The 57671-nt window shown below is 58.4% G+C and carries 51 protein-coding genes, 1 tRNA gene and 1 pseudogene (2 of these 53 only partly in view); 20 read left to right on the top strand and 33 right to left on the bottom strand.

The features are described 5' to 3' along the window. The 9 genes from eboE to CKW23_RS15985 all read left to right on the top strand — a co-directional run. On the top strand, positions 1-1149 hold the 3' portion of the coding sequence (eboE, locus tag CKW23_RS16025) for a metabolite traffic protein EboE (protein WP_025260286.1). Its footprint begins 78 nt before the window's first position; the window shows 1149 of its 1227 coding nt (coding positions 79-1227); the start codon falls outside the window, past its left edge; the stop codon is at positions 1147-1149. After that, positions 1139-2578: an alkaline phosphatase family protein gene (locus CKW23_RS16020; RefSeq protein ID WP_025260287.1), complete on the top strand. Its 1440-nt coding sequence runs from the start codon at positions 1139-1141 to the stop codon at positions 2576-2578. The genes eboE and CKW23_RS16020 overlap by 11 nt, the downstream gene beginning before the upstream one ends. Then, the gene (locus tag CKW23_RS16015; protein WP_025260288.1) at positions 2557-3714 is read left to right on the top strand and encodes a hypothetical protein; all 1158 of its coding nucleotides are present in this window, start codon (positions 2557-2559) and stop codon (positions 3712-3714) included. Before CKW23_RS16020 ends, CKW23_RS16015 begins: the two co-directional genes overlap by 22 nt. 13 nt (positions 3715-3727) lie before the next feature. Then, entirely contained in the window at positions 3728-6115 is a 2388-nt protein-coding gene (locus tag CKW23_RS16010; RefSeq protein ID WP_025260289.1) for a hypothetical protein, read from the top strand. Positions 6116-6171: 56 nt separating this feature from the next. Beyond that, the gene (locus CKW23_RS16005) at positions 6172-7110 is read left to right on the top strand and encodes a hypothetical protein (protein WP_025260290.1); all 939 of its coding nucleotides are present in this window, start codon (positions 6172-6174) and stop codon (positions 7108-7110) included. Positions 7111-7128: 18 nt separating this feature from the next. After that, positions 7129-8421: a hypothetical protein gene (locus tag CKW23_RS16000; protein WP_025260291.1), complete on the top strand. Its 1293-nt coding sequence runs from the start codon at positions 7129-7131 to the stop codon at positions 8419-8421. 3 nt (positions 8422-8424) lie between these two features. Continuing rightward, a complete protein-coding gene (locus tag CKW23_RS15995; protein WP_025260292.1) occupies positions 8425-10230 on the top strand; it encodes a hypothetical protein in 1806 nt (601 codons plus the stop codon). A 29-nt stretch (positions 10231-10259) separates the two neighbouring features. After that, a complete protein-coding gene (locus tag CKW23_RS15990) occupies positions 10260-11324 on the top strand; it encodes a hypothetical protein (protein ID WP_025260293.1) in 1065 nt (354 codons plus the stop codon). A 204-nt stretch (positions 11325-11528) separates the two neighbouring features. Continuing rightward, entirely contained in the window at positions 11529-13700 is a 2172-nt protein-coding gene (locus tag CKW23_RS15985; RefSeq protein WP_095067958.1) for a TonB-dependent receptor domain-containing protein, read from the top strand. Between the two features lie 48 nt (positions 13701-13748). On the opposite strand, the gene CKW23_RS15980 is transcribed toward CKW23_RS15985, so the two are convergent. Together CKW23_RS15980 and CKW23_RS15975 are read right to left on the bottom strand one after the other, a co-directional pair. Beyond that, on the bottom strand, positions 13749-14297 hold the full coding sequence (locus CKW23_RS15980) for a cupin domain-containing protein (protein WP_025260295.1): 549 nt from the start codon (positions 14295-14297) through the stop codon (positions 13749-13751). Between the two features lie 114 nt (positions 14298-14411). Further along, the gene (locus CKW23_RS15975; RefSeq protein WP_025260296.1) at positions 14412-15167 is read right to left on the bottom strand and encodes a gamma-glutamyl-gamma-aminobutyrate hydrolase family protein; all 756 of its coding nucleotides are present in this window, start codon (positions 15165-15167) and stop codon (positions 14412-14414) included. Positions 15168-15292: 125 nt separating this feature from the next. On the opposite strand from CKW23_RS15975, the gene CKW23_RS15970 reads away from it, so the two are divergent. Then, entirely contained in the window at positions 15293-16165 is an 873-nt protein-coding gene (locus CKW23_RS15970) for a LysR family transcriptional regulator (protein ID WP_038399874.1), read from the top strand. A gap of 41 nt (positions 16166-16206) precedes the next feature. Here CKW23_RS15970 and CKW23_RS15965 read toward each other — a convergent pair whose 3' ends face one another. Together CKW23_RS15965 and CKW23_RS15960 are read right to left on the bottom strand one after the other, a co-directional pair. Further along, the gene (locus CKW23_RS15965) at positions 16207-16818 is read right to left on the bottom strand and encodes an FMN-dependent NADH-azoreductase (RefSeq protein ID WP_038399876.1); all 612 of its coding nucleotides are present in this window, start codon (positions 16816-16818) and stop codon (positions 16207-16209) included. A gap of 22 nt (positions 16819-16840) precedes the next feature. Continuing rightward, positions 16841-17632: an alpha/beta fold hydrolase gene (locus tag CKW23_RS15960; protein WP_025260297.1), complete on the bottom strand. Its 792-nt coding sequence runs from the start codon at positions 17630-17632 to the stop codon at positions 16841-16843. Between the two features lie 123 nt (positions 17633-17755). Here CKW23_RS15960 and CKW23_RS15955 point away from each other — a divergent pair, with 123 nt between their 5' ends. Continuing rightward, complete coding sequence (locus CKW23_RS15955) at positions 17756-18757, top strand: GlxA family transcriptional regulator (RefSeq protein WP_025260298.1); 1002 nt, start codon at positions 17756-17758, stop codon at positions 18755-18757. Between the two features lie 30 nt (positions 18758-18787). Here the strand turns inward: CKW23_RS15955 and CKW23_RS15950 are convergent, their stop codons facing one another. From CKW23_RS15950 to CKW23_RS15930, 5 genes are all read right to left on the bottom strand, one after another. Continuing rightward, positions 18788-20062 carry a HAMP domain-containing sensor histidine kinase gene (locus CKW23_RS15950; protein ID WP_025260299.1) on the bottom strand — a complete coding sequence of 425 codons (1275 nt, stop codon included), beginning with the start codon at positions 20060-20062 and terminating at the stop codon, positions 18788-18790. 93 nt (positions 20063-20155) lie between these two features. Next, on the bottom strand, positions 20156-22216 hold the full coding sequence (gene treS / locus CKW23_RS15945; RefSeq protein ID WP_025260300.1) for a maltose alpha-D-glucosyltransferase: 2061 nt from the start codon (positions 22214-22216) through the stop codon (positions 20156-20158). Between the two features lie 126 nt (positions 22217-22342). After that, positions 22343-22906 (bottom strand): LysR substrate-binding domain-containing protein, encoded by a 564-nt coding sequence (locus tag CKW23_RS15940; protein ID WP_236249414.1) that lies wholly within the window; start codon positions 22904-22906, stop codon positions 22343-22345. A gap of 35 nt (positions 22907-22941) precedes the next feature. Next, on the bottom strand, positions 22942-23202 hold the full coding sequence (locus CKW23_RS15935; protein ID WP_025260302.1) for a LysR family transcriptional regulator: 261 nt from the start codon (positions 23200-23202) through the stop codon (positions 22942-22944). Between the two features lie 293 nt (positions 23203-23495). Then, positions 23496-24101: a DJ-1/PfpI family protein gene (locus CKW23_RS15930; RefSeq protein ID WP_025260303.1), complete on the bottom strand. Its 606-nt coding sequence runs from the start codon at positions 24099-24101 to the stop codon at positions 23496-23498. 97 nt (positions 24102-24198) lie between these two features. On the opposite strand from CKW23_RS15930, the gene ftrA reads away from it, so the two are divergent. Next, positions 24199-25152, top strand: a complete 954-nt coding sequence (ftrA, locus tag CKW23_RS15925) for a transcriptional regulator FtrA (protein WP_025260304.1) — start codon at positions 24199-24201, stop codon at positions 25150-25152. Here ftrA and CKW23_RS15920 read toward each other — a convergent pair. The 10 genes and pseudogenes from CKW23_RS15920 to CKW23_RS15875 form a co-directional block, all read right to left on the bottom strand. Further along, positions 25112-26307, bottom strand: a pseudogene (locus CKW23_RS15920) (serine hydrolase domain-containing protein). The gene ftrA and the pseudogene CKW23_RS15920 overlap by 41 nt on opposite strands. 3 nt (positions 26308-26310) lie before the next feature. Further along, the gene (locus CKW23_RS15915; RefSeq protein WP_025260305.1) at positions 26311-27465 is read right to left on the bottom strand and encodes an iron-containing alcohol dehydrogenase; all 1155 of its coding nucleotides are present in this window, start codon (positions 27463-27465) and stop codon (positions 26311-26313) included. Between the two features lie 31 nt (positions 27466-27496). Further along, complete coding sequence (locus CKW23_RS15910; RefSeq protein WP_025260306.1) at positions 27497-28141, bottom strand: LysE family transporter; 645 nt, start codon at positions 28139-28141, stop codon at positions 27497-27499. 40 nt (positions 28142-28181) lie between these two features. After that, entirely contained in the window at positions 28182-29966 is a 1785-nt protein-coding gene (locus CKW23_RS15905) for an FAD/NAD(P)-binding protein (RefSeq protein WP_095068004.1), read from the bottom strand. Positions 29967-29971: 5 nt separating this feature from the next. Then, positions 29972-31981, bottom strand: a complete 2010-nt coding sequence (sbnB, locus tag CKW23_RS15900; RefSeq protein WP_095067957.1) for a 2,3-diaminopropionate biosynthesis protein SbnB — start codon at positions 31979-31981, stop codon at positions 29972-29974. Positions 31982-31991: 10 nt separating this feature from the next. Next, complete coding sequence (locus CKW23_RS15895; RefSeq protein ID WP_025260308.1) at positions 31992-33308, bottom strand: SidA/IucD/PvdA family monooxygenase; 1317 nt, start codon at positions 33306-33308, stop codon at positions 31992-31994. A gap of 56 nt (positions 33309-33364) precedes the next feature. Then, positions 33365-34351: an ABC transporter substrate-binding protein gene (locus CKW23_RS15890; RefSeq protein WP_025260309.1), complete on the bottom strand. Its 987-nt coding sequence runs from the start codon at positions 34349-34351 to the stop codon at positions 33365-33367. Next, complete coding sequence (locus CKW23_RS15885) at positions 34348-35490, bottom strand: FAD-binding oxidoreductase (RefSeq protein WP_095067956.1); 1143 nt, start codon at positions 35488-35490, stop codon at positions 34348-34350. The genes CKW23_RS15890 and CKW23_RS15885 overlap by 4 nt, the downstream gene beginning before the upstream one ends. Before the next feature lie 14 nt (positions 35491-35504). After that, a complete protein-coding gene (locus tag CKW23_RS15880; RefSeq protein ID WP_025260311.1) occupies positions 35505-37004 on the bottom strand; it encodes a methionine--tRNA ligase in 1500 nt (499 codons plus the stop codon). Then, complete coding sequence (locus CKW23_RS15875) at positions 36997-37389, bottom strand: cupin domain-containing protein (RefSeq protein ID WP_025260312.1); 393 nt, start codon at positions 37387-37389, stop codon at positions 36997-36999. The genes CKW23_RS15880 and CKW23_RS15875 overlap by 8 nt, the downstream gene beginning before the upstream one ends. Before the next feature lie 539 nt (positions 37390-37928). Here CKW23_RS15875 and CKW23_RS15870 point away from each other — a divergent pair. Beyond that, positions 37929-38381, top strand: a complete 453-nt coding sequence (locus tag CKW23_RS15870; RefSeq protein ID WP_095067955.1) for an antitoxin Xre/MbcA/ParS toxin-binding domain-containing protein — start codon at positions 37929-37931, stop codon at positions 38379-38381. After that, on the top strand, positions 38381-38860 hold the full coding sequence (locus tag CKW23_RS15865) for an RES family NAD+ phosphorylase (RefSeq protein WP_025260314.1): 480 nt from the start codon (positions 38381-38383) through the stop codon (positions 38858-38860). Before CKW23_RS15870 ends, CKW23_RS15865 begins: the two co-directional genes overlap by 1 nt. Here CKW23_RS15865 and CKW23_RS15860 read toward each other — a convergent pair. After that, positions 38821-39804, bottom strand: a complete 984-nt coding sequence (locus CKW23_RS15860) for an MDR family oxidoreductase (protein ID WP_095067954.1) — start codon at positions 39802-39804, stop codon at positions 38821-38823. The genes CKW23_RS15865 and CKW23_RS15860 overlap by 40 nt on opposite strands. A 46-nt stretch (positions 39805-39850) precedes the next feature. Then, the gene (locus CKW23_RS15855; protein ID WP_095067953.1) at positions 39851-40486 is read right to left on the bottom strand and encodes a TetR/AcrR family transcriptional regulator; all 636 of its coding nucleotides are present in this window, start codon (positions 40484-40486) and stop codon (positions 39851-39853) included. Between the two features lie 129 nt (positions 40487-40615). On the opposite strand from CKW23_RS15855, the gene CKW23_RS15850 reads away from it, so the two are divergent. From CKW23_RS15850 to CKW23_RS15825, 6 genes are all read left to right on the top strand, one after another. Further along, a complete protein-coding gene (locus CKW23_RS15850; protein WP_095067952.1) occupies positions 40616-41692 on the top strand; it encodes a nitronate monooxygenase family protein in 1077 nt (358 codons plus the stop codon). A gap of 109 nt (positions 41693-41801) precedes the next feature. Further along, positions 41802-42569, top strand: coding sequence for a molybdate ABC transporter substrate-binding protein (gene modA, locus CKW23_RS15845; protein WP_177434652.1), 768 nt, complete (start codon positions 41802-41804; stop codon positions 42567-42569). After that, a complete protein-coding gene (gene modB / locus CKW23_RS15840; protein ID WP_095067951.1) occupies positions 42570-43250 on the top strand; it encodes a molybdate ABC transporter permease subunit in 681 nt (226 codons plus the stop codon). A gap of 3 nt (positions 43251-43253) precedes the next feature. Further along, positions 43254-44342 (top strand): molybdenum ABC transporter ATP-binding protein, encoded by a 1089-nt coding sequence (gene modC, locus CKW23_RS15835; RefSeq protein WP_025260320.1) that lies wholly within the window; start codon positions 43254-43256, stop codon positions 44340-44342. Positions 44343-44404: 62 nt separating this feature from the next. Further along, positions 44405-45460, top strand: coding sequence for a DNA topoisomerase IB (locus CKW23_RS15830; RefSeq protein WP_095067950.1), 1056 nt, complete (start codon positions 44405-44407; stop codon positions 45458-45460). Between the two features lie 182 nt (positions 45461-45642). After that, a tRNA-Leu gene (locus CKW23_RS15825) sits at positions 45643-45728 on the top strand. Positions 45729-45853: 125 nt separating this feature from the next. On the opposite strand, the gene CKW23_RS15820 is transcribed toward CKW23_RS15825, so the two are convergent. The 12 genes from CKW23_RS15820 to CKW23_RS26265 form a co-directional block, all read right to left on the bottom strand. Continuing rightward, positions 45854-46369, bottom strand: coding sequence for a DUF2514 domain-containing protein (locus tag CKW23_RS15820; protein ID WP_095067949.1), 516 nt, complete (start codon positions 46367-46369; stop codon positions 45854-45856). After that, positions 46369-46914: a glycoside hydrolase family 19 protein gene (locus tag CKW23_RS15815; protein WP_095067948.1), complete on the bottom strand. Its 546-nt coding sequence runs from the start codon at positions 46912-46914 to the stop codon at positions 46369-46371. The genes CKW23_RS15820 and CKW23_RS15815 overlap by 1 nt, the downstream gene beginning before the upstream one ends. 56 nt (positions 46915-46970) lie before the next feature. Further along, positions 46971-47378, bottom strand: a complete 408-nt coding sequence (locus CKW23_RS15810; RefSeq protein WP_095067947.1) for a hypothetical protein — start codon at positions 47376-47378, stop codon at positions 46971-46973. Beyond that, positions 47375-47839, bottom strand: a complete 465-nt coding sequence (locus tag CKW23_RS15805) for a hypothetical protein (RefSeq protein WP_095067946.1) — start codon at positions 47837-47839, stop codon at positions 47375-47377. The genes CKW23_RS15810 and CKW23_RS15805 overlap by 4 nt, the downstream gene beginning before the upstream one ends. Positions 47840-47860: 21 nt before the next feature. Further along, a complete protein-coding gene (locus CKW23_RS15800) occupies positions 47861-48526 on the bottom strand; it encodes a hypothetical protein (protein WP_095067945.1) in 666 nt (221 codons plus the stop codon). Between the two features lie 353 nt (positions 48527-48879). Then, positions 48880-51825, bottom strand: a complete 2946-nt coding sequence (locus CKW23_RS15790; RefSeq protein ID WP_095067943.1) for a DUF1983 domain-containing protein — start codon at positions 51823-51825, stop codon at positions 48880-48882. Beyond that, positions 51822-52220 (bottom strand): hypothetical protein, encoded by a 399-nt coding sequence (locus CKW23_RS15785; RefSeq protein WP_095067942.1) that lies wholly within the window; start codon positions 52218-52220, stop codon positions 51822-51824. The genes CKW23_RS15790 and CKW23_RS15785 overlap by 4 nt, the downstream gene beginning before the upstream one ends. A gap of 2 nt (positions 52221-52222) precedes the next feature. After that, the gene (locus tag CKW23_RS26695; protein WP_177434651.1) at positions 52223-52825 is read right to left on the bottom strand and encodes a hypothetical protein; all 603 of its coding nucleotides are present in this window, start codon (positions 52823-52825) and stop codon (positions 52223-52225) included. After that, positions 52825-53409 carry a hypothetical protein gene (locus tag CKW23_RS15775; protein ID WP_095067941.1) on the bottom strand — a complete coding sequence of 195 codons (585 nt, stop codon included), beginning with the start codon at positions 53407-53409 and terminating at the stop codon, positions 52825-52827. Before CKW23_RS15775 ends, CKW23_RS26695 begins: the two co-directional genes overlap by 1 nt. Positions 53410-53425: 16 nt before the next feature. Beyond that, complete coding sequence (locus CKW23_RS15770; RefSeq protein WP_095067940.1) at positions 53426-57127, bottom strand: phage tail tape measure protein; 3702 nt, start codon at positions 57125-57127, stop codon at positions 53426-53428. A gap of 68 nt (positions 57128-57195) precedes the next feature. Then, the gene (locus tag CKW23_RS15765) at positions 57196-57474 is read right to left on the bottom strand and encodes a hypothetical protein (protein ID WP_095067939.1); all 279 of its coding nucleotides are present in this window, start codon (positions 57472-57474) and stop codon (positions 57196-57198) included. Between the two features lie 16 nt (positions 57475-57490). Next, on the bottom strand, positions 57491-57671 hold the 3' end of the coding sequence (locus CKW23_RS26265) for a hypothetical protein (protein ID WP_143498965.1). The gene runs 260 nt beyond the window's last position; 181 of the gene's 441 nt are visible here — the last part of the coding sequence; the start codon falls outside the window, past its right edge; the stop codon is at positions 57491-57493.

Genomic DNA, 57671 nt, shown 5'->3' with positions numbered 1-57671 from the left:
CTGTGCGCCTCCATCGAGCAGCATTTCCAGGGTGTACGCCAGCAACGCAAGCTGGTCGAGCAGGAAAGCGGGCTATGGATCAGCGCCCAGGCCGCACAGGAACTGCAAGATGATTCAGCGCGCAAGGCCTTTCTGGGCGTGTTGAAAAACTGCGGCGTGCGGCTGACGTCACTCAACGGTTTTCCCTACGGCCAGTTTCACAAGGGCGCAGTGAAAGCCGAGGTTTACCTGCCCAGTTGGGCGGACGGCGAGCGACTGGCCTACAGCCTGCAACTGGCAGAAATTCTCGCCGAAGCCTTGCCAGCGGACTGCGATCAGGGCGTGATTTCGACCGTGCCACTGGGTTACGCCGCCCACTGGAGCCCGGAGCGGCAACAGCGTGCCGAAGAGCTTCTCGCGCAACTGACGTCTTCCCTCGCCAGCCTTCGACACAGGACCGGCAAGAAGATCGTGATCTGCCTGGAAATGGAACCGGACTGCGTGCTGGAAAACACCACACAATCCATCGAGTTCTTTCAGCGCCTGCAAGCCCGCGATCCGCATCATGAGCATCTGGCGCTGTGCTTCGATGTCTGCCATCAGGCGGTCGTTTTCGAGCACTGCTACAAATCCCTTACGAGGTTGCGCGAAGCCGGAGTCCCGGTCGGCAAGATCCAGTTATCCAATGCCATGATCTGTCGTTTGCCCGCCGAGGGTGACAGTCGGCGTGAACACGTTCTCGATGCTCTTGGCAACTTTGCCGAAGCCACCTATCTGCATCAGGTCAAGACCCTGGACCCGCAAGGCCGGTTAAAAGCCTGGGCCGATTTGCCTGAGGCACTGGAGAACCCCGAGCAAAGCAGCGAACTGAGGATTCACTTCCATGTGCCGCTGTTCAGCGAGCAACTGCTGCTGCCGGAACTGAGCGGCAGCCAGTTGGCCCTGGCCCAGACCTTTGACTTTCTGGCAGACCACGCCGATTTCCGTCCGGTGCTGGAAGCGGAAACCTACAGCTGGAACGTCCTGCCTTCCGCCATCAGGCCGCAGACCGAGCGGGCCTTGCTGCTGGGCATCGCGGCCGAACTGCAATGGGTCGAAAAGCAACTGCTCCAGCGCGGTTTACTGCTGACCGATGCCCACAAGCAAAAGGCGTATGCCGATGCGATCTGACTTGCCGCCACTGCTGCTGATCAACGTGGTGGGCCTGACACCCGGCTTGCTGGGCGAAGCCACACCGCAGATCAATGCCTTGCTCAAAAATGCGCAGATGACCAGCTTGCAGCCGGTGTTTCCGGCGGTGACTTCCACTGTCCAGGCGTCCATCCTTACCGGCCAGCCGCCGTCGAAGCATGGCGTTGTCGGCAATGGCTGGTATTTCCGCGATCAGGCCGAAGTGCGTTTCTGGCTGCAGCCCAACGATCTGATACAGGGCGAAAAGGTCTGGCACGCTCTCAAGCGTGAGCATCCGGAGTTTCGCAGCAGCCAGTTGTTCTGGTGGTTCAACATGTACGCCGACGTGGATGCCGCCATCACGCCACGCCCCCACTACCCTGCTGACGGCCGCAAAATGTTCGGTCTGTATTCGTCACCGGCGTCCCTGCACGAAGTCATCGAGCAGCAGATTGGCGAATTTCCGTTTCCTGGCTTCTGGGGGCCAGCCGCCGGCATCGCGTCCAGTCGCTGGATAGTGGATTGCGCCATGGCCGAATTCCGCATCAACCGGCCCAATCTGCAACTGGTCTATCTGCCGCACCTGGATTACAGCCTGCAACGCCACGGGCCGGATCATCCGTCGATTGCCGATGAAGTCAGGGCCATCGACCATGAAGTCGGACGCTTGCTGGCCTTCGCCGAACAGCAAGGTGCCAAGGTCATGCTGCTTTCGGAATACGGCATAGAAGCGGTTCAGCAATCGGTGTCGATCAATCGGGTACTGCGCTCGGAAGGCTTGCTGCACGTGCGACAGTCCCTGTCCTGGGAACTTCTGGATCCGGGTGCCAGTGCGGCCTTTGCCGTTACCGACCATCAGATCGCCCATATCTACGTGAAACGGGCGCAAGACATCCCCAAAGTGAAAGCCCTGTTGCAGCGCCAGCCAGGCATCGAGCAGGTGCTGGATAAAACCGAACAGCAGGCCTGGCAACTCGATCACCCTCGCAGCGGCGAGCTGGTGGCCATCGCAGAGGCCGGTTTCTGGTTCGATTACTACTACTGGTTCGATGATCGCAAGGCGCCCGACTTTGCCCGCACCGTGGATATTCATCGCAAGCCCGGTTACGACCCGCTGGAGCTGTTCATCGACCCGGCCATTCGTTTCCCGAAACTGAAAGTGGCGCGCCGCCTGCTGCAGAAAAAGCTCGGCTTTCGCTACTACATGGACTTGATCCCTCTCGATACCCGACTGATTCGCGGCAGCCATGGACGCTTGCCCAGCGACGAACAGTCAGGCCCGTTACTTATTACAAATTGCGAACTGCAGCTGCCGGAGCGTCTTCCTGCAACCGCCGTCAAGCAACTGCTTCTGGAGTACTTCCGGGGGCACCAACACCGTGATCAGGCCAATGCCAAGGAGATTTCATGCGGCGAGCCCTTTGTGTAACCGTTCTAAGTGCCGTGGCCGGTCTGGCTCAGGCTCAGACGCCGACCCCAGCCAACTTCGATTGCACCAACCTTTTCAAGTTTGGCACCAGCCCCGCCACGACCTGGACTGCATTCCAACAGAGCCCTGAAACCATGGCCTGGAACTGGTTTGCCTGCCTGAACCAGCCCGCAGCCCAAGGCAACCCCAATCGTGTCTGGGAAACCCTCAAGCCCAGCGATCAGGTCTATCTGGGCAATGGCGCACAGCCTCTGCCCTATGCCCAGCGCGAACCGTTGCCAGCCGAGGTGAAAGACAAGGCCCAACAACTGGGCCTGAACATGCAGCGCGCGTTCCAGAACCTGGACAGCGTGCAGCAGGTGGACGGGCTGATTCTGCAAATGGGCAACCAGGTGCCTGCAGCGCAACGGGGCCAGCCGGTGCGTTTTCACCTGCAGATGAGTGAAGACACCTTCAATTACATCATGCAGCAAAAGGTCTACAACGCGAACGGCCAGGCGGCCCTGACCAGCAGCCTGAACTTTCCCTCCACAGCCTGGGAGCTGAAAACTTCCTGGCTGTGGATCGGTGCCGATCAGACTTTCATGCAGCAACTGACCAATGATGGTTACTACATCATTCAGGCCTATTACCTGGAGGACGACGAGAAAACCTATAACGTTGGTTATGCAGCCCTCAGTGGTATGCACGTCATCAACAAGCTGTCGCCAAGCTGGGTCTGGACCACCTTTGAAAACAAGAACAACAGCAAGTACAGCGTGACCAATGACACGCCGGCAAAGCCCATGACCAATATCACCGGGCCAACAGCGGCGGCAAAACCGGTCAACGCCACTTTCCAGGCTCAATACCCTGCGCTGGCGCAATACGAATTGATCGGCGTCCAGTATCAGAACGACGGACAGTTGCTGGCCAACTCGCAACTGGAGTCGGCTTTCCAGAGCAATTCCGACTGCCTGGCCTGTCACAGCACAGCGGCCTATTCAACGAAGACCAAGACTTATTTCAACTTTGCGCTCGACCAGAATGGCGGCCTCGCCTACCCGGTCAAGGAGCTGCCCGAGTCGGCCTATGCCGGTTACGAAAAACTGGACTTCGTCTGGTCGCTGAAACGCGCCCAGTGGCAACGACCTTAAGGAGCATGACCCTATGAGCGTGTTGAATTTCCCCCGTATCTATTTCAATGGCCACATGTTCTGGAACCCGCCGACGGCCAACAACAACGACATGTTTCCGCTGTACGACGCGGTCAAGATGCAGATGAACTGGCCGTTTCTGGCCGAGTACGGCATCACCCCCGAAAACGCCGCCAGCACTCTGCTGCCCTGGACCATCGCACCGATTCCCACCGTTCCAGACTATGTGCTGCAAGTACCCGGCAACGCTGCGGCGAGCGGTATCCCTGGCGAATGGAACCTGTTTGGCGATAACAGCTGCGGCACGGTCAGCCACAACCTCACCCAGTCGCTGGTCATCGGTGGCGAGTTGCAGACCAACAGCTACATCAGCCAGGACAACCTGGTCAACAAGAGCTACCAGTTGACAGGCAACCCCTTTGGCGGCACGGCACCCTCCGCGGCACGTTTCGTTGATGTCAGCCCCTGGCAGAACACATTCACGGCGCTGTACTTCGACAATCTGGTCATAGGCGACAGCCAGTGCGGCCTGACCCTCAATCGCCAGCACCGCATGCTCGACCGCTTTCTGAACTTCAACTGGGGAGCCTTCGGCGGCCTGAGTTATGTCACCACCACCTGGCAGACCTGTTTTCCCAAGGAAAACCTGCAATGGGTGATCGGCGACTCGGTTCTGTTGCAGAACCTGCAGCAGCAGATGGAACAGCAAAACGCCAAAGGCCTGATGTTCCGCTTCTCGACCTATCTGACCTACTACGACAAGAACGGCATCTTCAACGACTACCCCCCCTTTATCACTCACCCGACAGGCAACGAAAGCCCGGCAAAAATACTGGCAGAAATGCAGGCCATGTATCAGAAAGGTCTGGATAACGTCGCCGATATCTTTTTCAACCCGGCCTACAGCCGCACGGCCGGCACACTGGGGTTATGGTTCGAGGATGAATTCCCGACCGCACCCGCAGGGCAGCGTCTGGTCCCGGCCTCGCCTATCAGCGTTTACAAGACCAAACCCGGCGATACCCCGCTACCGCCTGGCGTGGCTATCCAGCTTGGGGTGATTTCGGCTCAGGTGCAGCCTGAGAACAACACCCTGTCGCTGGACCTTGGAACCGGATTCCCGTTCTATCCGGTCGACAGCAAGGCGGCCATTCCCGTTGCGGAAAAATTCCAGGCCGGTGACTACCAGGTGGGCGTGCGCAATAACGGAAAATTCACTCCGGTAGCGAACTTCGGCTTCGAGCAGTACCGGCAGTTTGCGTTCGACAAGCGCGCCGGTATTCTCGACTTTGTCCTGAGCGCCGATGACATCGCCACGCTGCAAAGCGGGCCGCTGGAACTGCGCTTGCTGGGCTCGTCACCCAAGACCGCCGCCACGCAACAGATGTGGACTGCCGAGGTAGTGGAAAGCGCCAGCTTCATCGATGTGGGTGATATCAAGACCCTGAATATAATGGTCCAGTACGACGGCAAGCCGGCAGTGGACACAGTGATCTGGGTGGCGGAATACAACAACGCCTTCTCGGTAACCACCAGCGACTATTATCTGGCCTTCCGCAATGATCCGGACTTCACGCTGTTCACCAACAATCCATTGGACTACTCGCAGAACCAATCCCGACTGCCGCAATTTATCGATACGCCCCTGGTAGTGAGTCAGGCAACCAAAGGCAGCGGCCGCAGCCTGAGTGCCGTACATTCTGCGGCAATCAACACGGGAACCAATGGCGATAAAGTCAGCTATCAGGCCTATTTGCACGAACCCACAGCGCTGTCCCTCAAACATTGCCTGACGTTTGCCAATGCCACCGACCTGCAAGGCACCCTGCAGGGCAACACCACGGTGGATTACAGCGTGGTACAGATCAAGACCGACGCCAAAGGCATTGCCCAGGTGATGATCAACGCCACGGCAGCCGGCTTTCCCACCCTGAGGTTCTTTGTCCAGGAAGGCGATCAGCCTCCCGCGATCCCTTTCAGCTTCAACTACATGGAAGCCTACACCGACTTCCTGGCACCGTTGCGGGTGCTGCCTATGGAGCCCAAGTTGCAAAAGGACTTCGTCGACTACTGGAACAGCATCTGTACGCAACAGGATGCCCGTGTATTGATCTGGGAACAGTTCATCTACCCGAAGATCCTGCAGCCCTTCTACTACCTCTACCCGATCATGACCAAGTACATGCCGCTCAACTCCCTGAAACGCATCGAGGGCGCGGTCGATCAGTTGATCAAACTGATCGGCAAGCCATACCAGGAAGAAAGCACACTGGCGATGCCCATCACCCGTGACATGCCGCAAAGCCGACGCGCCGTGCTGGAGCTTTGGGCGCAATCGCTGGTGAAGGCGAACTACCCGCCCATGCCGCTGAGCATGAGTAATTACCCTCAAAGCTGTTAAACCCGGCAGGAAAGCGGGTGGCTGAAAGGCCATCCGCGCTTGCAAAGGAGTGTCGTATGAAGTCCAGCATTTTGATTCGGCTGTTCATGTTGTCGAGCCTGCTGTTTTGCAACACCCTGTTTGCGCAGGACGGCGGCGATGTCTACTTCAGCATGGGTGTCCATAACACTTCGGGCTGCACCGAAAAGAATGGCAATTGCATTGCCAAGAGGAATCCGGGCGACCCAAGCGATCCGTTTTTCCCCGCGTACTGGGTCAGTGACTGGACCATGTACCGGGTCACTACTGACAGCTACAAGAAAAACCCGCCGCCTTACAGCAACCCGCCCGCCACCCTGAAGCCCAGTGACTACAGCGTTTCCAAGGGCACCAGCTATTACGACACCACTTACATTCCCGCCGACGGCGATGGCTACGGCGCGATGATGGAGCACTACGAGAAATACTGCCTGCCGATCTTCCCGATCAAGGACAACAATTACACCTGCTCCTTCGTATCGCTGGGCAACAAGGCATACTTCCTGACCTACGAGCAGGACCGCCCCAAGGGCATGCCCGCCTGCTGCATGTTCTCGCCCATGAACCACCCGCCTCGCCAGGACTTCATCCAGCACCTGCCTTACAGCGTCGAGCGCAGCAAAAACCTCAATGCCAGCGTGCAGGCCTATTCCATCGATGTACCGGGGCCGGATGGTCCGATCCTGTTCGGTTATTCATTCTTCAAGGACGCCACCAGCGACCAGAAAGGCCAGGCTCCTTATCGGCATCCACAATCCTTCTTCTTTTCAGGCGATGTCTCCACCGCCAATGCTCCCATCGTCAGCCAGAACTACACCAACTTTCGCGTGAGCAAACCGGACCCGGCCACCACCTGGGCACAAGTGGCGAAGATGTGTCCGGCCAATCCAGAGCCCTGCCAGCTGTTCAATCCGCCAGCCACGCTGAGCAATGGCAAAAAGGCGCAATGGAACAACCTCATGCCCAACAAGCCCTGACAGACAAGGAGGTACGCCATGAACTCTCGATATCGTCTTGCCCTGGCACTGCTTGGCAGTGTCAGCCTGCCTGCCCTGGCTCTGGAACAACCGATGCCTGATGTGTCGGTGACGAGCCTCAACTGCCAGCTTCCCGGTAGCGCCCCAGCCGCCAAAAGCGGCCAGGACCTGTTCGATCTGTACAGCTGGCAGATGTTCATCGCCCTGAACTGGCCCGTAACGGATGGTCAGCGCGGAGTCCCCGACTGCAGCAAGAAGCCTGGCGATGCGGGCTACACCGTCTGGCAGAGCTACAAGAACGTCAGTGAAATATTCCCGGCGGACGGCAGTAATCCAGGCCCCTGGAATACTCCGTTGACCGGCAGGAATCTGGGCATGATCAATATTTCGGCCCTGAAAAATACCGGTGTACTTCAGGCGGTCGATCAGGCCGTGGGGGGCTGGCTGATCGATCAGCGCGGCAATCCGACCTATTACGACATCTCGGCCAACGAGGTTTCGTACACCTACATCGTGGCCAACAACTTCTACAACGCCAATGTGGTTTCCAAAGCCAGCAACATTTCATTCCCCAACGGCGTCATCGAGGTCAAGTCGAGCTGGCGCATCCTCACACCTGCCGACAACGCCAGCCGTTACCTGACGGTTCATTCGCAGGTCGATCTGTTCGATGATCAGGGCAAACCCACCGGTGCTGTTGCAGATGCCTATCTGGGGCTGGTGGGTCTGCATATCATCACCAAGGTTCAGGGCTACCCACAGTGGATCTGGTCCACCTTCGAGCAGGTCGATAACGTGCCACCCAAGAAGGAATCGGGAGGCCAATGGATCGACAACCCGGCACCCGGCATCAACTACTCCTACTTCAACCCCCACGCCGAGCCTGCCAGCCTCAATCAGTCCCCGTGCGACTGGCAGACGCAAGATAACAAGATGGTGTGCGTGCCCAAGGCCGGCACCACCTTCCAGACCCCGAACCCGCTGAACCGGGTGACGCCGATTGCTCTCTCCACCGAACTGATCAACAAGGGGTTCCAGCTCAATCCCGGCCTGCAGCAAAGCGCTCTGAAGTACTACCAGCTCGTCACGACCCAGCGTCCGTTCAACCCGAACAACCCCGGTAATCCGTTGGGCCAGCCGACCCCGGCACTTTCGGCCAACGTCACGATGGAAAGCTATATCCAGGCCAACAGCAGTTGCATGGCTTGCCATTCCATGGCGACACCGGTCGGCAGCCCTTACAAGGCCGACTTTTCCTACATGTTCAAATTTGCACAACCCGCCGCCCAAGGCGCCAAGGACGAGAAATAGATCATGAGCATTCTCAATGGACCACGATTGAATTTCTGGGGTGGCATCAGCACCGATGTGAGTGTGCCGAACAATTCAGCGACCGTTCCTCAGGGGGATCAAACAGGCTTCAAGCTGTTCGATCCGGCAACCTCGACTATTGCTCCAGAGGCCCAGTCTTACACCGACGAACAATTGAACGAAAAGATCAACACGCCTTCCAGCACTGCGCCAGCCAGCGGTTACACCCAAGGTGGCTGGAATCACTATGGCCAGCATGTCGTCGAATTGGACACGAAGATCAGTTCGCAAGGCAATCCGGGAGCTATCAGCAAGCAAGGCGATCTAGTAGGGCAACCCGTCTATCTGCTAGGTTCACTGGACCCGAAAACCGGCCAGAGCAGTTCCTCTGGTGCGATGATGGTGGATCTGGACCCGACCTCAACGGTCACCACCCAGATATTTGTCGGTGGCCTGCAGATTGGCGACAGCGACATCCAGTTGCTGATTCGCTGTAATACCGTGTGCAGCAGCCTGGATGTGAAACAGCGAATACTGGGGCCGGCGACGATGGATGCTCCAGGATCCTTCGCCCTCAGCGGCACATTCCAGTTGACCTTCCCGCTGGACAGCATCGTCAGTTACAACCAGAACAGCGAAATCCTGCAATCGATCATCAAGGCTCCCGGAGCAACCGGTATCGTCTTGCGCTTCGTCATGTTCGAGATGTGCCCGACCCTGACCACAAAACAACTGAATGCCGATTACGCAGCCAAGAGCTACACACCCAACCCAAGCATTGGCAGGGTCATTGGCACTCTGGCGCCAGCCTTTGCCGACGAGCCAGCCATCTGCCCGGCGGGTCGACTGCTGGTCAATCAGGATACAAAAAACACCGGTTTTGCAGACCTGAGCGACGACGGGTTATTGAGCATCGATATGGTGAACCTCATTCCCAAAGAAACATTCAGGACTGATCGAACGGCCATCACCAGCCCCATCGGCCCCAATGCCGATTATGGCCTTGTCAGTTTCTGCGCAGGCACAACAACTCTCACGACACTGGCACCGGACAACGAGTACCTGCAAAACTATTACCTGTACGGCGGTATCGTGGATTTGCCGCTTGATGCAGGCAATGCACAGCAGGCAAAGACCCAACCGCTTTCCCTGTCGGCCCCCGACAAGAAAATCAGCTACTGGCCAAAAACAAGAGAAACATCCCTGCTGATCAAAGAGTCGGCTTACAGACTCTACACTGACCAGAGAAATATCTATCTGGAAGACCACCCCAACGGCCTGACGATTCCGTTGCAGGTCAGGTATCTGGGCGGACCTGTCCCTTCCGCCACCGAGATTGCTGTAACGATTGACGACACCCTCGATTGCCTGGACTACCCGACATCGGTTCCCGTACTGCCCAACCAGCTCTCGGTCGATGTCGAGGTAACCCTCAAAGCCGGTACCGAAGCATTAGCTGGTTTCAGCACTCTGACGTACACCCTTACGGGCAACAGCCCGTACTTCAGCAGCTTCCGCAAATACGCCCAGACAGACTTTGGAATCCCTCAAGGCAGCATCATCACTTGGGATCAGGTCTACCCCAACGTGCTGCGTTTCCACTATCTGGCGTTTCCTGCCATGTCGCGCTACGTGCCGCTCAACCAGCCAGACGCAGTCATGGGCCACAAGAATGCAATCCTTGCGCGCACTTCGGACACGTACAAAGGCACCACCTTGTATATGCCGGTAGTTCGTTCGATGTCACCCAGCCAACGAGCATTGCTCAGCGCCTACCTGACAGGCACGCCTTGGCAGCCGCTGCCATGAGTACCCCACCCATGGCTATGGAGAGCGTCATGACTGTTCACATTGAGATTCCCGCCCATCCAACTGAGCGACTGTGTGCCAGTACGTTCATTGCCGAGGGTTTGCTGAACCCGCGAGGGCTATGTGCCGGGCCGGATGGCAACCTGATTCTGACCGAAGCCGGATCAGGCTTGCCCGATGCGACTTTCAGCGGCCGCATCAGCGTGCTGCGCCCGGATCCGGAAAGTCCGGGCGCTTATTTGCCTGCCGAACCCCTGGCCCAAGGTTTTCGTGCCATGAACATGCAACCACGCATGCTGCGGGACGAGATCATGGGCATTTCGGATGTCGCCTGGGGTGACGGGCGCTTTCTGGTCAGCCAGACCGACTATGTGCAGGGTTCGAAGATCCTGGATATCCAGTACTCGCCACCCGAGCCGGTATTCCGCAGTCAGGGCAACCTGAACTCCCTGTGCTATCACCCCACCCGTCACAGCTGGCTGGCGGTCAAGCCCGATACCAATCAACTGGTGGAGTTCAGTCAGGGCAACGAAGGTGAACGCATCCTGGTCCAGTTGCCCGATCTGGCTCAAGGCCAGGAAGCGGTGCCGGTAACCCTGATTTATGAACCTGCGACCGGAGCGGTCCTGATCAGCCTGTTTTCCGGGGAATTGCGCAGCGATCCTGCCAGGCAGGGTATCGATTTTGTCGACCGAGCCGGCCAAGTCATCCGGGTCTGGCCGGACACCGGCAAGATCGAGTTGCTAATCAGCGGGCTGCAACTGCCCACCGGCCTGGCCATCAGCCCGGATGGAAGCGTACTGGTGCTGGAGTTGTGCGACCGGCTGCTACAACCCTTGCGCCCCGACTGGGCCGGCGAACCCCTACATGGTGGTTTCGAGCGTTTCAGCGGTCGGTTATTGAGCTGCGACCTGAAAGCACGGGAAGTCACCGTGTTCGCCACTGGGCTGGATACACCCTCCAACCTGTGTCTTCTGGAGAATGCCGTGATCGTCAGTGAAGGCATGGGACTCACCGGACGTCTGCTGCCCGGTCGGGAAAATACAGTGGTGCCGCTGAGTGGGAGATTGCGGCGAGTGGCGTTATCTTCCTGAAGCTTGAAAATCCTCGCCTCGCCGCAGGAATGAATTCATTCGCGAACAGCACAGTACATCCGACAGAGATATGTCGTTTTGAATGTCGTCTCGCGAATGAATTCGCTACTACTTTCCTGCAACACGTGTAAGTGACGCCATCTCCCTGTCCGGCATCGAATACCTATTCTGCGGCACAGCGGTCGTTCTCAAGGAACAAGGCATATGCACTTGCAACACACTCCACCTTTCCCTCTATCTCGTCTGAGCACTGCGAAACTGCTGGGCCTTAGCACCGCCCTCGCCTGCGTCAATATCGCTCACGCCCAGAGCAGTGATGAAAACACCGTCAACCTGTCGAATATCGAGGTTTCTGCCGGTACGGTCAGTGCCGCCGAGGTATCGCGGGAGGAAGTGAAGAAGGTGCCGGGTGCCACCAATGTCGTGGACCTGAATGACGTCGAGCAAGGCCGTGTGGCCAACAATGAAGATGTCTTCAAATATCAGGCCGGTATCTACGCCAAGGCGGCCAACAACGAAGGCGCGAAAATTTCCATTCGCGGCTCGGGCATCAACCGGGCACCGGGCGCACATGCTTCGGGCCTGTTTGAAATGCTCGACGGCCTGCCGCTTACCGGCCCCGGCGGTACGCCTTATGAACTGAAGGAACCTCTGTGGCTGAGCCATGTGGACGTACGGCGCGGCGCCAATGGTTTCGATCAGGGCTCACTGGCTCTGGGCGGCTCGATCAATTACCTGACCCGTACTGGCTATGACGCGCCCAAACTGCAATTGCGCTATGAAGCTGGCAGCCATGGCTATACCAAGCGTCAGATCAGCTCCGGGCAGGTGCTGGGGGATCTGGATTACTACGTCAGCCTGACCGACTCGAACTATGACGGCTTCCAGGACCAGAGCTCCGGTGGCAGCAAAGGCATTGCCGCCAATGTCGGCTACCGCTTCAACCCGAATATCGAAACCCGCTTTTACTTCCGCTACCGGGAAACCGATAACGATACGCCGGGCCGACTCACCAAAAACCAGATCCAGCACGACCCGCGTGCAGCCAACTCACTCAATGTGACCCGCGACTCAAAACGCCTGCAACCGGGCAGCACCTGGCTGGCCAACAAGACCACGTTCTACCTGGATGACAATTCTCGCGTGGAAGCCGGTCTGGTCTATCACGACTACCCCATGGACCTGCGCGAAGGCACCAACCGCCTGAAAGTTGCCTACACCGACATCAGCGGCACGCTGAACTATATTCGTCAGGACCAACTGGCCGGGCATCAAAGCATCACCACCCTCGGCCTGCGCACCACCAAAGGTTTGCCGAATAATGGCGCTTCCGAATACGTCCGTATTCCCACCGGCAACACCGCCGGTTTTGCCGTCGGTACCAAGACCCGGGATTACAGTTACCTGGGCTCCGACACGGCCCTGCACCTGAGCAACGATCTGGAACTGGTGCCGGACTTGTGGCTGACCACCGGTGTCGCGGCCATCTATACCCGCCGCGAGACGGAAGTCACTTATCCTGAGGTCAACGACCCGGTCAGTACCCATGACTGGGATTACGCCGCCCGCCTCGGCCTGCGTTATGACTTCACTCCGCAATTGCAGGTGTACGGCAACCTCAGCCGTTCGGTAGAACCGCCTCATGCCTGGTCGATGATCTGGGGCTCGAACAAGTTCTTCCCGGCCGGCAGCGGGGCCGCCACCGGCCTGCAACGCGCCGGTGTCGAGCTTGAGAACCAGACCGCCACCACTCTGGAACTGGGCGGACGCGGTGAAAACGGTTTGGGGCGCTGGGATCTGGCCTGGTATTACTCGCAGGTTCGCCACGAGTTGCTGAGCGTCGAAACCCAGGCTGCCACCCAGACCACCTCGCAAATCATTGCGGAATCCAATGCCAGCCCGACCATTCACCAAGGGATCGAAGCCAGCCTGGACAGTACGCTGTGGCAAGGCGGGGCGGCAGGCAAGCTGGCATTGCGTCAGGCCTACACCTACAGTGACTTCCACTACCGTGATGACGACCGATTCGGTGACAACCAGTTGGCTGGCATTCCAAAACACTATTACCAGGCTGAACTGCGCTATAGCCATCCCACCGGTTTCTACGTCGGGCTGAACACCGAACATGCATCAAAGATTGCCGTGGACTACGCCAACTCCTATTACGCGGACTCGTACACGCTGCTGGGGGCAACGCTGGGTTATGCCTCGCCCAAGGATGACTGGCAGACCTGGCTGGACCTGCGCAACCTGACCAACAAGCGTTACGCCAGTACCGTGACGCCAGGTTATGACGACCGAGGGCAGGATGTGGCCCGCTCGACACCGGGCGATGGGCTGGGCGTCTACGCCGGCATTTCCTGGAGTCTGCGCTGAGATAACCTGTTCCCCATCGACTGGCACTGTGCAAGCGATGGGGACCGGTCAGAAGTTTGCAGGCGTGTTGGCGCTGATGATCTCGGCCTCGTCCTGGCCGATATTGCGGAAGCGATGAGGCAAGGTGGAAGGAAAATAGTAGCCATCCCCGGCGCTGAGGATATTGGTCTGGCCATCGATGGTCAGCTCGATTGTCCCGCGAGTGACCAGCCCGCACTCCTCGCCTTCGGCATGCACGATGGGTTCGTCACCGGAACTGGCACCCGGCGCGTATTGCTCGCGCAGAAAGCGCATCTGCCGGCTCGGCAGGGTCGCGCCGACCAGCAAGAGGCGTAGCCCGTTACGACCAAGATCGGGCTGATCACTGGCGCGGAACACATACTGGTCCTGCCCCGGCGGCTGATCGAAGGTGAAGAAATCCGCCAGGGTCATGGGAATGCCCTCAAGCAGTTTCTTGAGGGAACTGACCGAAGGGCTGACCCGATTCTGCTCGATCAGAGAGATCGTGGCATTGGTCACACCGCTGCGTCTGGCCAGCTCGCGCTGAGACAACTTATAGCTTTCGCGTACCAGCTTGAGTCGTGCTCCCGTGTCCATAGCCGCCTTACATGAGAAATATTCGGTGAATGAGGCGCGATTGATGGCAGACACCACAACCCCACAAAAGCCGCGTATTAAATCACGTTTGCCAGCGTACGGAACATGCTCCGGCTATCGCTGGCTGCGGCGTTGCGCATAAACCTGACAGGCTTCACGAAATGCCTCGAACAGACGCAACGACACCGGATTGTCCAGAAACTGCCACTCCGGGTGCCACTGCACGCCCAGCACAAACCCTGATGCGCCAGGCATGGATACCGCCTCGACCAGACCGTCCGGCGCCAGCGCTTCTGCGCGCAAATCGCCCGCCAGCCGGTCGATGCCCTGGCTATGCAGGCTGTTGACCTCGAAGCCCGGAGCCAGGCCAAGGGCATCGAGCACGCCACCGGATTGCACCTGCACGCCATGCTGCGGGGCGTATTGCTCTTCCAGCAGGTCACTTTTCGGCTCGCGGTGGTCCATGTAACCCGGCAGTTCATGAACACGCTGGTGCAGGCTGCCACCCAGGGCCACGTTCAGTTCCTGGAAGCCCCGGCAGATACAGAAAACCGGCACGCCCAGGGCAATGGCCTGCCGCAGGAGTGGCAAGGTGTTGCGATCCCGGAACACATCATGCTGAGTGCCTTCGGCGCTGGGAGGCCCCTGATAGTGGCGAGGCTCGACATTGGAGGGCGAACCGGTAAACAGCAAGCCATCCAGACGGGCCAGCAACTGCGCAGGATCGGTTGGCATAGCCAACGCAGGCAAGACCACAGGAATACCGGCAAATGCGGCGGCCTCGACGTATTTGTCACCCGCCGTATGGGAGGAATATTTGCCCAACTGCTGACGGCAGGCAGTAACGCCAATCATTGGAGCGTTCGACATGATTCAACCTCTTTGACGATGCACGCGCAGGGCCTGTAAAGCCGCTATCGCGCAGAATGGCTATGAGTCTAAGATAGTCACCACCGCAATGGGCATGGGCATTCTGGCAATGGAAGTATGCAGCGATGCAATATGAGATCAGTCACGCCGACCTGGCCCTGGTGCTGGCATTGGTGCGCGGACGCACGCTGGCGCGGGCCGCAGAGTTGCTGCAGGTGGATATCTCCACGGTATTCCGCTCCATCAGACGGCTCGAAGCGGCATTGGGTACGGCACTGTTCGAGAAAAACCGTCGCGGCTATATTCCCACCGACACGGCACAAGCCATGTCCGAACAGGCTGAACGAGCAGAGCTGGCCCTCAATGCTGCCCGCGTGGCCCTGCAACAAGGGGAAAACGTAGTCAGCGGCACAGTGCGCCTGACCTGCACAGACGCCGTATTGCACAGCCTGTTGTTACCCGCCCTCGCCCGCTTCATGCCGTCCTACCCGGCGTTGACGCTGGAACTGGCGACCTCCAACACTTTCGCCAACCTGAGCCGTCGCGATGCGGACATCGCCCTGCGCCTGACCAATACCCCGCCCGAGCACCTGATAGGCCGACAACTGGGCACTGCCCACTACGTCATTTGCGGCCACCCGGATTATCGCGATCCATTGCTGGATTCGCCGACGTCCGTGCCATGGATCAGCCCGGACGATTCAATGCCGGACCACACCTCAGTCATCTGGCGCAGACAGACATTCCCTGCCGTCGTGCCACGCTATCGATGCAGCAGCATGTCAGCCGTTTCACAACTGGTGGCCGCCGGGCTTGGCGTGGCAGCCATGCCCGACTTCACCGCCCGCAACCTGCCAGGCACCGAAGTGCTGAGCCCTCCCCTCGAAGGCTGCAGCACCGACCTGTGGCTACTGACACGTCCCGATTGCCGGGCATTGCGTTCGGTTCAGGTACTGATTGAAGAATTGACGCCGTTACTGCGAAGCGCGCTGGAGTGAAAAAGCAGCCATAAGCTTCAAGCTGCAAGCGTCAAACCGTTTCAGATCGATAGTTCAACAATTGCCGCCCTGGCCTGCTCGATCCCCTTGTTGCGCACTTCTTCGGTTTTCGATGCGCCTTCGGCCCTGACCACCTGCACATCGGTGACGCCCAGAAAACCGAAGAAGGCCTTGAGATAGCTTTCCTGAAAGTCCATATGCCCCGCCGGTCCCTGCGCATAAAAACCGCCACGAGCCGAGACGATAATGACCCGCTTGCCGACGGTCAGGCCGACAGGGCCTTTATCCGTGTATTTGAACGTACGCCCCATCTGCGCAATACGGTCCAGCCAGGCTTTCAGCTGGCTCGACACGGAAAAGTTGTACATGGGCGCGCCGATCACCAGCACATCGCTGGCCAGAAACTCGTTTACCAGCGCTTCCGATACCAGATGTTCCTGCCGGGCGCTGTCATCGATAGCGCTGCTACCGCCCGGACGGAATCCGGCTGCAATGGCACCATTGAGGTGTCTGATTTCGTTGAGAGCCAGATCGCGGTACTCAACCTGAGCATCGGGATGGCTGGCCTTGATATGAGCCACAGTGGCGGCAGACAGATCACGGGTTACAGAACTATTGCCCAGAATGCTGGAGTCGATATGCAGAATTTTCATTTCAGCCTCACGTTTACGGGGGTTATCGGTTAGAGGATTCCTGGCCTGTTTCCCTGGCGGCCCGGTCAATCAGCGCAGCCACTTCTTCGGGGTGAGAAAGCAGAGACAGATGACCGGAGCGGATGGAGGTGACTTTTGCGCCAATCTGCCGGGCAATGACCTTCTGCACGTCGGGAGGCAGAGCCTTGTCGCTTTCCGTCTGCAGATACCAGCTGGGCTTTTCATGCCAGGCCGCATGCCGGACCTTTCCGGCAAAACTGTCCGCCGAGATGGGCTGCTGGACCGCGGCCAGTTCCTGCACCTTTTTCATGGGCAGATCCGCTGCCATGACCTGCTGAAATGCCTGGGGATCGTCCAGCCAGATCAGGCCTTGATCATCGGGTACCAGCCCCTCCATGGGGGCATCGAGCCTGTGCAACAGATCGGCTACTGACTCACCGCTGTCGGGAACCAGCGCGCTGAGATAGACCAGGCCTTTGACATTGTCTTCATTACCCGCCTGGCTGATCACGGCCCCGGCCCAGGAGTGGCCCACCAGCAGCACATCGCCCTTCTGGCGTTTCAGCACTCTTTCGGTGGCAAGGACATCATCGTCCAGTGAAGTCAGCGGGTTCTGTACCGCAGTGACGCGATAGCCCCTGGCCTGAAGTCTGGCAATGACAGGAGACCAGCTGGAACCATCGGCAAATGCGCCATGCACCAGCACGATACTGCGCACGCCTTGCTCTGCAGGGGCGGCCATGCTCTGCCCAGCACTGAACAGCATCGTCAATCCGAGCGCCGCAGCGAGTTGGCCAGGTTTGAGAAACTTCATGGGGAAACGCCTGAATGACTTGATGGAGAAAAGTCTATAGAGGCTCTCGAAAAGGCATCAGATGGCAAACTAGACATGTTTCATGCAAAACTCGCCAATGCGTGACATTTATCAGGAGTTCCTATGCGCATTGCGATCGTTGCCGTGGATGGCAGCCTGCTGTCGGCGATTGCCGGTCTGTCGGATATGTTCTGGATCACCAATCAGGCACTGCGCAGCCCGCCACAAGGGGCTGCAAAAGGCCTCATCAATCAGGCCGGTCTCGAATTCGAAACCACCATCGTCAGCGCCGATGGCAAGGTCATGCGCGACCCTCAGGGTCGGCAGATTCCGGTGGACGGCTCGTTTCATGACCTGCCCGATTGCGATGTCGCCCTTGTCACCGGGATGGCCCTCGGGCCGGACGGACTGCCACCGTTATCCGACTCGATCCGTCAGGCCGCGGGCTGGCTCAAGAGCAGCCACGAAAAAGGCGTGCTGATTGGCGCAGCCTGTGCCGGTGGGTTTGTGCTGGGGGAGTCGGGCCTGCTGAACGGCAGACGCTGCACCACCACATGGTGGCTGCATCACGCCTTCAAGCAACGCTTTCCGAGGGCACTTCCCGTCTGGGGCACGGCCGTGGAAGAACAGGACGGAATCATCACCACAGGAGGTCCGCTGTCCTGGGTCGACCTGGCCCTGCATGTGATCAGACGTCAGGCCGGGGCCGAAGTCGCCAGGCTGGCCGCGGACATTTCCGTTGCCGACAGCCTGCCGCTGCCACAACTGGTTTATGCGCCTCGGGGGTTCGTCAATGCAGCAGATCCGTTATTGCTGCAGGCAGAACAGATCATCCGCCATATCAATCCCGAACTGACAGCAGGAGGCCTGGCAAAAGCCCTGAACATGAGCGAGCGAACCCTGCATCGCCGGCTCAAGGAACTGACCAATGAATCCCCCAAGACGTTCATCACTCGCGTCAGGATAGAAACCGCCTGCGTGCTTCTGGAAACGCCGGGCAGCAGCGTCAAGCAAGTGGCTCTCAAGTGCGGCTACAGCGAAGAAACCGCATTCCGCCGCGCCTTTATCCAGTCGACCGGCATGACACCCGCCGATTACAAACGCTGGTCGAATGGGCGCAATTGAACAGCCTTTCGAATAAACCCGGTCCTGCGCTCAAATGCTGTGCAACCGCACCTCAAACCGGCAGCCATTAGGCTCCCGGCTGGTCAGCAGCACTTGCCACTGCTGGTTGGCGCAGATGCGTTGTACCAGTGAAAGCCCCAGCCCCAGACCATTGCCTCGTTGTTCGTCGCCCCTGACAAAGGGTTGAAACATTGCTTGCTGCTTCTCGGCGGGAATCCCTATGCCGCTGTCTTCCACCACAAAGCTGTCCGCTCTCAGGGTCAGGCGGATGAAGCCTTGGTCGGTGTAGTGCCAGGCATTGCGCAGCAGGTTACCCATGACCGAGTGCAGAAGAGTGGCGTTGTACAGGGTGTCCGATGTTTCCAGGGGTTCATGGATCAGTTCCAGCCCTTTTTGCTTGATGGGTTCACCCCAGAATTCGACCAGTTCCCTGGCCACCATCGACAGTGTGGAACGGGGTCCCTGACTGGGTTGATTGCTTTCGGCACGGGCCAGCAGCAGAAAGGTTTCCACCAGTTGCTGCATCGCGGTACTGGCCCTGGCAATGCGCACCACCTGTGAATGGGAGCGTTTGTCCAGGCTCGGGTTTTCCAGCAGCAGTTCGCTGGAACTGATCAGAATCATCAAGGGCGTGCGCAGCTCATGGCTGACATCACTGGTAAACAGCTTCTCGCGCCCCAATGCCGCACGTAACTGATCCATGGTCTTGTCGAACGCCACGGCCAGGGTGCCCACTTCATCCTGGGCATATTCGGGGGCCAGTGCAGGCGCCTGGCCCATGAATTGTTCCCGCTGCCGGACCTGACGGGACAGACGCACCACCGGCGCAATCACGCGATGGGCCAGCAAGCGTCCCAACAGAATGGCCAGCAGCACGCTCAATACAAAGCTGATGAAAACCACGACCAGCAGGATTCTTTCACGCTTGATGGAGCTGTACAGATCGCGCAACAACACATACTTGCGGCCGCTGACCAACTCGACCATGGCGTGATAAGGACGGTTTTCCCAGGTGAGTTCATGAAAGCCTTCGCCCAGTTCCTCCAGAGCCGGCGTCATCGCCAGATCACCCGCCCCGCCCTGAACGTAGAACAGCGAACGTTTATAAGGCCGGTGTCGCCAGTCATCTGCACTCTCCATCATCAAGAGCCGGTGCAGGTCACTGCCGAGGGTAATGATGGCCAGTTTTTTCTCCACCACATGGACTGTAGCAACGACACCGACCGCAAATACCCCGGCAATCAGAGCGCTCATCACCGCAAAAACGGTAACGATGCGTTGCTTGAGACTGTGTTTGTTTTCCATGGACTTTCCGACATCAGGACAATGCTCAACGACCCGAAATCACTCAAGCCTTCAGGCGTGAGTGATTATCGGGAAGCGGATGTCATGATTTCGTCAAGAAATGGTGCTGACCACGCGCAATGCCAATCCTTCGTACGCATCCAGGGTAATTGTGAATTCACCCTCTTGGGTCAGATCCCCTTCCACTCGCTCGTTGATGATGTCCACCACAAGGCCTGCGGCAATATCCGGCAGGTGCAGGGTTTCGACAATGACCTGCGAGCTGAAGTTGAGGGCCGTTATCTGAATGCCTTTGTCGGCGGGCAACTCATGAACCATCACCAGCAGGCCGGGATGTTCCACATCGGGAATCAATATCTGGCGGCTGGCCGCAATGTCGTAGGCGCGGCGCACGGCGAGTATTTTCTTGAGCTGCGACACGAACGAGTCCGGACGCTGCAACTGGCTGATCAGGCTGCCGTACAGGGTTTTGGGGCGAGGCATATTGCCGGAGGAAAACTCTGCATCCGGGTCAAGGTCCACCAGATCATAGGCCCCGCGATGAATCCAGCGGGTATCACCATCCTGCATCAGGTGCTGAACCTGCTCGGCCGGCAGTGGCAATGCACCGACCAGATCCCAGCCGGACAAGGCAAAAACCCCAGGCTGCATTGCGTTATACATCACCAGCAACAAGTGAATGTGCTGGATCTGCTTGATGTCTGCCTCGGTGATGGTGTTCAGGTCACGAATTCCCAGGGCCGCCGTGATGATACTGGCCGTGGTACAGGACACGCCGTTAGTGACGAACTTGAGGTTGTAAGGCGCATGCTCTCCCGCCAGATGCTCATACATCTCTTCGCGGATGTGCTCGCGCAGGATATTGCCGGGAAAGGTCTGGCCCTGATAGTGGTATGTGTCATGGGCATGCAGGGTCCAGAAATGCACCAGTTCCAGGGTCAGCTCATCATGGTTCTGCAACGCATGGATCAACGACGCCGGATCGATACCGAACGCATGCACCTGACGCAGCATCAGGCGCAAAAACTCGGTCGTGCCGGTCACCAGCGCATGCTGATAGGCAGGCCGGGTAATGAAGTCATAGGACAGATCGGCGCCGCCATGGGACATGGCCGCGATGTCATCCAGGGTCAGGTTGAGTTCCTGAAAACTGAAACCGCCCGCCTTGCGGATTGCGCCACCCAGTAACTGGTTGCCGGTAATCGACAGCGGATGGCTTTCCGACCAGGCCGTGCCTTCGGCCTTGCGCTCCACACCCAGAAAACCGTTGGCATCCAGGCGCAGAACCCTGGCGCCCATGACATCGATGGCATGCAGTGCGTCGCCAATGATCATCTGTTGCGCGGCAAAGCTTGGGTCCAGCCAGTTGAGCGAGGGCTGGCCCTCCTTGAAGTAATGCAGGTAGACCCAGCGCCGGGCCTTGCCATCCACGCCATGAACCACAGCAGTGGCACTCCAGTCGGTTTCCTTGACGCCTGGCTCGAAGAAAATGACCCGCTGCAATTGCCCGACGATGTAATGCTTGTCCCGAAGCTGATCGACCACCTCGGGCATCAGGTTGATCGCATCCCGTCCCGCAGGTACATCCGGCAGCAGGGACCAGTCTTCCTCACGGATCTCGACCATGTGATAAAGGCCGGGATAATCCTCGTAAGCCATCTCCGCCAGACGGAAATCAGCCCCCTTGCCGGTGTGTGACGGAATCACGTCATCGATGATGACCGCATTGTGCGCGGCAGCAATGCGGCTGAGGTTCAGCAACTGGGCCTCGGTCCCCAGTTGCGGATCGATCCCGAAACTGATCCGGTCGAAATTGCCGTCGATGCTGGGCGTGAGATTGCGGCCTTGCAGGCCACCGGAAAGCTTGAGCGGTCCGTTATGAATACCCTGGATACCGATTTCGGATAATGAGTGCCAAAGTGCCTCATCCCCCAGAGCCTCCAGAACCGAGCCGCCCTCGCGGGTAATGATGGAAGCCGGATAGGCCGTGAACCAGACAGAGGCTATCGCCGAAGCATCCCTGGGACGGGCCTGGGCAAAAGGTCGCTGCCATAACCTGCCCTGCCCGCCATAGGATTTGGCACGCTGCCGTGCGGCATTGAGCATTGATTGTTCAACCAGCCAATCCAGGTACTGCTTGTCCGGTGTCGTCATAGGGTTCAGTCATCCACGTCCATTAGGGTGGCTCAAGACAGAGCGCAAGCGCTCCGCCCCGAATTCATTACCTATGGGTATGAGCGCCAGCGATGAAAAACGTTGCATCCGGTTTTACGTGAACACTCACTTGGCCGGGATGATCGATGGCTTCTTCAATGTCTGTAGCACGGCATTGGCCGCATTGGACAATAACGATGTGGGCCGTGCGACGACGCTGATATGGCGCATGATCATCAAGGGAAGCGGGACGGGTTCAAGCGTGCTGAAACGACCGGCCAGCAAGGCGCTGGGCAGGATCGAGATGCAATGCCCCTTGGCAATCAGGTCCAGCAATGTTTCCAGACAACTGAGTTCACCGCGATGGCTGAGGCGCAACTGGGCCGAGGCCAGATGATTGTGCAAACGCTCAAGGCCTGGATGACGCCAGGCAACATAGCGCACGGTTTGCGAGAGCTCGGTAAAGCTGCGTACAGAGGGGTGTCCGTTCCTGGCGCACACCAGCACGTAATAATCGGACCAGTGATGATGCTCGATATAGTGTTCGCTCAGCACGGTGCTGGGCAGGATCAGAATATCGGCCAGTTCTTTTCTCAAGGGGTCGAGAGAGGGGGTTTGTTCGTTGCTGTGCACAACGCTCAAATGGATATCCGGGTAAATCCGGGCCAGAAAATCCAGCGACGTATCCAGGCTTGTTTCGAGAATGTGTGTGAAATAATGGATTGTTACAGTACCGCTGGCCCCATTTTTTTTAGTTGCTCAAGCGTCGCCATGATACTGCCCAGGGTCTGGGTGATGACTTTTCCTTCCGGGGTCAGGGTGCAGCCTGTGCGGCTGCGGATGAACAGGCGTTTCTCGAAAAAATCTTCAACTTCCTTGATGGCGTAGCTGATATTGGACTGACTACACCCCAGGATGGCTGCAGCCTCCGAGAAAGAACCATGCATTGCAACGGCTTGAACGACTTTGAAAAAGTGGGTTTTCATATTTCCTGCACTCTGGACGTGGCGATAGTGGGCGCGGGCCTGCAATTGAGCAGGTTGGTGAAGGGAATACAAGAAGCCCCGCAAACGCAATCCCGCAGCCTGCCGCAGGGCGGCACAAAGGGAAGTGTCAGACGGGGTAAAGCGACCGCTGCATTTTTCGAGAAAGGTGCGTGACGCCCAAGCGCGTCACGAAATCAGTGATATTCCCTGCCCGGCTCAACGGCTGTGAGCCAGAGGGAATATCGGCACCGATCCTTCTGAAAAAACAGGAAAAGACGGGATGGCGAGATGACTCAGTCGTTTTCGGTCCAGTCGAAGTCTAGTTGCAGAGCGGTGCGTTCCGCCAGTTCGCGACTGTGCAAACGTTCGACAAGGTGAAGGCTCATGTCGATACCGGCAGAAATGCCCGCCGAGGTCACAAAGGAACCTTCATCGACCCAGCGCAGGGTGCTCAGCACATCGATGGAGGGGAACATTTCCTTGAGGTCGGCGATGTCTTCCCAGTGAGTGGTGACTTGTTTACCTGCCAGCTTGCCGGTCTTGGCCAGCAAGAAAGCGCCGGTGCAGACGGCAGCCACCACACGACCGGGCACAGACTGATCACTGATCCAGTGGATGACATCCGGTTTTTCCAGTTCGGCGTTTACAACGCCGCCCGGCACGATCAGGCAATCCATGGCCGGATGATCATGGATCGAATAGTCCGGGTCGACCTTCAGGCCAGCCCTGGCGCGTACCGAAGCGGTGCTTCGGCCAATGGTGAATACATTGAACAATGGCCGTTCGTCGCGGCTTTTGCGTGCATGCATGCGCGTTGCAGTGGTGAACACTTCATAGGGCCCTGCGAAGTCCAGGACTTCGACATCGTCATAGACGTAGATACCGATATTGAGTGACATGAAGGGGCTCCAGAGTACTTGGTGACAGCCGTCAGATTACCCAGTAGCATCACACCGAACTACTGTCGGTAATGCCAATATCCGGTAACATCGCGCCATGAAAAATCATCTCGTCGTTGCCCTCATCTACAACCAGCTCTGCACCTTTGAATTCGGGTGTACGGTGGAAGTCTTTGCCCTGAAAAGGCCCGAGCTGGGTGTGAACTGGTATGAGTTCGCCACTTTTCCGGTAGATGACGGCCCGATCACAGCGGCGGGCGGCATTACTATCGTTCCAACGCCCGGTGATGTGCTGCTGGAAAACGCCGACACCATCATCGTCCCCGGCTGGCGCGGGGTGGAATCCGCAATTCCTCAACGGCTTATCGAACAACTTCAGGCAGCCCATGCACGCGGGGCACGCATTTGCTCGATCTGCACCGGCGCCTTTGTGCTGGCAGCGGCAGGCCTGCTCGATGGGCACAAGGTAACCACTCACTGGCGTTACACCGACCTGTTGGCCACCATGTATCCGGGCCTGACCATCCAGCCCAATGAGCTGTATGTCGATCAAGGCAATATCGTGACTGCTGCCGGGTCTGCAGCAGGCCTGGACATGATGCTGCATCTGGTGCGTAACGATCACGGCTCACGTGTTGCCAATATGGTGGCGCAACGTATGGTGATTCCGCCCCATCGCGAAGGCGGACAGTCGCAATACGCTTCCCGGCAACTGGTCGCAGCCGCCGATGGGCCGATCTCCAACCTGATGGACTGGATCCGCAGCGACTTGCAGCGCCCGCACACCATCAAGGAAATGGCCTCCCGCGCCGCCGTCAGTACCCGTACTCTGCACCGCAGCTTCATGGAAAGCACCGGGCTGACGCCTTATGACTGGCTGTTGGGTGAACGCATCGCCTACGCCAAGGAATTGCTGGAATCTTCGCGAATCCGCCTCAATGAGGTAGTAGACAGAGCAGGCTTTGGTTCGGAAGAGTCTTTCCGTCGGCACTTCCGCAATCTGGTGGGTATCAGCCCCAGCAGTTACCGCAAGCAGTTTGCCAGGGCCTGATACTGGCCGGTTCTAGCCGTAGATGGCCTCGACCAGCCCATCGGAAAATGCCCCCCATGCCCCGGCCACGGCGGTATTGGTCAAGGCAACCAGGCTGATCCCGGCCTGCGGATCGACCCAGTAATGGCATCCATATAAACCACACCACGACCAGGTACCCGCGCCCTGCGGATGCCGGGCACGCTCAGGGTCGGCAAGCACTACCGGGCCAAGCCCGAACTTCCAGCCAGCCCCCCTGCCCGCCAGCCCGATATCACCAATGGCATTGCCCAACAGGCTGGCGGTACTGGCAGCGCTCAATACCGGTGAACCACCCAGCCTCAGGCACTCCAGCAGACGCAGATAATCATCGGCCGAGCCCAGCATGCCCGCGCCCCCCGAAGCATAAGCCTCAGGCTCATAAGCCCGGCTCGACGACAGCCAGGCATGCCCGCTGTCGAGCACCAGTACATCATGGCGGCTCACCCGTTCCGGGCCACACACTCCGTCCTTGTAGGCGCTGGCCAGCAGTTGATCGCCAGTGGGACTGAACCCCGTCGCGCTCATGCCCAAAGGTTCCGTCACCCAACGGGCGACCGCTTGCGGCAACGCAAGACCGGTGGCCTGTTCGATGATGGCGCCCACCACCTCCGTAGCCAACGAATACCCCCAGCCCGTGCCCGGCTCGAACAACAGAGGCACGCTGGCCAGACGTTGCAGGTTCTGCTGCAAGTCCATGGCGACAAGATCCAGCCCGTCCGATACACCGGCCAGTGCATAGGCATTGCCCGGTGGTTGCTCGAAGCCATAGCTCAGGCCGGCGGTGTGCGACAGCAAATGCCTCAAGGTGATGACCGGCTCTCGACCATCGGCAAGTTGCGGGCGAAAGTCCTTGAGCCAGTTCGTCACCGGTGCCTCCAGCGGCAATACCCCCAGCTCGCAGAGACGCAAGGCCGTGACCGACGTCAGCAGCTTGGTCAGCGACGCCAGACGAAACCGGGTATCACGCTGCACCGCTATCCGGCTTTCACGATCCGCCCAGCCTCGAGCGGAGGCGTAGCGAATCTCGCCCTCCTGAGCCACAAGCAGCACCCCGCCCACAATCGAGCCCTGATCGACAACCCCATGCCAGACTTCGACCAGACGTTTGATGACCGGCCCATCGATAGACGGCATAGGCTACAGCCCTCTGACCGCATGGCTGAATATCTGCGAATAGGCCTGCGCCGAATGACGGATCGGATTGGTATGTGAGCAACCATCGGCAAAGGCCATACGCCCCACCAGCTCCGCATCCCGCTCATCGATGCCAATGGCTCCCAGCGTGTGAGGAATGCCGATTTCTTCGCGCAGTTGCAACAGCCACTCCATGACACCCTCGAAGCCCGACCCGGGCAGGCGCAGGTAAACCGCCAGATCGTCCATTTGCGTGGTCAGGGCCGATTCATTAGCTTGCAACACGTAGGGCAACAGAATGGCATTGAGCAAACCGTGGTGCAGGTCATACAGGGCACCCAGGCTCTGGGCGATGGCATGCACCCCGCCCAACCCACGCTGAAAGGCAGCCGCACCCATGCTTGAAGCCACCAGCATCTGCTGGCGGGCCTCAAGATCGTGACCATCCGCCACGACTCTGGGCAAATGAACCTTGATCAATTGCATGCCCTTGACCGCAATGGCCTCGGCCATCGGGTGATAGACCGGCGAACAATAGGCTTCCATGCAGTGAGTCAGGGCATCGGCGCCGGTGGCAGCGGTCAGGTGCGTGGGCAGATCAAGGGTCAGGTTGGCGTCCAGAATGGCAATGCGCGGCATCATCCGCAGATGCAGGATGGTGCGTTTGACCCGCGCCTCTTCGTCGGTAATTACCGATGCCCGTCCGACTTCCGAACCGGTACCTGCCGTCGTGGGCAAGGCAATCACCGGCGCAATCCCCAGAGGATCGGCCCGCAAGTGGTTCTGGCCGATGTCTTCAAAATCCCAGAGCGGACGAGTCTGGCCCGACATCAGCGCAACGGCCTTTGCCGCATCCAGCGCCGAGCCGCCGCCAAAAGCGATGACACCGTCATGACCACCGGTTTTATAAGCCTGCAACCCATTGGCGACATTGTCGCCGGTGGGGTTGCCCTTGACCTGATCGAACAGGCCGCAGTGCCCTAGCGCTTCGCGGCACTCGGTCAAGGCGCTGTGGATCATGTCGGTGCTGCCCAGAAACGTGTCGGTAATCAGTAACGGGCGTTTGATCCCTGTGGCACGACAGGCATCGGCCAACTCTCTGACACGCCCAGCTCCCACCCGAATCGAAGTGGGATAGTTCCAGTCGTTAGTGTGCATAGGTCTATTCCTTATTGAGGCGATAGTTGCTTCAGCCGATAAAACCGGCAGGCAATAAACCGATCAGCAGTCGCAGACCGAAAACGATCATGAACAGCCCGGTAATGATGTCGATGGCCTTCTTCATACGCTGATAACGCGCTTGAACAGCCGGAATCGAAAACAGCGTCGCCAACAAGACAAACCAGGAAATGGCCAGAATCGCGATAATCGAAACCCCGGCAGTACGTACCCACATTGGCATGCCCGGCGTGGTGACGGTGGTAAATACGCTGGTGTAGAAAGCCAGGGCCTTGGGATTGGTCATATTGGTCAGCAGGCCAAAGCGATAGGCGCGGCCCAGACTGCCGATGCCCAGGGCCCGGATATCACGCGGCTTGGGCTGACTGCCCGCACTGCGCAGACTTTTGCTGCCCAGCCAGGTGAGGTAAGTGCCGCCGAGCAATTGCAGGGCCGGCTGCAACCAGGGCAGTTGCTGAAAGATCAGCCCCAGGCTGGTAGCCGCCAGCAATGCCCAGATGATGCTTCCCGACGCCACCCCCAGCCCGGCGCATATTCCTTGCTGTCGAGACTGGCTGAATGAAAGTTGGGTAATGACCAGAAAGTTGGGACCGGGGCTGATAATCAGAACGATGAAAGCACCGGCAAGCGCGGTCAACAACGTGATCTCGTACATCAAAAGTTATCCTGTTCAATTCAATAAATAATGTGGCGGGTTACAAACTGGCGGCTGTTGAAGCGTTAACACCCAATGTGTCCATACAAGACTCGACAGCCAGTCGCGCTTCGATAAGCGCCCGACAACCCGGATCCGGCGTGGGAACGTAGTGGTTATAGAAAGTGCAGCCCTCGACGGCAGGACCCAGGACCCAGAGCCTTTGCTGGACCGAACCGTCAGCACTCAGCGCCCGGCCTACGCTGTCCGTCTCGATGCCATCGGCGGGATAGGCATGGGCAGCGCGAACCAGCCCCTGACGCTGCAAATCGCCGATCAAGCCCTGAGGGTTGCGGGACAGGCCGCTATGAGGGACCCGGGCATTGATGACCCTGTCGAAATCCGAACAGCCTGCCTCCTCCATCGGCGGCAATACCGTGACCACACCGGCGTCCATCAAGGCCAGCAGGTCTTCGTAACGTTCTTTTTGCGGCCCGCCGACCAGACGGTTTGAAAGCCCGGCCCAGGTGCCATAGAACTCAAGGGTCGAGCGTTCCGTCAGCCCGTTGCGATCCACCAGCATTCGCAGCAGGTCGCGGTAGTCGCGCCAGACCTCCAGCGCCTGCTTCACCGGGCTCTGTGCAGTGCCTCGGCGACTGAGCGCCAGATCATGCTCGACCCACTCGCGATACCACTGGCTGTAATCGCTGGCCTGCCCCGTCCAACGCCGGGTTGGCAACCAGTGAGCCGGCTCGAACTCGCCCCACTCTCCGGCCAGGCGAGCGAACAGCATTTCCCGAACATCGGCCCCCTTAGCGGCCCACAATCCTTGTTGAACAGACAACAGTTGTTCAGGTGCTTCAAGCCGAACCCTGGCCTGATAGAACACCGCACGCATTTCGTCTTCGATCAGCGGCAGGATGTCCTGCTCGAAATCCAGTTGCCCGGTCGCGCTCTGCTGTCGCAAGACCTCGATGGCCTGGGCGGTAAAAAACAGCCTGGGTAATCTTTCACTGCTGGCCGGGCTCCATTGTGGCCGGGCATGGAACGCCAGCCCCGAACGGGAAAACAGGTAGATCTGCGGCTCGCGACCCGAAGGCAGGTAACGCCAGCCAGCAAAGCCCGCGTCACGCTCGTAGCGCCCGCCTCGGCCCTGAGTCAGTGCGGCAACGGTGTCCATGGCGGTCAGTCCAAGGCCTTCGATGGCAACCCGCTCACCAATGACCTGTTCTGCCCGTGCTTCAAGCACATGCCCGCTGGTGAGAAACAACGCTTCAGTGATGAACTGTCGGCCATTGGCGACCTTCAAGCGAAAGCCCGTGGCATCCGGCAATGACTGGCAAGCGATCACCTCTTGCGGGTCATGACACACCTGGACACTGGCAGGACATTGCTCCAGCAGAAACCGGTAGCTGTCCTGCAGATAGCGGCCCAGTAACTTGCGTGGCACGAAATCGCCAAACCCGACGGGGCGACCATGCTCGCTATCACAGGTATGGCCACGCTCATCCAGACGCACGCCATGGGCTGTACACCATTGCAGGAATGTCATGCCCGCCGGCTCACAAACAGGAAACGCACTGGAAAACGCCGAAAGCTGCCCGGCCATGGTGTTGAGCATCAGGTAGTCCGGTTGCTCGGCCAGGTGCAGGCCGCTGCCGGGCGCTTGCGGGTCTAAAACCTCGATCACCCAGCATTGGCTCGGGTCCTGACGCGCCATGCCGATCAACTGCTCCAGAACACTCAACCCTCTGGAGCCCATGCCGACAATGGCGACCTTGCGTGTTTCAGGTACGGCAACAGGTAGGGTTTCATCAAGGAAACGCTCGATGGAAAGAGTCTGCATAGCCATCACCACCGATTCGATTCAAAAAAGAACCGGGGCACGGACAACGCCGTGCAGTCGGTAATCGCCTGCTGATACACCCGCTGGCCCACAGCCAGATCCAGCACTCCCAGCCCGAACGGCGAAAAGATCGACGCCCGGCCCGGCTTCAGCTCGACCTGGCCCAGCATCAGTTGCGCCAGGGTGCCGGTGATGAACGAGCGATCCTGATAATGCTGCACCGCAAGGTCAGGCGAGGTCTGGGCCTTGAGGCAGTGCTCCACGTCATCGAGGATATTGTTGGCGCCGGCAATGACCTTCGGCCCCAGATCACGCAATGAGATATTGAGGATGACCTGCTCGGGGCGGAACGGGTAATCGTCCACGTAAGGGCTCGGCGCAGTGGTCGCAAATACCACCACATCGGCCTGCAGGCTGCTTTCCAGATCCGCCGGGTGACTGGTGAGTTGATGACGGGTCGAAGCGTGTTCGATCAAGGCCAGGGCCGATTCCACATGTTTGTCGAATACGCTGACGTCATCCATAGCCCAGCCATCGCTGACGAACATGTCCAGAATCGTGCGGGCAATGAACCCTGCGCCGATAAAGGCGATGCGACGGACGCTGCGTTGCTGGCGGTTCAACCAGCGCGCCCCCAGCACTGCCGAAGCCGCCGTCCGCATGGCGCTGATGCGCGAAGCTTCAAGACACGCGAAGGCGTAGCCGGTCAGCGGGTCGTTGAGGATCAGCACCGCCGAGGCTCGCTGCAACCCCGTGTCGATATTGCCGGGAAAGCTGGAAATCCACTTGATGCCACTGACCGACTGCTCACCCGACAGGCTGGCCGGCAAGGCGATGATGCGATTGGCCGGAGCCTGGGGAAAGCGCAGGAAGTAACTGTCCGGGTTGATGGAACGCCCCGCTTCATGCTCCAGATACGCACGCTGCACATCGTCGATGCAGGCTTGCGGGTCGGCAGACAGAATCCGCGCCACCGCTTCGCCATCCACCACATGGAATGGCGTCTGGCGCAGGCGCTCAGCCGCCAGATAAGTGGTCCACTCGGGTACGATCGGCATGTCAGCCAGGGTCATGTTCAGCACTTCACTGCCAAAGCGCTGCTCGACCCATGGGTCGTCGTAAAGCGTGTCCAGATAGCGCTCGCCCCAGTCCGGCGACAACGCCACCACCACCGAGCCCGGCTCGATGCGCTCGCGCCAGGCATGCACGGCCGCTATCACCGTGGCGGTCGAACCACCGACCAGCAAGCCTTTGCTGCGCGCCAATACCCGGCACATGGCAACGGTGCGCGATTCAGGCACCATTTCCAGGGCATGAATGCCTTCGGCGTTGAAGATCGGCGGACGCTGGCTGGTGCCCAGCCCCGGAATGAAACGCCGACTGGCGGGCGTGTTGAAAGTCACCGAGCCGACACTGTCCACGGCAATGATCTTGGTCGTGGGGTGATGGCGCTGGAAATACTGCACGCAGCCCATCAGGGTTCCGGTGGTGCCAGCCCCCACGAACAGGTAATCCACATGCCCGAAATGTCGGCCTATGGAACGCGCCGTCGTGCGCGCATGGGCCCGGGGGTTGGCCGCATTTTCATACTGATTGAGCCAGACATAGCGCGAGTCGCTGCCGACCTTGTCACGGATCAAAGCGATGCGCGTCCCCAGAAAACCGCCATTGGCATCCGGCGTATCGACCTGGATCACCTCGGCGCCATAAGTGCGCATCATGCGGATGTTGTGATTGGAACTGTTGGGGTCGACCACACAGGTGAACCTGATGGAGCGCTCGGCACAGATCATCGCCAGGGCCACACCCAGGTTGCCGGACGAAGACTCGATCAGAATGGTGTCCGGACCGATCAGGCCGCGGGCCTGAAGATCATCTACCAGGCCCACGGCGGTCTTGAGCTTGATGGAGCCTGCCGGGTTGAGCGATTCCATTTTCAGGAAAAAATCATGCCCCAGACCTGCGACCTTGAGAAAGGTCTGGTCGTGAACGATATCGCAGATATTGTCGTACATGAGGATCACTTCACTGTGTCAGGAGCGGGGCATCGGCCAGGGAATCGAGTGTTTGTCCAAGGGCATTGGCAATGCGCTCGGCGCGCAACGCCATCAGGGAAAACGACTGGCTGTCGCTGATGCCATGGGTACGCTCGGACAGGCCGTTGACCCAGACGCTCACGTCACACTCGCCCTGAGTGGCGACGTTGTAATTCCTGTCGATGACCAGGCCGCCGTCCACATCAGCCTTGAGCCAGGGCTGCAGGTTGCTCAGCAACGGCGGGATCAGATATTGCTGGTAGCCCGTGCCCAGCACGATCACGTCCACTTCCAGCAGTTCGGTGCGCTGGCTGAAGGTGTCGGTCAATGCCACGCGATAACCCTGGTCGATTTTTTCCACCTGGGAGATGACCCGGTAGCCATAGGTCTGCAAACGCTTGCGACCGACAATGGTGTCTTCATAGATCATCGAGAACAGTTTCTGGCTCTCGTCCGGATCGATACCGGCGTAGTTGGTCGACCGGCTCCAGTCGAGGAAGCGGTGGCGTGCAGCAGGGTTCAGGTCATGGAAATAGTCCACATGATCCGGGGCAAAAACCCGGTTGGGGAACTGGCCCAGTTGAGTCAGCTTGAAGCCTGCGGAGCGATGCACCGAATGCACCTCGATGCTGCTGTCGCGACCGGTCAGCTCCAGCACCGACTCACTGGCGCTCTGCCCGGAACCCAGCACCAGCCAGCGCTTGGGCAGCCGGTCGCCAAAGGCTTTGAGGCGGGTCAGAAACTGCGAGGTATGGAACAGGGTCGGGCCAAGCAGAGCCTGGAACTCCACCGGAACTCTTGGCGCACTGCCGCTGGAGAGCACGATATTGCGTGTGTTGAAACTGGCATCCGGCGTCTTGACCTGCACCTCGCACAAACGACCGTCACGAATGACCGGCAGGATTTCAGTGACGGGCGCATTGAAGCGGGTGTAGCTGTCGACTTGCCGGGAAACCCAGGCGAGATAGTCCGACCACTCATGGCGGCTGGCAGGACGCCCCAGCAGACCGAAGTCGAACATGCGGCCCTGGCTTTTCAGGTACATGGCGAATGAAAAGCGGCTGCGGGGATTGCGCGGCGTTACCAGATCGCGAAAGACATGGTGATTGATATCAGTCCCGGTCAGCAGAAGTTCGCGATGCCATTGAGTATCCGGCGCGGCTTCAAGATAACGGACCGTCAGGCGAGACAGTGGGTCATCCACTTCCCGCGCATCTTCAAACACACAGGAAAGTGCAATACCTGCCGGCCCGAAACCAATACAGACCGCATCGGTATTAAACGTGTGTGGTGCTAAGTTACCCATTGAAGAACCATCCTTAGAACTGGAGTAAATGGCAGTAAGCAGATAGAGGTGTTGCGTTATTCGGTCACGGGGACGAGCCCTCTCTCGCCCAGCTTCCAGACACTGTTGAACGCCCCCCGGCATTCGCCCCGGTCGAAACTGACGAGGCCCAGCGGCGTGTTGAAAATGGTGTTGCTCAAGGCGGCTGACAGTTCGGCTTTGCGCAAAGTGCTGTTGGCCAAGACCCCAAGTACGTAAAGCATCAGCAGGCTTTCGCGGTAATAGGTTTGCGGCATTGCGCCGTACAGTTGCTGATGAAAATCCGTTGCCTGACGCGAAGAGCTTTCCGGTTCTTCAGCCAGGCCTGCTACACCGAAACCGATGACGTAGGTGTCGCGGTCATCAGCCTGTGCATTGCCCAGGTAAGGCGATGCGGCGTCGTCAGTGAGCACCAGAGGTCGCGTACTGCCCGACTGGCGTCGTGCAATCCAGTGCTCGCGGCTGGCCTGCAAGCGTCCGGCGAAGACTTCCACCTGGGCCTGATCGGGCTCGAAAACCCGGCGCAGCCCAGCCTGTCTGGCTGCAACGGCGATTGCACTGGCCAATGCCTGACCGTGGGCGCTGTCGTCGGCGTCGATATGCAGAACCTGCCAGTTTCGGGTTTTCAGCCAGGCCAGCAGATCACTGGCCAGTTGCCGATCCGACGGGCAAAAACGAAAGACGTTGGGGTGCTCCAGCGTCAGGCAGTCAATGGTCGCGGCAGGCGTCAGCAAGGGGATTCCCGCCTGCTGATAGAGTGGCGCGGCACTCAGCGCTGCATCGGAAGAGAAATGCCCGACCACCAGGTCAACCTCCCAGTCGATCATCTGTCGCGCAACCTCGACTCCCCGTGCGGCATTGGCGCCATCATCGAGAAAACGCCACTCCACCCGGTCCAGTCCGGCAATGAAGTTGCGGGCTACAGCCAGCGCCCGCAGAAAGGTTCGTGCATGAGGCGTGTCATTGGGGTCGAACAACGCACTCACGCCAACCCGCAGAGCCCGGGGCGTCTGTACTGAGGTCATGGCTGCACGCTCGAGTCGGCGGAGTCATTGCGGGCGCGGGCCGGTGACAGGGCCGACCAGTCACTGCTCAGTTCCTGGCCTGCCAGATGACTGCGCAACTGGTCGAAGGCAATCTGTGCAATCGCCGGGGCAAACTTGAAGCCAAGCCCGGACATACCGGTGGCCATGTAAACCGGGCTGTGCTCGCCGCAGAATCCCACCAACGGCCTGCCATCGAGGCTATAGCTGTCAAAGCCCGGCAGCACATCCAGCACGCTGATCAGGCCGGTGGAGGCCGACAGTTGCTGCACCCGCTGGTTGGCGTCCAGAGCATGACGCTCATCAGGCAAGGCAAGACTTTCCGGCCACGCACCCGCCTCTCGCAAGCCACAGCCGGTCTGCACGATATTGCGGGTCAGGGGAATGCCGTAAGACTGGGTGACGGCATCGATCACCGGCATCAACCAGGTGCTTTCGGTCATCACTCGTGCAAGTGGGATCGAGCGGGTTTCAAGTCCGAAGTCCATGCCTGGCAGCAGATCCGGACTCCAGGCCCCGGCGGCAATCACCACCGCCCGGCAGCGCAAGGTGGCGCTGCCCAGTTCGATGCGAACGTCGTGACTGGAACGACAGTCGATGGACCTGACTTCACTGTGCTCCAGCAACAACCCGTACTGACGGACCACATTACTCAACAAAGCCACGGCCTGACGCACATTCCCCACACTGGCACGGGGCTCGAACAGATTGACCCGCGCCTCCTTGTGACAGTGTGGATAATGCACGCCGTCAAGCTCATGGGTGCCGACCAGATGCATCGGGTAACGCACTTTGGCGTGTTGCCTGATCGCGCTCCAGATGTCCTCCAGTTGATCCGGTGCGGCACGATAAATCATGCCGGTGCGACGCAATGCACTGGAATACGTGGTGGCGAAAACGCCCTCATCCATCAAGCCAATGGAATACGCTGCCAGTTCCATCAACAGCGGATCGGTGTCGTATAAACGCACCAGCCCGCCAGAATAACCGCTGGCCCCAAGGGCACCTGCTGCGCCCTTGTCGATCAGCGCCACGGAAATACCCGTACTGCTCAGTTTCGCGGCAATGCTGGCGCCCACGATGCCAGCGCCAATCACCGCAATTTCATAATCGATGAACATCGAGATGTTCCTGCTCAGATAGAGTATTCAGCGGCCGAGCCGGACATGACCGTGGCGTTTACCCGTGTCTCGGGCAGCCCGAATGCCGTGACGATGCGCGCTGACATCTCAGGGATCAGCGATTTGCCGATCACAGCCAGGAACGCCGCCAGGTGAATCACCGTGCGCCCTTCGGCAAGGCGCGTAGCGGTAATGGCGATCACATCCAGCAGCACCTGAGCCATGCCCTTCATCGAGAAATGTTCGGAGTCCGAAGCCTTGATCCATTGCAGACGCAGCGCTTCCAGCAAACCGGCATCCTGGCCGCAGACGCCACTCCACCAGCAGTCATCGCAGCGTTGCCCGGCTTCCAGCAAGGCCGGGAAAAACTCGTTGAATACCCTCTGCCGCCATTGCAGGAAGTGCTGCAGACGGAAATCGCCTTCGCTTTCCTCTGGGGCAATACTGGCCAGGTACAGACGGGCGCTGTCCGCGCAGGCCTCGCGGGCCAGATCCCCGACCCAGATGGCATGGTTTCGACTGGTGGACAGGTTCAGGCCATCGAGCTTGAGAAACTGGTTGGGAATGAAACGCTGGTTGACCTTGATGTCATCCATTGCAGAAAGCTGCGCCGGGTAAACGATGGCGTGGCTGAATACGCAGTCGAAACCCAGAAAATGCACCAGCGTCCCCTGCCCCGACTGCCAGTACTGGCGGAACAGTTCGGGGCGTCCAGCCTGCTCCGCATACTCGCGAAAAGCCGCCATGTAACCGGCCAGCCCCATGAACCAGGTATGCACCCGGCATGAACCATCGACCTCAAGATCGAGCCCGCCATCTTCAGGGCGCGTCACACCCCAGTCATGCAGGTGTTCAACAGTTTCGCGCAGCCAGTTGTCCAGCGGCTTGCGCCATTTGCGGCCCAGCAGCCTGTCGCGCAGAACCGGCTTGAACGCCGCCAGTTTCATGAAGGCACGATGGGTGGATTTCCATTGCGACGGCTGCTTGCACAGCTTGCAGTGCAGATCGCTCATCAACGCAGCATCAGGCGCCTGAGCACAGTTTTCGCACTGGCTGGCGTCGGACTCGGCCCCGCAGTAGTTGCAATTGCCCCGGGCAAAGGCTTCATAGCCCCACACTCGACAGTCCGGGCAATACGGCTCCTCGGCATCGAGAAACTCGATGAAGCCGGATTTGCGAACCTTGCCGAACACCTCGCCAACTGCCTGCTCGAACCACGGGTTCCGGTATGGGCGCATCCAGTTGTCCGGCTTGATGTTGATGGCCGCCAGCGACGCCTCGATGCGGTTCGAGTTGCGATTGGCCAGCTCCACCGGATCGACACCCAACTCCATGCCTTTGCGCAGCATGTAGGACTGATAGTCATCCGAGTAGGAAACCAGCACGCAATCATGGCCGCGCTGGCGCTGGACGCGGGTGAACACATCCGCCGCCAGAAACGGTCCGGCGATATGGCCGATGTGCAGATCGCCGTTGGGCGTGGGCGGTGTGATGGTCACAATGAACTTAGCCATTGAGGCACCCCGTCGTCTCGTTGTGCTGCTCGACGAAGGCATTCACGTAGTTCATGTCCCACCAGACCACGTAGAAATGAAAGTCCTCATCGGAATCGTTGATGACGTAGTGATTGGTGTGTTTGGGAATTGCCGCAATGTCACCCACGGCAAATTCCATTTCCCGATCACCGACCACCAGCCTGGAACGCCCCTTGATGGCGATGAAGATTTCCTGATCGATCTGGGTGTGGGCTTCACTGCTGGTACCCGGTCGAACGACGCACCAGCCCCCGGCAAATGGCATCGGATAACCATCCCATGGCAGCAGACGACTGCCATCGAGCCCGTATTCATTGACCAGGGCTTCAAAGTTGGTTTTACGGTGAATGTCGAACTTTTCCATGCTCAAACCCGTGCGTTGTAGAGGGGTAAAGCATGAATTTGGTGAGAAACGTTGGCTATCGGATTGCTGGATAAGTCAGACGGGTCGAATCGATTTTTTGGATGGGTATATACATGGCTTCACCCTGCGCTGAAGCACAGGTGTCTCAGTGAAACTTCTTACAGCAATGCAGGCATTTGATTCAAAGTATTTCATTTCAAATGAAAAACATCGTTATGACAGACGTTACAAGGCATTGGCGCGCAAGGGGCGAACAATGATAATCACTATCATTGTTGCTGATAATTGAATACATCCCGGCAGTGTTACTGTGCCCGCGATGACAGAACACGTTGACAGCCTTGCGAAACCGCATCGCAGGGACTGAATACCTGCTCTACTTCATCAGTCCTTTGGTTAGATCTTTTAAGCCATCACACGTGAGTGCGGTGGCTTTTTTTTTGATTTCGGGCAATTGGCAGTAACAACTTTAGACTTGATGAATGGCCTGTTTGCGATAGTTTTTCGATCGTTTTCTCACGGCAAAAACAGGCACTCCGATGTTCACCCCCGCAGTTTCTCCTCGCAGCACCGAATCCGGTGCCGAATTCTGGTTACTTGCCAATCAGGTCAGTAAACGTACCGAAAGCGAACGCCTGAGCAATATCCATTCAGGCTTTGCACCCGGCTGGATACGCTCGGTTCGCGAGGCGTTCAGGCTCAGTAATGAACACCTTGAAGAATTGCTCAATGCCTCGACTTCCACCCTGGAGCGGCGTCAACGCCAGCAACAGCCTCTGGACCGGATAGCCTCGGAGCGCCTTGACCGGATCGCCATGATTGCCACCCAGGCCATGGAAATATTCGAGACCCCTGAACGCGCCAGCCAGTGGATGCTGACCGCCAATGCGGCATTGGGTGATCAGCATCCTCTGCGCTTGTGTGAGACGGAGATCGGTGCCCAGCAAGTACGCCGCGCCCTCGCTGCTATCGCCTATGGCGGTGTTGTCTGATGCACGCCTGGAGAATCACCACGGCACCGTGCGCCACAGACCTGAGTGGCCAGGGTGCTGCGCTGTTTGGCGGGCGCTGGAATCACACGGAGCACAAAGCCCTGTATTTCGGCATGACAGCAGCAATCTGCGCGCTGGAAGCGGTTATCCATTGCACCGAAGTACCACGCATCGCACTGAAACTCGTACGCGTGAAGCTGCCGGATGAGCCGCAGCTTTACTGCGAACCCGACCTGCAAGAACTTGGCGAGGCATGGGCCAGCAATCCTGCCGATATCCAGAGTATGGATTTCGGTACGGCCTGGCTCAGGTGTGGTCAGCAGCTAGGGCTGATCGTACCGTCCTCGGCCCTGCCTCAGGCCCGCAACATCATGCTCAATCCGCTGCATCCGGCAGCGCAGCGGATCGAGGTTATGGAGGTCACTGACTTCGCGCTGAATCAGCGTTTGATATCCACCACCACTCTTCCCCTCACCTGACCGGCAATCAGTTGTGGCGCTATGTCGATGACTTCGCTCAATCCGATTTCACGGCTGATCAGCGGTAACAGCGAAACATCCAGATCAGTGGCCAGCCGCCCCCAGGCTTCCAGGCGGTCGGCGCGAGGACGATTGACGCTGTCGATCCCGGCCAGGGTTACACCGCGCAGGATGAACGGTGCGACCGATCCCGGAAACTCCATGCCCTGCGCCAGACCGCAGGCTGCAACTATGCCGCGATAGCGAATGCCGGCGCAGACATTGGCCAGCGTGTGGCTGCCGACCGAATCGATGGCTGCCGCCCACTGCTCTTTGGCCAACGGGCGACCGGGCTCGGACAAGGTCGCCCGATCAATGATCTGCGCCGCGCCCAGTTGCTGCAGGTACTCACTCTCCTCAGGACGCCCGGTGGAAGCCACGACCCGATAACCGAGCCTGGCCAGAATGGCCACCGCAAAGCTGCCCACGCCACCGTTGGCACCGGTCACCAGCACATCACCACTGTCGGGCGTCAGACCATGTTTCTGCAAAGCGATAACCGCAAGCATTGCGGTATATCCCGCCGTACCGATAGCCATGGCCTGGGCTGGCGTGAACGCCTCGGGCAGAGGAATCAACCACTGGCTCTTGAGTCGTGCCCTGGCAGCCAGACCACCCCAATGCGACTCGCCTACGCCCCAGCCATTGAGCAGGACCTGATCGCCCACCTTGAATTCCGGCGACTCGCTGCTTTCGACCGTTCCCGCCAGATCGATCCCCGGCACCATGGGAAAACTGCGCACTACTGGGCTGGCACCGGTGATAGCCAGGGCATCTTTGTAGTTAAGGGTGCTGCTGGATACCTGCACCGTCACATCGCCCGGCGGCAGCGAAGCTTCATCGATATCTGCCAGACTGGCGCGGTATCCCTGCTCGTCCTTGTTGATCAAAATGCCTTTGAACATATGCACCTCCAATTTAGACCGATCGTCTTTAAATAGACCCGAGCAATCATTGCGGCAAGCCGCGAAGAAAGCCCGCAATAAAGGTATTCAAGGGTTTATCGCTTTTAACCAGCCGCGCACGCAGCACCGCGCCTTCCCAGCCGATCCAGAAAAAAGCCGCCAGCTCATTGCAGTCCGCATCCCTGGCCAGCTCACCAGCCTGCTGGGCTGCTTTCAGACAATGGGTGAGTCTGGCCTGCCAGCCCTGAAGAATATCTTCAAGTTCAACGCGAAAAGATTCAGGTAAGACACTGATTTCCTGGCCAAAATTACCCACCATGCAACCGCGTCGATAATCATGGCGCGCCATGCCGTGCTTGGCGCTCTGCACGAACCCTACCAGCCGCTCCAGCGGCGAAAGCGATTCATCCAGCAGCCAGCGATCCAGGCGACGGGCGAAGTAACCGGCGTAGCTCTCCAGCACTGCGCGGCCAAAGGCTTCCTTGCTGGCAAAATAGTGATAGAAGGAGCCTTTGGGTACGCCCACTTCCTTGAGGATGTAATCGATGCCCGTGGCCATATAGCCCTGCTCGGTCAGGACCTCAAGGCCTCGGCGAATCAGGGCTTCGCGGGTTTCCAGATTTTCACGGTCCACCTTGGGCGGACGACCGGGGCGTCTGGGCTTATCGGATAATGTCGTCATGGCGGCAATATTAGACCGACCGTCTCAAAAGTCAAATCCATGTGAGCCAACATCCGCCTGAAGGGTTGCCAAAGACGATGGCTGCGCGCTCAATAGCAGTTTTACTGCCTTCGATATGGAGCCTCTGGCATGAGTTCATGGCCTGACAACCGCATCCTTGATCTGCTATCCATCACCCTGCCCATCCTGCAGGCCCCCATGGCCGGAGCCACTGGATCGGCAATGGCGATTGCCGTCGGAAATGCAGGCGGACTGGCCTCACTCCCCTGCGCCATGCTGAGCCCTGAGCAAATACGCGAAGAAGTTGCGTTGATTCGCCAATACAGCCAGGCACCGCTGAACCTGAACTTCTTCTGCCATACGCCGCCTGCTGCCGATCCTGAGCGGGACGCACGCTGGAAAGAAGCGCTACAGCCTTACTATCAAGAACTGGGTGCCGATTACGCTGCACCCACACCGGTTTCAAGCCGGGCACCTTTCGATGCCGATAGCTGCGCATTGGTCGAAGCCCTGAAACCTGAAGTGGTGAGCTTCCATTTCGGCCTTCCTGAACGCGCCTTGCTGGACAGAGTCCGGGCGACCGGCGCCAGGCTCCTCTCCTCGGCCACCACCGTTGAAGAAGCTGTCTGGCTTGAGAAAAACGGCTGCGACGCGATTATTGCCATGGGCTATGAAGCAGGCGGCCATCGCGGCATGTTCCTCAGCGACCAACTCCATACCCAGGTCGGCACTTTTGCCCTGGTCCCGCAAATTGCCAACGCCGTCAGCGTGCCAGTCATTGCCGCAGGCGGCATTGCAGAAGGCCGAAGTGTCGCAGCGGCCTTCATCCTTGGCGCATCGGCGGTGCAAGTGGGCACGGCTTATCTGTTCTGCCCCGAAGCCAAGGTCAGCAAGCCGCATCATCAGGCCCTGCGCAGCGCTACGGACAGCCAGACGGCATTGACCAACATCTTCACTGGTCGCCCGGCACGGGGCATCGTCAACCGGATCATGAGAGAAATCGGCCCCATGAGCCCTCTTGCGCCCGCCTTCCCCCTGTCTGGCGGTGCGTTGATCCCCCTTCGTGCCAAAGCCGAGCCACAGGGTAACGGCGACTTCATGAACCTGTGGGCAGGCCAGGCCGTGGGCATCAAGCATGAGCTGTCCGCAGCCGAACTGACCCGTCAACTGGCTGATAATGCGCTGAAAATACTCTCCGGGAAGTGAAACAGCGCTTCCATGGGAATGCGTCATCGCTATATATTTAAATATATAGCGTATGACTCCCTGTGGCTGTCGCGCTAATTATCCCCTCAAAATATCCCGGAGCCGTTTCATGCGAGCGTTCCTGTCACGCATCACCCTCAGATCACTGGCTGCAGCCATCGCGGCTCTGGGCATGACCTCCGCCCTTGCCGATGAGGTCCAGGTCGCCGTGGCTGCCAACTTCACGGCGCCGATCCAGGCCATCGCCAAGGACTTCGAGAAAGACACCGGACATAAGCTTGTCGCCGCCTTTGGCTCGACCGGCCAGTTTTACACCCAAATCAAGAACGGAGCGCCTTTTGAAGTGTTCCTGTCCGCCGACGACACCACCCCGGCCAAGCTTGAACAGGAAGGCGATACCGTCAAAGGCTCGCGCTTCACCTATGCTGTCGGCACCCTGGCGCTGTGGTCGGCCAAAGAGGGTTATGTCGACAGCAAGGGCGACGTGCTCAAGGCCGGTCAATATCAGCATCTGTCCATCGCCAACCCCAAGACCGCACCTTACGGCCTGGCAGCCACTCAAGTGCTGGGCAAACTGGGGCTGATCGATGCAACGAAGACCAAGATCGTCGAAGGCCAGAACATCACCCAGGCCTATCAGTTCGTGTCCACCGGCAATGCCGAACTGGGTTTTGTCGCCCTGTCGCAGATCTACAAGGATGGAAAACTTGCCAGCGGCTCGGCCTGGATCATCCCCGCCGAACTGCATGATCCTATCAAGCAGGACGCGGTGATCCTCAACAAAGGCAAGGACAACCCGGCCGCCAAGGCGCTGGTCGAATACCTCAAAGGCCCGCAGGCGGCCAGTGTCATCAAATCCTTCGGGTATCAACTGTAAATGCCGCTGGGGAGTGCCGATATCGCGGCGATCTGGTTGACGCTGAAACTGGCGTCGCTGACAACCGTCATCCTGCTGGTGATCGGCACGCCCATCGCCCTGTGGCTGGCCAGGACCAACTCCTGGCTCAAAGGCCCGGTGGGCGCAGTGGTGGCATTGCCGCTGGTGCTGCCACCGACCGTCATCGGCTTTTACCTGCTGATCCTGCTGGGACCTAACGGTATTGTCGGCCAGCTCACCCAGAGCCTTGGGCTGGGTACCCTGACGTTCAGCTTCACCGGACTGGTGATCGGCTCGGTACTGTACTCGATGCCCTTTGTCGTGCAGCCTTTGCAAAATGCTTTCGCGGCCATCGGCACGCGCCCACTGGAGGTGGCTGCCACACTGCGAGCAGGCCCGTGGGACACCTTTTTCCATGTGATTCTGCCGCTGGCCAAGCCGGGCTTCATCACCGGTGCCATCCTGGGCTTTGCCCATACCGTGGGCGAGTTCGGTGTGGTACTGATGATTGGTGGCAATATCCCCGAGAAGACCCGTGTGGTGTCGGTGCAGATATTCGATCACGTCGAGTCGATGGAGTACCTGCAAGCTCACTGGCTGGCGGGTGCCATGCTGGTTTTTTCATTTCTGGTTCTTTTGGCGCTCTACTCAAGCGGCAAGTCCAAAGCAGGTTGGAGTTGACTCATGGCATCGCCCATCGCCGCTCGCCTGCAGATGGCTTTTCCCACCTTCAAGGTGGATGTTGACCTGAACTTGCCGGGCACAGGCGTGACGGCACTGTTTGGCCCGTCCGGCTCAGGCAAGACTACCTGCCTGCGCTGCATCGCCGGCCTGGAAAAAGCGCAACAGGGGTTTATCCAGGTCAATGGCGAGGTCTGGCAGGACTCGGCCAACGGCATATTCCTCGCACCGCACAAGCGCTCGATCGGCTATGTCTTTCAGGAAGCCAGCCTGTTCCCGCACCTGTCGGTACGCGGCAACCTGGAGTTCGGCCTGAGCCGCATCCCCAAGAACCAGCGCAGCATCCAGATGCAGCACGCTACGGTCTTGCTGGGCATCGACCACCTGCTTGATCGCCAGCCAGACAAGCTCTCCGGCGGCGAACGCCAACGAGTCGGCATTGCCCGCGCCCTGCTCACCAGCCCGCGCCTGATGCTGCTCGACGAGCCGCTGGCCGCGCTGGACAGCAAGCGAAAAAGCGAAATCCTGCCGTATCTGGAGCGCCTGCATAGCGAGCTGGAAATTCCCATGCTCTACGTCAGCCACTCCCAGGATGAAGTGGCACGTCTGGCGGATCATCTGGTACTGCTTGAGGAAGGCAGCGTTCTGGCCTGTGGCCCCATAAAGGAAACCCTCGCCAGACTCGATCTACCGCTGGCCATAGGCGACGATGCTGGCGTGGTGATCGAAGGCGCAGTGAGCGCCTACGACAGTCATTACCAGTTGCTGACCATCACCCTGCCCAACAGCGACCTGCGCCTGACCGTTGCTCACACCGAACTGGCAAAGGGCAAGACATTGCGGGTCAAGGTGCAGGCACGCGATGTCAGCCTCAACCTGCAGGCCGATGACCAAAGCAGCATTCTCAACCGGTTACCCGTGACCGTGATCAGCGAAGTCGCCGCCGACAATACGGCACATGTGCTGGTGCGGCTCGATGCTGGCGGCACACCTTTGCTGGCGCGTATCACCCGCTATTCCTACGACAACATGAGACTTTACCCCGGACAGCAACTCTGGGCGCAGATCAAGGCCGTCGCGGTACTGGCATGAAATAATTGGCACCCGCTCGAGCAGGCGTGGTCAGTGTTGTTAACCGACCTGGAAACATGACCATGCCCTCTCCGACCGCCAGTTCATCAGCAGTGCCTGGACTTCATTACGTCGACGATTCTCAGCCAGGGTTCACCCGCAAGATCCTGCGAGGCAAGTTCGCCTACTTCGATACCGATGGTCAGCGCATTCGCGACGAGGCAGAAATACAGCGCATCAACGCACTGGTCATTCCCCCCGCCTACACCGACGTCTGGATCTGCGCCGACCCGGCCGGACATCTGCAAGCCACTGGCCGCGACGCCCGAGGCCGCAAACAATATCGCTACCATCCGCAATGGCGGGAAATCCGGGATCAGGACAAATACTCGCGCCTGATCGAATTCGGCCATGCACTGCCCAAGGTCCGCAAACAGATCGAAGCACAACTGGCACAACCCGGCATCGGTCGCGAAAAAGTCATGGCAACGGTCATTTCCCTGCTGGACGCCACCTTGATCCGCATCGGCAACAGTCGCTACGCCAAGGAAAACCGCTCGTACGGCCTGACCACCCTGCGCAACAAACACGTAGAAGTGCACGGCACGCAAATCGTCTTCGAGTTTCGGGGTAAAAGCGGCATAGAACATCGCGTCAGTGTGCGGGATAGACGACTGGCCAATGTGATCAAGCGCTGCATGGAATTACCGGGGCAAAACCTCTTTCAGTATCTGGACGATAACGGCGAACGCCACACCGTCACCTCTTCGGATATCAATGCCTACCTGCAAGACCTGACCGGAGCCGACTTCACCGCCAAGGACTATCGCACCTGGGCCGCCAGCGCGCTGGCCCTGGCAACCCTGCGCAAACTGCATTGGGAGCCGGAAGCCGATGCCAAGAAACACATCGTCGAGATGGTCAAGAGCGTCTCCCGACAACTGGGCAATACCCCCGCCATCTGCCGCAAATGCTACATCCACCCCGCCGTGCTGGAGGGTTTCCTGCTGGGCGACCTGGCGAAACTGCCCCGCAGCCGACAACGCAAAGGCCTGCACCTGGAAGAGGTCGCCCTGGCCCATTACCTACACAGCCTGGCGCAAAGCATGGAAGACGTCGCGACCACGAAGAAATCGTGAGGTGAGTATCTGACAGAGATACGAACCGGGAACCTCCTGCTTCATCGCAAGCAGGTTTCGTAGCCCCATGATTTACAGAGACTTTTCATTTCACGGAAAAAGTAACATCTTGTGCCATCTGAAGGACTTGCACGCTTGCTTCATGGGGACGGGATGTATATATTCCCTGCCTTGGCGCTACCGCCCCGATGGCGAAATTGGTAGACGCAAGGGACTTAAAATCCCTCGTCCTCTGGACGTGCCGGTTCGACCCCGGCTCGGGGCACCATTTAAATCAATGGTTTGCGAGCTTTTCCCCTTGAGGCGCAAGAACAAGCGCTTCGCAACAAAGCATACCGCTTCGCAACGATTCGACTTCACACCCATCATCCGGCGTCCTGCCGACGAACACAATCACCCCCTCTTTATAAGCAGTGAACGATACGCCGCCTCGCACGCCTGCCCCGCTATTCGGGCGGAGTCAGCATATTTAGCCAGCTCTCTCGCTCTCGCGTCAGCCCGGCCGAGCAGGTCGGAGAGCACCATGGCGGCACGGGCGGCATTCTTGCCTCTATCGGCAATTCCGGAATCGCCGGGCACGCAACTGGCAGCGGCTGCCAGCTTTCCTGCTTCGACGCGCAACCGGTCGCCAGCAGCATCAGCGCCAGCGGCATCAGCCAGCGCAGCGGCCTGTTCTTGTCTCGCATCGTTCGCCACCTGGTTGGCCGCGCTCTGGCGGCGTTGTTCTTCGGTTCGGTTTTTGGTTTGTGCCAAGGCCTGGGCCTTATGGTCTTCGGCATTGCGATCATTCCAGCGGGCCTGCCACTCGGAATTCTCGACTGATCGGCCATGGCTGTACGCCAGCCATAGACCTGCCGCCAGCACAGCAATAACAGCAGCTATCGCCCACGGCCTCCCGGTGCCAGGCATCACGACAGCACCTTCAATGCGCGATCGTAAAACTCCTGCCGCTCGGCAAGACCATGGGTGCCGCCATTGATACGTCGGGTGATCAACAGGAAATCCCCCCTGTCAGCCAAAGCATTCAGCCTTGCCCGATCCCAGAACCAGGCTGCGGACATTGCGGCATGCCCCGGTTGCTCGAGCAACTCAGGACGCTTGAGCAGATCCAGCCCCAGCGCCTCACCACAGGCGACATAGTTCGCCCGGCCCGTCACCTGAATCAGCCCCCGGCCACGGTAAAGCTGACCGTCGCCATCGGCTTCCGGGGTGTTGCCGAGGTTCGCAGCGAGGCGACCGGTATCGTATTTGCTCAGGTATGCGTCATTGCCCAGCTCACGCACGTAGCGCAACTGGCCGGACTCATGGCCGATCTGGGCGATGAACGCTGCAATGCGCAGTTGAGTGATTATCTGGTACCGGCCCATGGCCGCATTGAGCGCAGGAACAAAAACGCCGGCTTTAGAACCGGCGTTGGGTAGGATTTGCAGCAGTTGCTGCTGGGTGATCGGCATTTGTCTTTCTCCAGACGAAAAAAAGCCTGCTCGATGGCAGGCTTGGCTGTATTCGGTTACTCGACGGGGCGCACCGGTCGATTTGCTTGATGCGGAAAGCCCTGAAAGCCCTCTTTCCAAGCTCGGACTTTTCCACGGTAGGCGAGCCACTGCGTCCGAGTGCCGGGCAGAATGTCGTCTGGAGGAACGCCTGCCTCTTCCTCCTCAAGGGCTTCAAGCTGACGCACGATCACAAAGATCTCAGACTCGCGCCATGCATTTTCGATTTGAGTCAGCCAGTAGATGCTTTCGCCCCATGCCGCGCCGTCCCATATCTGATCGAAATACTCCGGAGGAAACGCGACTTCATATTCACTAAGCGCTACACCGTCCGTCCCTCCAATATATTTCCCTGCTGCATCGATGTAATAGCGAATTGGAGGCCCATATACAGTCTCCAGCGTGACTTCTGATTCTTCTTTCATGCACACAGCTCCACTGTGAATTTTCCACTCGAAAGAGGTAGGGCGCCCAAGGTGCCATTCGGGGTTATCCTTGCAAACAAAACACCGGCATTGCACATAAGCAAAGTTGATGAATTTGCAGTCACGTTGTAGAACTGCAAGCCATATTCTGTCGTCCCGATAACTGCGGCGCCGGCAGAAATTTCTATAACTGAATTCACGGAGTAGCCGCCCTGTCCGCTATCGAACCGGAAAGTCACCCTGGCAACCTTATGCTGCAACCCCATGCCATGGTTGAGCTGGATAGATGCGCCTCCACCGATTGACATTTCCGCGCTAGTCCATCGCTTTGTAATTGGCGCTGCCGCCATGAATGCGTAAATCTCATCAAAGTTTGATTGAGCTTTAGTGAATGCGCTTCGTGGAGTGTCGCCGCCAACACCGGTTGGCGCGGTTCCAAGATTGATACTTTGCTTTGCCATGAAAGCCCCACAAGATAGTAGTTATACGACGAGCTTTGCGAACACAACAGGCCTGTGCCCCTGATCAAGCCATGCTGTAAATCCGCTCGACCACATGCACGTCTGATTGTTTGTATAGTCAATCGAAACTGCGCACGTGGAGCCCGATCCGTTGTCTTGTATTCCGAGAGAGAACACGTTGATCATGAAATATTCGTCGGCTGCCAAGCCTCGGCCGGCAACCCACTTGTAGCGCCTACCTATATCGACCTGCACCTGACCGGCGTACGACCAGCCAGGAAGCACATTCGTGACCGCAACCGCATAGGCCCCGCTGTCATAGATGATTTTTGAAGCAGGGTCCCAGAGCCTCATTCCGTATAGCGCGGTACCTCTTGATGCAAAGGTGGCTACGAACCAAGTTCCAGTCGGCTGGTATGCAATGTTCATTGCGGTGATCTGAAAGCCCGTCCATGCTCCAGACGACCCCAAAAGAATCATTGTTCGATAAAGCTCATTGCCGTTATTCACCGATGGCCTTATAAAAACCATTGGCGGCTCAGCGGTAGTTATAGGGATGGAGAACATCACTGTGACTGTGTAATTGCTTCCGCCATATGAGCCCTTTTCAATCATGCACAGCCTGGGCGATTCTGAGTCTATCTGTACGTAACTGCTTTCGTTAGTTGCTCTGAATCCGAATGTCATTTATGCATACCTGATTGCCATCGCCCGAACAACTACACGAGAAGGCAGCGTTGCGCTGCTTGCGCTTGGGTTTCGACTGAGAACTTCAACCTGATTCGCAGCAGTGCGGACGAAGGGATAACACTTCATATTCCCCTCGCCCTCACTTGTTGGAATATCCTGAGATCTCGTTGGCAAAAGAAAAAGTGAGCACTTAGCCGGATCAAACCCAGGAATCGACAACGTATAGTTAACAAGATTTGTGGGTGTGGCTGCGCTGAAATCAAGCAGCCACTGCCCCATAATCTGATAAGTAAATGTTGTGGTATCCATTACAAGTGACGAGTTTTCATTCCAGACCCGCGCACCGAAAGTCATTCGCTTAAATCTCCAAGCTGAACCCGCTTCACGTTATTGCTGTCGTAAACCCTGACTGATCTGCTTGTGATAACCAGCCGCCCGCCACCCGCAACAACCCCGTTAATTTCAAGCGTGCCGTCCTTATTCAGAATCCAGCCCGACTGACCAGCTATATAGTTCGTAGAACTGATGTAGCTGCCGATCTTCGCGTTCGTGATCGTGCCGTCAGCAATGAAGGTCGGACCCAGGAACAGCTGGCCGTTTTGAGCAACAAACGGCGTTGAAATGGCGCCGCCCGCAAGAGTGTTCACGATCGCAAACCGGTCAGCGCTCACAAGGAACTGGCTTTGCAGGCCTGCTGCCGTGTTCTCGATGCCGAGGCCAATGCCAGCCGCAACGTAGCGCCCGTCGGCAGTGAGCTGCATTTTCACAGCCCACATAGTCGAGGCTTTGCCATCCAGAGCAACCACAGCCTGGCTTACGGTCTGAACAGTCGCTGCCGTGTCATTGACCGAGACTTGAACAGTATCGATGCGCTTTGCGGTCGCCACGCCGTCCTCGATGCGTGCTGACTGCTCAGACCAGACACCTACATAAACCTGGTCGGAGCCTGCAAATCCTGCCGTGTCGCCAGCCAAGGCAGGGTTCACTTGCAAGAACACGCCATCTAACTTCGTCGCCTGGGCTGCAAGCTGCTGACCCTGGGTTTCGATCTTCAGCGTGTTCTGACTGACTTGGCCAGCCAGAGCGCCTGCCTCGACAAGTACCTCCCCGATATCTTTCCAGTAAGTCGCATTCGGCGGCGCATTGCTCCCGTCAGCCGCTGCCGGAACCGCAACTATCGACTGGTAGAGCCTGTCGCCCTGATACACAACAGCACCCTTCGCATAAGCGTCTGATGGCTCGTACATGATCGGGTTCGACAGATCGTCGATCTGCTCCTGCAATCCGTCGATCTTGTCGACAAGCTCTTGGCCCAGCTCCGTCTCACCGATCTGTCCTGCCAGAGCAGCAAGGTATGCAGACACATCATTCGATGTTGATGTGGGCACATACAGAAAGGCGCTCTTACCGTAGGCATTCGACGAGCGAATGAAGTAGTAATAGTTGGTGTAGAAAGCCAGATCGTTGTGAGTGAACGACAGACCCTGGCCAAGGTACTGGGCCGTGCCTGATGTCGCATTCGGATTGGTGCTGAAAAAGTACTCGTAGGTGCCGCCGTTAAGCCCGTAGTTCGGGTTCTGGGGGGCCAGCACGATGCTGTTGATCGAGGACTGAACAACGCAGGATTCCGGGATTGGCGGCCCCTGAATGCTCACCGATATCGTTGCCTCTCCAGATCTTGCCATTGGGCCCAAGGCGGCCACACTCATCGTGTATGTGCCTGAAGCCAATCCGTTGATGGCAAGCGTATTGGCCGTCGCTGGCACCGAGCGTGACTGAGCGACTCCAGCGCCCTGGCGCACAGTAACCACATAAGAACTGACAATACCCTGTGGCGGCACCCAGGAAAGCACGCCCTGCACAACCTCTGCGTCATCGCCTGCGGCCCACGAAAGGCCGGTTGGCGTCCCGAGCCCGCCGCTGGGCAGATTAATGAAGCCAATTGGGTTGTATGGCTGACCCACAGCATCATCGAATATCTCAGCGCTGTACTGCTTCACTTGCACAGTGCAGCCTTCGTTTTCGCCCATAGACCAGTCGGATACGATGAACTCACCGAGGATACTCAGGGATGGCAGGTTGACCCGCACCACCCGGCCAGGCCGACAGTTGTAGCCCGCGAAATTCATCGGAATGCTGATCGCACCACCAGCCCTGCGTCGACGCAACTCGATGTTTGCGAGACGCTGCGGCTGGTACGCATCTGTGACGTACGAGAAGGTCAGGGTCTCTGCCGCCTCTCCGCCATCCTCAAGCACCCACTCAGGAATCGAAACCTCGGGATAATCAGTCTCTGTCCACGACTGCTCAGGGTCAATGAAGGTGCCGCGCACAGTGTTGATGGCCGAATCATTGGTTGGCTCGGTGCTGCCCGTGATCGTGCCGATGACCATGTCTTCGGTGATCTCGAAATCGTACGGCCCGTAATATGCCCCGGCCTGGAACATCCAGCGACCGCCGACACGGATCAGTTTTCCCGCGCAGGCCGCCTCGAACTTCTGCAGAACGCCAGGCCGTTGTTCGTCCGCGCCGACAACGCATGAGGTGCGGTAGCGCGGGCTTACAGAGCCATCGGCATTGGTAATCGCCTCGTCGCACACGTTGGCAGCACTGGCGAACGTCTCAAAGACGATCTCATCATCCGGCACGTTGCAGCGGTTGCGCAGGAACCAGAGGATGTGCAGCGCCGTATTCTCGGTGAAGACATTGCTGCCGGTGCGCGGGTCGTAAATGTCGTTACGGCCGCGAACCACGAAGCGGGTATCAGGAATGCCGGATGGAAATTTCTCGGCACTGTACTTCAGAGTGACCCGGACGAACGAAAGGCCGCGACCGATCTGGCTGTCTTTCCAGTCCGGGCAGTTGGCTTTGAGGAATGCATTCACCTCGGTTGGGTTGACGATCAGTTCATAGCTCGCGAACTCGCCGTAAGAGCTGATTTCTTCCTCGCCAAGATAGATGGCCTCAATGCCATCGACTGCGCCCTCGCACAGCACGTAGACCAGGTGCAGCAGCTCGCCCTCAGTAGCGGTGCCTGACTGTTCCTGAGCCCAGACCAGCACGCCACCAGTGGAAACCTTGCCCAGAATGAAGCGGACCGGGGCCTTTGAGGATCTGACCGTCTGCGCTGATGGCTCGTTGTCGCGCAAGGGCGACTTGGTGTTGAGCTTCTCCTGCTGTTCCGCCGCATAGAAAGCAAGGCCTGCGCCAATTGCTGCGCCTACCGGGCCACCCTGAACGAATCCGATTACGGCTCCAACCACGACCTGAGCAAGCTTCTTAACGCCACTGCTCATTCAACCCTCCAGGCGGCCAGCGGCTCGCACACAACGCGAGCAACACCGTCATCGGTTGTCGCCCAGTAATCACCCGCCCAGAAGACAGCCATGCTTCTCCCGCCCGGCGCGTCATACATCACGACGTCGCCGCGCTGAATAAACCCCAGCGGGATACGCGCAAAACAGGCATCCCATGCCGCCTCGAGGCTGCCGTGTCGCTTCTTCAGCGCACGCTTGGCCCCTACTTCGGTCGTGTAGCTGCCTCTGTACTGCTCAGCCGGATCGACGCCGCACACAGCTTTCGAGCAGTCGGCGGCGAACAGGCAGCAGTCAAATTCGCCCCACAAAAAAGGCCGCCCCTGGGCAGCCTTGATCACTTCGTTCAGACGAGTAGTCCAATCTCGATGGCGCATATCTAACTTCCGTAGTTGAAGGTCGGCGCGTCCTTTGCCGACCCCCAATAAATGGGCCACTCAGACATTTGCGCGATTGCGTAGAAAAACCGGTCACCCTGGTGCCGGGCGCGGTGATTCTCGTCGGTGAAGCGCTCGGTACCGGTGCGGCTCCACTCGGCCATCCGGTCAACCACAGGCACGGTGATGCTGTTGCCGTCCTGGCCATTGCCTGCGAACGAGAATTTCGCAGCATCCATCCGCCCGGAAAACAGAATGTCGGAGGCGTAGTTACCGGCCTCGTCGAACACAACGAACAGGACCTTGGCCATCCGCCCGCGACAGCCTTTGATGTTTGTTTCAGAGAGGATGTAAGCGTCCAGGCCGCTCAGCGTCAGGTCCACAGACATGGGCGACCCCGAGTTGTCGCTCTCTTGCGACTGGCTGACCTGACCAAAATTGCCCACGCCCTCGTAGGTGATGCCGTCGACGACCAGCTCGCCGGTTCCGGTATGGGCGAACACCATCCCGTCCGGGAAGTCGAGCTGCACCGCGTACACGGTCATGAATCGGCCGGTGGCGATGATATCAACCACACCTTGGCTGAAGGGGAATGCTGAGGGCATCAGAAAGCCTCCCTGAACTGGTAGCTGCCGCTGGCGACAACTGGTCGGAGCGTCATGGACCATGTATCAGAGGTCATGCGCATTTCCGAATAAGGATTGAGGTATTCAACCGCTGCTCCGGGCGTAAGCGTCTTGCGAATACGCTTGTTCAACGGAACCGTGGCCTGCCCCTGGGCATTCGATGAAACAGGATCGGTGACCTCGAACATCTCGCCCGAGATGGTGATGTAGTCGCCTGTACTGAACACCGGGGAACTGGCAGGCGCACCAGCAATGATCATGCTGCGAGCCTGAGCAAAGCCGCTCACAACGCTGAGCGCCCCGATGCTGGTTTTCCGGCTTCTGGTGAAAGCTGGAAGATTGAACGTCCCAAACATGCCGTCCAGCTTGCCGAGAAATGACGAAAGCTCGCGCTCTTGTTCCCTCGTCAGCAAGCCGAACGTCAGCGTGCATTGCCAGTACGCCCCAGGGTGCCCGACGATCTGCTGGGCGTTCGAGAGTGTCGACGTGAACGCCCTGCCGTTGTTTACGATGCCCCATGTCATTTCTGACGGGCGCAGCGAAGCAGGCCACGTGAAAGCCATGCGGTACTCCTTTTGCTTAACGCCTGGCAATCAGCTGGCGGATTGGGCCGTTTTGTTTGAGGTCACGCATAACCATCTCGTAGCCGCCTTTTGCACCCTGATAAGCAGCGTCACGAACGAGACTGATAGTTGCCTCATCAGGCGTACCCTGGAACTGGAAATTCTGCTGAATGGACGGGCCGTTACTTCCGGTAGTGATGACCTGTTGCGAGCCACCAGATGCAGCAGTGGTAGCCGCCTTGCCAACGTAACCGCCATCGGCATAGCCCTTGGTGTTGGCGTTCATGCGCTCCAGGAATTCTCGTGCGCCGGGCTGACTGACAACTTCCTTCTTGACGACGAACTCGCCGCCGTGGACAACGCCCTTCGGCTCGAACTTGCCCCCGTCGCCGGTATATCCGCCTCCAGAAAATCCAGACTGCGAGATTGTCTGACTTGAACCTGTCATGGTGCCCTGGCCAAGCGCCGCACTACCGCCACTCAGGAAGCTGAATGCGGTCCCCAAGAAACCTGCAGCGGCCTGCCGAATCTGAATCCTCAAAAAATCAGAAACTACACCGTCGGCAAAATCCTTGAACGAGGCTTTCCCTGTTTTTACGAACTTAAGTACGCCATCCTCCATGCTGCTGAAACCGTTCAAAAACAGCTGCTTAGTCTGCCCGGCCACGTCGCGCGACTGCTCGAGGTAGGTCTCAAGCGCCGAACTGGCACCCAGCGTCCAATCGGACTGGGTTTTGTCGACGTCCGAGTAATACTTCTGCTGCATTGCCAGGCGGCTTTGCAGCGCGGCATTCAGTGCGTTCGTTTCCTTACTGTACAGGTCCTGACTGATCTTCCCCTCGTTGCGTTGCTGCAACAGGTTGTCCAGCTGGGACTGGTACTGCTCCTGGATGCTGAACTGCTCCTGCAGCCGGGCTTTTGCTTGGTCACCCAGGCCCAGACCTGCCAAGTTGTTGCTGAGGCCGGTCTGATCTTTTGCCAGCTGGCTGGCCAAGTTGGTCTGGAAGGCCGCAAGTTTCTGCGTTTCCTCGTAAGCGGTTTTGCGAAGCTCAGTCTCCTTTTCGAGCGCGGCGTTCTGCTTCTGCTGTGCAATGTTCAGTTCGGCCATGGCCAGAACCTGCTTCTGCGCAGTCGTGAGCGTTTTCTTTTCCTTGAGCTGGGCGATCTCCGCTTCCAGTTCGACCAGTTTCTTTTGCTCGGCGCCGATGGACTTGATCGTTCCATCCTGGTTGATCAATTCCTTGCTTTGCTGCTGCAGGACCGCGTAACGCTGGCGCGCATCGTCGAGCATCTTGGTGCCGGCATCTTCCTGATATGCCTTCTCCTTGCCGGCGTTTTTGTTTGGCTTGGTGCCCTCTGTGACCTGTTGCAACTGCCTGTCAGCGAGTTGCGCCGGGGTAAGCCGGGTAGGCACAAGCGGTGAAGCACCATTGGTCAAAAGGTCGTAACCGGTGCGCTTTTTCTGCATGCCAAGATCGATTTGCGGACCGCCCTGCAACTTCAATGCTGCGTTGATGACCCGCTGCATCTGCTCGATCTGCTTATTGGCGCTTGTCTCGGCGGCCTTGGCAGCCTCTTCGTGGCTCTTCTTGACCGCTGCGGTTGCGTCCTCTGCTGCCTGCTGCTGGGTGTACAGGGCGATCAACTGCGATCTGAGCGCAGTTTGCTGAGCCTTATCGGCCTCCTTTACCGCGTCCTCGTACTTCTTGAGCAGGTCGGTTTGGCTGGCAACGATATCGGCCTGAGCGGCCTGCTCCTTCGTCAGCCCCATTTTCCCAGCCCGGTACGCAGCCTCGGCTTTTTCGTTGGCTCCGACCAGGTCGCGCGCCTCGGTAAGCTTGGCGATGTACTTCTGCCATTCTGCTAGCTGTGCGCGAGTCTGTGTTCCAGTGCTGGCCTGGTCTGCCGCAAGCATGGCCGAGCTTTGTGCGGTTTTCGCCTGCTCACCACTGACCTGGCCCAGCACTGTAGCCAGCTCCTTGTTGCGATCAACGTTGCGCTGGTACTCGGCAGACGTTCCGGCCAAAGCTTTCTCGGCGGCGCTGCTGAGATTTACGGAATCTTTAAGCCATTGGTTGACGCTGTCCAGATCCCGCTTACCGTCGCGAACTTCCTGAATCAACCGATTAAACTCACCGGTCAGATTACCAACACCGGTTCCAGAAAATGCCCCCTGAAGAGCGCCGTTCTTCACGCGATCTACATAAGACTTTAGAGCCTCGTCTGCTGAAGCCAGCGCCGCAGTCTGCTGATCAACCCACTCAAGACGCTTGACGCGCTGCTGGGCGCTGTTGAGCGCCTCGTACTTCTTTGTTATGTCACTGACTGACAATCCCTGCTGATCAAGAGCCTTGCTCGCTTCGTCAGTGTTGTCGCGCATGAGAAACATGCTTGCTGCAACAGCACCAACTGCCAAAGCTATACCTGCGGGGCCTCCCAGAAACGCCAACAGACCACGCTGAGCAGTTGCCAGACCGAGCGCTGCAACCCGTGCTCGCTCATCAGAGGCAGCCTGAAGCAACCTTGCCTCAGCGTACCGACCAGCTGCAACGGTCTGCAAAATCGTCCCCCGGTACAAAACCATATCGGCTTGAGCGGCAGCGGCTGCTGTCCTGGCCTTAATTACATCAGCGTTTGCTGAATTGAGCGTGGCTGTGGCTTGAGTGATGGCTGCCGCCCTGGTGGATGTATACGCGTACAGCACTGTGCCGAGCTTGTTTGCCAGTAATACTGCCCCGGCGGCACCAATTCCAGACATCGCAGCGCCTACAGCGTTGACGGTCGTTTCGAGCGATCCAGAGGTTGCAGACAGCGCGTCCATAGACTTAGATAGGGCTACAAGGTTTGCAGATATCGCAAGGCTTGCCCCGCTTGCTTGGTCAAGATTGCCGACCAATTGGGTGAACGAGTTCCCGACGGCGGTTAGACTGTTGCCGATGGTCACATTTGTTTTGCTGAACAGCTCATCTACGGCCACCCTTTGAGCCTGAAGCGCCTTTACAACCGCGTCAGCTGTCAGCAGTCCTGCCGCACCAAGCGTGCGAAGTTCGCCTACAGTCTTTCCCATGCCGGCAGCAATGGCCTGAGACAAGGCGGGAGCCTGCTCCATCACGCTGTTTAGCTCTTCGCCTCGCAACGTTCCGGACGCAAAAGCTTGGCCCAGCTGCACAAGTGCTGCGCTGGCAGATGCAGCAGATGCGCCCGAAATGGCCAGCGTCTTGCTGATCGTGCCCACGACGCCGGCAACTCCCTCGCCGGTCAGCTTCAGCTCTTTCTGATTGGTCGCGATCCGCTGGTAAAGCTCTGCTGTAGCATTCAAAGGCTGATATGAGCTTTGGGAAATTGCGAATACCGCTTTCTGGGCTGTCGCCAACTGATCAGCACCATCCGTTACCAGTTTCATGCGGTTGGTCAGCGTGCTGTAAGCCTCCGCAGCGTCGTAAAATGCTTTGACGCTAAATGCGGCGGCAAGCGGGCCTGCCAAGCCAGCAGCGGCTGATGCGAGCGACTTAACCTGCCTTTCCAAACCTTGCACTTGCGAGGCAGCTGACCTTGAGTTCTGGCCTGCGCCATTCACGGCGTTGCTTGCACCACTCAACACTGGGCCTGATCGAAGACCAGCTTCATTCAGCGCTTCCAGCGCGCGACGGACAGAGTTGATCTGCGCCTCGGCGCTACGGCCGTCAACCTCAAGCGCGAGACGTGAAGTCAGGGCCATGCGTTTCTCCAGGCGAAAAAAAGCCCGCTCAGTAGCGGGCTTCGTTTGATGATGGGCTACTAATTCATTTAAGGCCCGGTTTGCTCAGCAGCTTGCGCTCGAGCCTTTTCTTTTTCTGCGTAAATCCGATTGCTTTCCGCTATCTGAGCTTCAAGCCGAGACTTTGATCGGAAGCGCTTAAAAGCCGCGATTATTGCGGACGAAAAAACGGCAGCGATTAGCAGGGCCGCGACGACAGCAATCCAAATCCCGTAAAGAGCTATGCCAGTGATAATGACCCCGAAAAGCCAAGGAGCGAGTATCAACGCGATGAGGATAAGGACCAACAAAATTGCCAGTTGCATCATGCCGCCTCGTAAATATTCATTTAGTAAACTTGAATGGCTCGGGGGACGTTAGCATCGGCTCAGCCCTGTCCCACATGCCGCGGTAGCCACGGATCTGGTAGGAATATCCGGGCTTCAAGTCCAACAGTAACCCGCGAAGCTCCCCGCCCGCGCAGGCGAAGTTATTTTTAATGCTTAATTGCGTCAGCCCGGGCTTC

This window comes from Pseudomonas sp. Irchel 3A18, assembly GCF_900187465.1.
Lineage (GTDB): Bacteria > Pseudomonadota > Gammaproteobacteria > Pseudomonadales > Pseudomonadaceae > Aquipseudomonas > Aquipseudomonas cichorii.
This window is presented reverse-complemented; position numbering and strand designations above follow the sequence as displayed.

What these genes read in the sequence shown, in the direction of transcription:
- CKW23_RS15775 (WP_095067941.1), bottom strand. Translation starts at nt 53,409, where the DNA reads ATGGCTTTCACGTGGCCTGCTTCGCTGCGCCCGTCAGAAATGACATGG.
- CKW23_RS15990 (WP_025260293.1), top strand. Translation starts at nt 10,260, where the DNA reads ATGACTGTTCACATTGAGATTCCCGCCCATCCAACTGAGCGACTGTGT.
- CKW23_RS15870 (WP_095067955.1), top strand. Translation starts at nt 37,929, where the DNA reads ATGTTCACCCCCGCAGTTTCTCCTCGCAGCACCGAATCCGGTGCCGAA.
- CKW23_RS15815 (WP_095067948.1), bottom strand. Translation starts at nt 46,914, where the DNA reads ATGCCGATCACCCAGCAGCAACTGCTGCAAATCCTACCCAACGCCGGT.
- CKW23_RS15980 (WP_025260295.1), bottom strand. Translation starts at nt 14,297, where the DNA reads ATGGACACGGGAGCACGACTCAAGCTGGTACGCGAAAGCTATAAGTTG.
- CKW23_RS16005 (WP_025260290.1), top strand. Translation starts at nt 6,172, where the DNA reads ATGAAGTCCAGCATTTTGATTCGGCTGTTCATGTTGTCGAGCCTGCTG.
- CKW23_RS15995 (WP_025260292.1), top strand. Translation starts at nt 8,425, where the DNA reads ATGAGCATTCTCAATGGACCACGATTGAATTTCTGGGGTGGCATCAGC.
- CKW23_RS16000 (WP_025260291.1), top strand. Translation starts at nt 7,129, where the DNA reads ATGAACTCTCGATATCGTCTTGCCCTGGCACTGCTTGGCAGTGTCAGC.
- modB (WP_095067951.1), top strand. Translation starts at nt 42,570, where the DNA reads ATGCCGCTGGGGAGTGCCGATATCGCGGCGATCTGGTTGACGCTGAAA.
- CKW23_RS15885 (WP_095067956.1), bottom strand. Translation starts at nt 35,490, where the DNA reads ATGTTCATCGATTATGAAATTGCGGTGATTGGCGCTGGCATCGTGGGC.
- CKW23_RS15855 (WP_095067953.1), bottom strand. Translation starts at nt 40,486, where the DNA reads ATGACGACATTATCCGATAAGCCCAGACGCCCCGGTCGTCCGCCCAAG.
- CKW23_RS15965 (WP_038399876.1), bottom strand. Translation starts at nt 16,818, where the DNA reads ATGAAAATTCTGCATATCGACTCCAGCATTCTGGGCAATAGTTCTGTA.
- CKW23_RS15810 (WP_095067947.1), bottom strand. Translation starts at nt 47,378, where the DNA reads ATGAAAGAAGAATCAGAAGTCACGCTGGAGACTGTATATGGGCCTCCA.
- CKW23_RS15905 (WP_095068004.1), bottom strand. Translation starts at nt 29,966, where the DNA reads ATGCAGACTCTTTCCATCGAGCGTTTCCTTGATGAAACCCTACCTGTT.
- CKW23_RS16020 (WP_025260287.1), top strand. Translation starts at nt 1,139, where the DNA reads ATGCGATCTGACTTGCCGCCACTGCTGCTGATCAACGTGGTGGGCCTG.
- modC (WP_025260320.1), top strand. Translation starts at nt 43,254, where the DNA reads ATGGCATCGCCCATCGCCGCTCGCCTGCAGATGGCTTTTCCCACCTTC.
- CKW23_RS15950 (WP_025260299.1), bottom strand. Translation starts at nt 20,062, where the DNA reads ATGGAAAACAAACACAGTCTCAAGCAACGCATCGTTACCGTTTTTGCG.
- CKW23_RS15860 (WP_095067954.1), bottom strand. Translation starts at nt 39,804, where the DNA reads ATGTTCAAAGGCATTTTGATCAACAAGGACGAGCAGGGATACCGCGCC.
- CKW23_RS15930 (WP_025260303.1), bottom strand. Translation starts at nt 24,101, where the DNA reads ATGTCACTCAATATCGGTATCTACGTCTATGACGATGTCGAAGTCCTG.
- CKW23_RS15970 (WP_038399874.1), top strand. Translation starts at nt 15,293, where the DNA reads ATGCAATATGAGATCAGTCACGCCGACCTGGCCCTGGTGCTGGCATTG.
- CKW23_RS16010 (WP_025260289.1), top strand. Translation starts at nt 3,728, where the DNA reads ATGAGCGTGTTGAATTTCCCCCGTATCTATTTCAATGGCCACATGTTC.
- CKW23_RS15865 (WP_025260314.1), top strand. Translation starts at nt 38,381, where the DNA reads ATGCACGCCTGGAGAATCACCACGGCACCGTGCGCCACAGACCTGAGT.
- CKW23_RS15805 (WP_095067946.1), bottom strand. Translation starts at nt 47,839, where the DNA reads ATGGCAAAGCAAAGTATCAATCTTGGAACCGCGCCAACCGGTGTTGGC.
- CKW23_RS15890 (WP_025260309.1), bottom strand. Translation starts at nt 34,351, where the DNA reads ATGACCTCAGTACAGACGCCCCGGGCTCTGCGGGTTGGCGTGAGTGCG.
- modA (WP_177434652.1), top strand. Translation starts at nt 41,802, where the DNA reads ATGCGAGCGTTCCTGTCACGCATCACCCTCAGATCACTGGCTGCAGCC.
- CKW23_RS15790 (WP_095067943.1), bottom strand. Translation starts at nt 51,825, where the DNA reads ATGAGCAGTGGCGTTAAGAAGCTTGCTCAGGTCGTGGTTGGAGCCGTA.
- CKW23_RS15800 (WP_095067945.1), bottom strand. Translation starts at nt 48,526, where the DNA reads ATGACATTCGGATTCAGAGCAACTAACGAAAGCAGTTACGTACAGATA.
- CKW23_RS15830 (WP_095067950.1), top strand. Translation starts at nt 44,405, where the DNA reads ATGCCCTCTCCGACCGCCAGTTCATCAGCAGTGCCTGGACTTCATTAC.
- CKW23_RS15895 (WP_025260308.1), bottom strand. Translation starts at nt 33,308, where the DNA reads ATGGGTAACTTAGCACCACACACGTTTAATACCGATGCGGTCTGTATT.
- CKW23_RS15785 (WP_095067942.1), bottom strand. Translation starts at nt 52,220, where the DNA reads ATGCGCCATCGAGATTGGACTACTCGTCTGAACGAAGTGATCAAGGCT.
- CKW23_RS15765 (WP_095067939.1), bottom strand. Translation starts at nt 57,474, where the DNA reads ATGATGCAACTGGCAATTTTGTTGGTCCTTATCCTCATCGCGTTGATA.
- CKW23_RS15880 (WP_025260311.1), bottom strand. Translation starts at nt 37,004, where the DNA reads ATGGCTAAGTTCATTGTGACCATCACACCGCCCACGCCCAACGGCGAT.
- CKW23_RS15955 (WP_025260298.1), top strand. Translation starts at nt 17,756, where the DNA reads ATGCGCATTGCGATCGTTGCCGTGGATGGCAGCCTGCTGTCGGCGATT.
- CKW23_RS15850 (WP_095067952.1), top strand. Translation starts at nt 40,616, where the DNA reads ATGAGTTCATGGCCTGACAACCGCATCCTTGATCTGCTATCCATCACC.
- CKW23_RS15985 (WP_095067958.1), top strand. Translation starts at nt 11,529, where the DNA reads ATGCACTTGCAACACACTCCACCTTTCCCTCTATCTCGTCTGAGCACT.
- CKW23_RS26695 (WP_177434651.1), bottom strand. Translation starts at nt 52,825, where the DNA reads ATGCCCTCAGCATTCCCCTTCAGCCAAGGTGTGGTTGATATCATCGCC.
- CKW23_RS15960 (WP_025260297.1), bottom strand. Translation starts at nt 17,632, where the DNA reads ATGAAGTTTCTCAAACCTGGCCAACTCGCTGCGGCGCTCGGATTGACG.
- CKW23_RS15770 (WP_095067940.1), bottom strand. Translation starts at nt 57,127, where the DNA reads ATGGCCCTGACTTCACGTCTCGCGCTTGAGGTTGACGGCCGTAGCGCC.
- CKW23_RS15935 (WP_025260302.1), bottom strand. Translation starts at nt 23,202, where the DNA reads ATGAAAACCCACTTTTTCAAAGTCGTTCAAGCCGTTGCAATGCATGGT.
- ftrA (WP_025260304.1), top strand. Translation starts at nt 24,199, where the DNA reads ATGAAAAATCATCTCGTCGTTGCCCTCATCTACAACCAGCTCTGCACC.
- CKW23_RS15910 (WP_025260306.1), bottom strand. Translation starts at nt 28,141, where the DNA reads ATGTACGAGATCACGTTGTTGACCGCGCTTGCCGGTGCTTTCATCGTT.
- CKW23_RS15820 (WP_095067949.1), bottom strand. Translation starts at nt 46,369, where the DNA reads ATGCCTGGCACCGGGAGGCCGTGGGCGATAGCTGCTGTTATTGCTGTG.
- CKW23_RS15975 (WP_025260296.1), bottom strand. Translation starts at nt 15,167, where the DNA reads ATGTCGAACGCTCCAATGATTGGCGTTACTGCCTGCCGTCAGCAGTTG.
- sbnB (WP_095067957.1), bottom strand. Translation starts at nt 31,981, where the DNA reads ATGTACGACAATATCTGCGATATCGTTCACGACCAGACCTTTCTCAAG.
- CKW23_RS15915 (WP_025260305.1), bottom strand. Translation starts at nt 27,465, where the DNA reads ATGCACACTAACGACTGGAACTATCCCACTTCGATTCGGGTGGGAGCT.
- CKW23_RS16015 (WP_025260288.1), top strand. Translation starts at nt 2,557, where the DNA reads ATGCGGCGAGCCCTTTGTGTAACCGTTCTAAGTGCCGTGGCCGGTCTG.
- treS (WP_025260300.1), bottom strand. Translation starts at nt 22,216, where the DNA reads ATGACGACACCGGACAAGCAGTACCTGGATTGGCTGGTTGAACAATCA.
- CKW23_RS15875 (WP_025260312.1), bottom strand. Translation starts at nt 37,389, where the DNA reads ATGGAAAAGTTCGACATTCACCGTAAAACCAACTTTGAAGCCCTGGTC.